Raw genomic sequence first — 55,491 nt, 5'->3', positions numbered from 1 at the left:
CATCGGCGGGGCGGACGATGCCCGCCGTGCGGCGCCGGCAGTGCGTTCAGCGGCTGCTGGGGAACGCGAACACCGCGCCTTCGCGCACGCCGGCCGAGGGCCAGCGCTGCGTGATGGTCTTGCGCTTGGTGTAGAAACGCACGGCGTCGGGGCCGTAGGCGTGCAGGTCGCCGAACAGGCTGCGCTTCCAGCCGCCGAAGGAGTGGTAGGCCACGGGCACGGGCAGCGGCACGTTCACGCCCACCATGCCGACCTGGATGTGGTCGGTGAAGTAGCGGGCCGCCTCGCCATCGCGCGTGAAGATGCAGGTGCCGTTGCCATATTCGTGGTCGTTGATGAGCTGCATGGCTTCCTGCAGCGTCTTCACGCGCACTATGCCCAGCACGGGGCCGAAGATCTCTTCCTGGTAGATCTTCATGCCGGGCTTCACGTTGTCGAACAGGCAGGCGCCGAGGAAGTAGCCCTCTTCGTGGCCCGCCACCTGCATGCCGCGCCCATCGACCACCAGCGTGGCGCCTTCGGCCACGCCGCTGTCCACATAGGCCAACACCCGCTCGAAGTGCGCCTGCGTGACCAGCGGCCCCATGTCGTTGCCGCCGTTGTCGGTCTGCGTGCCGGGGCCGACCTTCATCTTCACGATCTCGGTCTTCAGGCCGGCGATCACCGCGTCGCCCACCTCGTCGCCCACGGCCACCAGCAGCGGAATGGCCATGCAGCGCTCGCCGCAGGAGCCATAGGCCGCGCCCATCAGCGCGCTGACGGCGTTGCCCACGTCGGCGTCGGGCATCAGCACGGCATGGTTCTTGGCGCCGCCCAGGGCCTGCACGCGCTTGCCGTGTTTGCACCCTTCGCTGTAGATGTACTCGGCGATGGGCGTGGAGCCGACGAAGCTCACCGCCTTCACGCGAGGATCGCGCAGCAGCGTGTCCACCGCCGTCTTGTCGCCGTTGACCACGTTCAGCACGCCGGGCGGCAGGCCGGCTTCCAGCGCCAGCCGGGCGATGAAGAGCGTGCTGCTGGGGTCGCGCTCGGAAGGTTTCAGCACGAAGGTGTTGCCGCAGGCCACGGCCATGGGCCACATCCAGAGCGGCACCATGGCGGGAAAGTTGAACGGCGTGATGCCGGCGGTGACGCCCAGCGCCTGGAATTCGGACCACGAATCGATGTTCGGGCCCACGTTGCGGCTGTGCTCGCCCTTGAGCAGCTCGGGCGCGTAGCTGGCGTATTCCACGTTCTCGATGCCGCGCTGCAGTTCGCCGTGCGCATCGCTCAGCACCTTGCCGTGCTCGGCGGTGATGAGCGCCGCGATCTCGTCGGCATGCTCTTCCAGCAGCACCTTGAGCCTGGACATGACCCGCGCGCGCTTGAGCGGCGGCGTGTTGCGCCAGGCCGGGAAGGCCGCCTCGGCCGAGGCGATGGCCTGCTCCACCGTGGCCTGCGAGGCCAGCGCCACGCTGGTGGTGGACTGGCCCGTGGCGGGGTTGAAGACCGGCTGGGTGCGGGCGGTATCGGCCACGATCTGGCCGTCGATCAGGTGGCCGACGGTGGAGGTGACGGACTTGTCGTTCTGCATGGTTTTTATGAATGAAATATGCCGCTGGCGCTCATGAATCAAGCGCATTCAGCTATGAAAAATATAGCAAGTGGGGTAGTGGCGGTTTCCAGCCAGCCTGTGCGGCCGCGACTTGGGGCAGGGCCCCGGCCGCAGCGTCGGCCGGTGGATCAGGCCGTCTCGTGCAGCGCGTCGCCCAGGGCGCTCACCAGCCGGTCGATCTCGGCTTCCGTGCTGATGAAGGGCGGCGCCAGCTGCACCGTGTCGCCGCCGTAGCGCACGTAGAAGCCCTTCTTCCAGCAGCTCATGGCAACTTCGTAGGGGCGGCGGGCCGGCTCGCCCGGCAGCGATGCGATGGTGAAGCCCGCCGCCATGCCGTAGTTGCGGATGTCCAGCACATGCTTGGCGCCCTTCAGGCCGTGCACCGCCTTTTCGAAGTACGGCGCCATCGCCTTGGCGCGGCCGGGCATGTCTTCCTTTTCCAGGATGTCGAGCACCGCCAGGCCGGCGGCGCAGGCCACCGGGTGGGCCGAATAGGTGTAGCCGTGCGGGAACTCGAGCATGTATTCCGGTCCGCCCTGCGCCATGAAGGTGTCGTAGATTTCCTTGGCTGCAACCACGCCGCCCAGCGGCTGCGCGCCGTTGGTCACCTGCTTGGCGAAGTTCAGGATGTCGGGCGTCACGCCGAAGGCCTCCGCCCCCGTCCAGGCGCCGCAGCGGCCGAAGCCGGTGATGACCTCGTCGAAGATCAGCAGGATGTTGTTCTGCGTGCAGATCTCGCGGATGCGCTCCAGGTAGCCCTTCGGGGGAATCACCACGCCGGCCGAGCCCGAGAACGGCTCCACGATCACCGCCGCGATGTTGCTCGCGTCGTGCAGCGCGATCACGTCCAGCAGCTTGTCGGCCAGCGCGCGGCCACCGTCTTCCGCCATGCCGCGCACGAACGAGCCCATGGCCGGCTGCGTGTGCGGCAGATGGTCGGCCTCGATGCCCTGTCCGAAGGTCTTGCGGTTGCCCACCATGCCGCCCACAGAAATGCCGCCGAAATTCACCCCGTGGTAGCCCTTCTCGCGGCCGATCAAGCGCGTCTTGCCGGCGTGCCCCTTGGCGCGCCAGTAGGCCCGCGCCATCTTCAGCGAGGTGTCGGCCGACTCGGAGCCCGAGCCGGTGAAGAACACGTAATCCAGGCCGGCGGGCGTCAGTTCCTTGATCTTGTTGGCCAGCGCGAACGAGGCCGGGTGGCCGAACTGGAAGGCCGGCGAGTAGTCCAGCGTGGCGGCGGCACGGCCGATCGCCTCCGCGATGTCGCGGCGGCCGTGGCCCAGTCCCGCGCACCACAGGCCCGACAGGCCGTCGAAGATCTTGCGGCCTTCCGCATCGGTGTAGTAGGCGCCCTGGCCCGAGACGATCATGCGCGGCTGGGCCTTGAACTGCCGGTTGGCCGTGAAGGGCATCCAGTGCGCGTCGAGCCAGGCCGCGTCCATGCGAGGGGCAGCCGCAGCATCGGCCGAGGGGGTGTCGAGGGAGACGAAACTCATGGAACCTCCGGAGCGGAACAGGAAAGGGGAAAGAAAGGCGGGAAACAGGCAATGGCGCATCTGGCCGCACGAACCAGACGAGCGCACCCCCCGGCAGGGAGCCAAGGGTGAGCGGTGTCCCATTGTTCGCGCGGCCGATAATGCTTCCAATGCAGCAATATCACCGCTTACTTGCGGGTTCATGCAAGTGAACGCACCGTCACCTTCCCTTACCCGCCAGCGCGCCGTGCTGGGCCAGATCGCCGACATGGACCTGCGCCTGCTGCAGGTGTTCAAGGCCGTGGTGGAATGCGGCGGCATGGCCGCGGCCGAGTTGGAGCTCAACATCGGCACCAGCACCGTCAGCCGCCATGTGAAAGACCTGGAAACGCGCCTGGGCCTGACGCTCTGCCGCCGGGGCCGCGCCGGCTTTGCCCTCACGCCCGAAGGCCAGCGCGTGTACGACGAAACACTGCGCCTGCTGGCCGCCGTGCAGGGTTTTCGCGACAGCGTGGACGGCATCCACTCCCGCATGGGCGGCCAACTGGCCGTGGCCGTGTTCGACAAGACTGCCAGCAACCCGGCCGCGCGCATCAGCGAAGCCATCGCTGCCTTCACGCTGCAGGCGCCCGACGTGCACTTGCAGATGCACGTCGCCTCCATCAACGCCATCGAGCGCGGCGTGATCGACGGCACCTACCAGGTCGGCATCATTCCCGCGCACCGCGCCTCGCAGAGCCTGCGCTACACCGACCTCTTCGGCGAGACCATGCTGCTATACTGCGGCGCCGGCCACCCCCTGTTCGGCACCGACCACTCGGCGCTCGACTGGGACGCACTGCGCACCCACCCGTTCGCCGGCCTGGGCTACCACTCGCCCAACATGGAGCTGAGCCACCAGGCCCACCTGACCCGCGCGGCCACCGCGTTCGACCAGGAATCCATCGCCACGCTGGTGCTGTCAGGCCGGTACCTGGGCTTCCTGCCCGACCACTACGCCGAAGCCTTCGAACGCACCGGCCGCCTGCAGGCCGTGCGGCCCGAGGCGTTTTTCTACCGGTGCCAGTTCGTCAGCCTGGTGCGGCGGTCGCCGGCGGCGACGCGGGCGGCGCAGGCGTTTCAGCGTTGCCTGCAGGGAGCGCATGCGCAGGCTTGAGCTGGTCCCGGATGCGATCGAACGCCGTTAAAGCGCGGCATGGGCTGTGCCGATAATCCAGGCACTCTCCCGTTTTTTTACCTCACGAAACTCCCATGTCCACTGTCTCCGCCATTGCGTCCTCTGGCCTGCGCGCGGCGCAACTGCGCATGGAAACGTCGGCGCACAACACGGCCAACCTGAATACGCCCGGGTTCCAGCGCCAGACGGTCAGCTCCGAGGCCGTGGCAGGGCAGGGTGGGGTGGCGGCCGGCATCGGTCGGGCCGCGCAGGCGGGGGTGTCGGTGGAGTCCGAAGCGGTGGAGCAGATCGCGGCGACCTATGCCTTCGAGGCCAGCTTGCAGGTGCTGCGCACCAGCGATCGCATGCAGGGCGCGCTGCTGGACGAGCGCGCCTGAGGTTTCGTCGCGGTCGCTGGGCAAGCGGCCAGGCCGGTGCCTCGCGCCGGCGCGGCGGTGCGGCAGCGGGCGCTTCAGCGCGCGTTCGCCAGGTCGGCAAGCCGCTCCGTCAGCCAGTGGTTGAAGCGCATCGGCATCACGCGATCCCTCTGCGGCTCAGGCGGGCAGGGCGCCAGCCTCTGCCGCACGCCGCCGCTCGGCTGCCCGGGCCCAGGCCTTTTCGTGGAAGAAGTACGCCACCGCCTGCACGGTGGGCTCCAGCAGGCTGAGCGTGAGCGACGCGATCAGGTTGCCGGTGACGGCATAGGCCACCAGGGCGGCCACGCAGATGTGGATGAGGTCGTAGCTGCCGGTCTTCATGAGTGTGGGCAGGTTCTGGAGGGTGGCGGTGCGCAGGCGGGACATCGTGGGGTTCTCCGGCGATCGTTCAAGCAAACAAAACAGATGCATGAATGCTAGTGATTCGCATCTGGCGCGGCCAATTGATTGCCTGCAATGCCGTGATAGCGAAGTGCCGCCGGGTGGCCGCCCGCTCGCTATGATGGCTGCCGGTTCCGCCGCATCATCCCTCTTTCATCCACGCAACGACCGGGAGCGTTCACATGGCCCTCATGGACTTCATCAAGAAGCAGTTCATCGACATCATCCAGTGGACGGAGGAGGGCGACGGCACGCTGGCCTGGCGCTTTCCGATGGCGGACATGGAAATCCAGAACGGCGGCACGCTGGTGGTGCGCGAATCGCAGATGGCCGTGTTCGTCAACGAAGGCCAGGTGGCCGACGTGTTCGGCCCGGGCACCTACAAGCTGACCACGCAGACGCTGCCGGTGCTGACCTACCTGAAGAACTGGGACAAGCTCTTTCAGTCTCCGTTCAAGAGCGACGTGTACTTCTTCAGCACGCGCCAGCAGGTCGACCAGAAGTGGGGCACGCCCCAGCCCATCACCATCCGCGACAAGGACTTCGGCGCCGTGCGGCTGCGCGCCTTCGGCAACTACGCCTACCGCGTGGCCGACCCCAAGCTGTTCCATACCGAGATCTCGGGCACGCGCGAGTCCTACCCGGTGGCCGACCTGGACGGCCAGCTGCGCGGCCTGGTGCTGCAGAACATCAGCAACGCCATCGCGGGCAGCGGCCTGCCGTTCCTCGACCTGGCGGCCAACCAGGTAATGTTCGCCGACGCGCTGGCCAAGGAGCTGCAGCCGGCGTTCGCCAAGATCGGCCTGAAGCTGGAAAGCATGACGGTGCAGAACGTCTCGCTGCCCGAAGAGCTGCAGAAGGTGTTGGACCAGAAGATCGGCATGGGCATGGTCGGGGGCGACATGGGCAAGTTCATGCAGTACCAGACGGCGCAGGCCATTCCGAAATTCGCCGAAGGCTCGGCGAATGGTGGTGGCGGCGGCATCGCGGGCGACGCCATGGGCCTGGGCGCCGGCGTGGCGCTGGGCCAGGTGCTGGCGCAGAACCTGCAGCAGGGCCTGCAGGGCCAGCCGGCCGCCGCCGCGCAGGCCGCGGCCCTGGCCGGCGCGCCCGCCCAGGGCGTCAAGCCCGAGGACGTGATGGCCACGCTGGAAAAGCTGGGCGAGCTCAAGGCCAAGGGCATCCTCACGCAGGAAGAGTTCGACGCCAAGAAGGCCGAGCTGCTCAAGAAGCTGGTCTGACCGCTGCCTGTTCTTTTGCTATTAAAAAAATAGCTGAAGGCGCTTGATACACGGGCGCCAGAGGCTCAAAACACTTCAAAGAACCGTCTCCGCATGGCCGACAGCGGCATCCAGCGGCACTACCACGCCCCCTGCCCGGGCTGCGGCGCGCCGGTCGAATTCAAGAGCGCGCAGTCCACCCACGCCGTCTGCCCGTACTGCCAGAGCACGGTGGTGCGCAGCGGCGAGGTGCTGACGCGCATCGGCAAGATGGCCGAGCTGTTCGACGACCACAGTCCGCTGCAGCTGATGGCCACCGGCCGCGTGGCGCTGGGCGGCGCCACCTTGTCCTTCACGCTGATCGGCCGCCTGCAGTACCGGGGCGATGCCGGCACCTGGACCGAGTGGAACGCCTTCCTGGAAGACGGCACCACCGCCACGCTGGGCGAGGACAACGGCGCCTATGTGTTCACTCGTCCGGCCGACCTGGCGCGCGAAGTGCCGGCGGCGGGGCAGTTCCGCGTCGGCATGACGACGGCCGTGGGCGGCAAGCCCTACAGCGTGGCGGCCAACGTGCAGGCGCAGCTCATCTCCGCGCAGGGCGAGCTGCCCAAGCTGCCGCCACTGGGCCAGCTCTTCACGGTGGTGGAGCTGCGCAGCGCCGACGGCGAGGTGCTGTCCATCGACTACGGCAGCACGCCGCCGAAGGTCGAGCGCGGCCGGTCGGTGCAGCTGGGCGAGTTGCAGTTGCAGGGGTTGAAGGACGAGTCGGCCAAGGAGGAGACGGGCCGGCAATTCAATTGCCCGAACTGCGGCGCGCCGGTGAGCGTGAAGCTCGGCTCCACCAAGAGCGTGACCTGCCCGTCCTGCCGCAGCCTGATCGACCTGACGAGCGGCATCGGCGGCGAATTGCGCCACGCCGAGCAGGACGAGCCCGTGCGCCCGCTGATCCCGCTGGGCAGCGTCGGCCAGCTGGAGGGCGTGCACTGGCAGGTGGTGGGCTTTCAGCACCGCATGGGCGTGGAGCCGGGCGACGACGAGCACTTCGGCTGGAGCGAGTACCTGCTCTACCACCAGAAGCGGGGCTTCGCCTTCCTGGTCGACGCGACCGACGGCTGGAGCCTGGTGCGACCCGCCACCGGCGCCCCGCAGCTGTCGCGGGACGGCCAGACCGCCACCTACCTGGGCACCGCCTACCGCCAGCAGTACGGCTACAACGCCGAGACCACCTACGTGCTGGGCGAGTTCTACTGGCCGGTCGAGCGCGGCCAGAAGACCTTCAACCGCGATTTCGCGAGCAGCGGCCGCGGCATCCTGTCGATGGAGCAGACCCCGCGCGAGATCACCTGGTCGGCCGGCAGCAAGATCGATGCGGGCACCGTGGCGCAGGCCTTCAAGCTGGATGGCCAGAAGGCCGCCTTCGACCGGGCCGACGCGGCGCCCCTGGCCGCAGCCAGCAGCATCGGCTGCGGCACCATCATCGTCATCGCCGTCATATTGATCATCCTGCTGGTGCTGATGAGCAACTGCTCGGGCTCCTCGGGCAGCGGCTACCGCAGCTCGGGTGGCTCGTTCGGCGGCTATTCCAGCGGCGGGGGGCACAAGTGACCGCCGCCCGCGCCGCGCGCCAGCGCTTCATGCCGTCCGGACAGCGGCCGGCCGGCGCTGGTTCATTTTCGTGTTCGTCTTCACCTGAAGGAGATCTTCATCATGGCTCTTGAATGGCTGCGGCCCGCCGCGTTCTTCGGCTCCATCCTGTTCGCGCTGGTCGGCGTGCTGGTGTTCTGGATCAGCTTCATCATCATCGACAAGATCACCCCCTACGACCTGTGGGCCGAGATCGTCGTCAAGCAGAACAAGGCGCTGGCCATGGTGGTGGCGGCCATGTGCCTGGGCATCAGTGTCATCGTGGCGGCGGCGATCCACGGGGGGTAGGGCGCTCCGCCCAGGCAAGCAGGCAGCAGGCGGTGGGGGAGGTTGTGGCGGATGGGCGACAGTCCCCATGCCGGCCATGTATTGAATGAGAATAGTTCTCGTTAATAGTTACAATTCCGCGCTTTTCGATACGGGCCGTTTACACATGCGGCCCACCCCATCTCGAGGAGCGCGTCATGACGAACAGGAAGGAAAGAGGGGGTGCGTCGCACCCCATGCAACGGCGGGCCGTGTCCCGCGCCGCCACCGTGCTGCTGGCCGGTCTGGCCTGCAGCGCGGCGGCCGGGGCGCAGCCCGTGCCGACAGCGGACGCCACCGCCCCGCCCACCCCGGTCCCCGCCCAGGCGTTGCCGACCGTGCACGTCACCGGCAGCCAGTACGACCCGGACGACGTGCGGCCCGAAGGCGTGACCACCGCCACCAAGACCTACATGGCGCCCCGGGACATCCCGCAGACCATCGACACGCTGGAGGTCAACAAGTACAAGAGCTACGGCATCAACGACTTGGCCACCATGCTCGACGGCGTGCCGGGTGTGAACACCAGCTACGACATGCGCGGCGAGGGCGTGATGATCCGGGGCTTCCAGGCCGACGCGGGCGACATCTACCGCGACGGCGTGCGTGAAAGCGGCCAAGTGCGCCGCAGCACCGCCAACGTCGAGCGCATCGAGATCCTCAAGGGCCCCGCCTCGGTGCTGTACGGCCGCAGCGCCGGCGGCGGCGTCATCAACCTCGTCAGCAAGCAGGCGCGGTTCGACGCCAAGTGCAGCGTCACGCTGCGGGGCGGCTCCTGGGACAACGTGGGCGGCACCATCGACATCAACAAGGTCGTGAGCCCCAACGTCGCCGTGCGCCTGACGGCCGACCGCGAGCAGGCCCACAGCTTCCGCAGCGGCATCCGCAACCAGAACGAGATGATCTCGCCCAGCATCCTGGTGGACAACCGCCAGGGCCTGCGCTGGACGGGGCAGTACACCCACGACAACGTCTGGCGCGTGCCCGACCGCAGCCCCGCCTACGACCAGATGCCGGCCGGCGTGTCGATCCGCCAGGGCTTCGCCCAGCCCGGCGACTATGTCGAAGACCGCCTGCGCGTCTGGCGCTCCGACCTGAGCTACGACTTCAATTCCGCCTGGAGCGTGCGCTGGGTCGCCAGCCGCCGCGAGGCCGACCAAGACTTCGACCACTACTACCTGGGCACCTACTGCAACACCCAGGGCCGCACCTCCGCCGGCGCCGCCTGCAGCTACCGCGGCCAGGTGCGCCAAAGCTACGCCTGGCAGCAGACCGCCAACAAGACCACCTCGAACACGGTGGACCTGACCGGCCGTGTCCACATTGCCGGCATGCAGCATGAGCTGCTGGTGGGCCTGGACCACAGCGAGGAAGAGCGCGCGCCGCGCCTCTTTTCCACCGCCAACAGCAACGGCTACGTCGATCCGTTCAACCCGGTGTTCAACGCCGTGCGGCCCGCGCAGGGCGCTCCCACCCAGCACAACCTGCACGTCGGCAAGGGCAACGCCCTCTACGCGCAGGACCTGATCCACCTCGCCCCGCAATGGAAGGCGCTGCTGGGCGTGCGCTACGACAGCTACACCTTCGAGAGCACCAACCGCCTGAATGGCTTTCAGCGCGACACCGACGGCCACTCCGTCAGCCCGCGCGTGGGCGTGGTGTGGCAGCCGGTGCGCGACCACAGCCTCTACGCCTCGTGGAACAAGAGCTTCTCGCCCTACGGCGGCCGGGGCATCCTCAGCGTGGATACCAGCGCCACCGCCGTGCTGGACGAAGCGCCCCAGCACTCGCGCCAGATCGAGCTGGGCGTCAAGAGCGACTGGCTGGACGGCGCCCTCTCCACCCAGCTGGCGGTGTACGAGCTGGAGCACTACAACATCCGCTACCGCCCCGAGCCCGACCTGGACCCCTACCGCTTCGCCCTGCGCGGCAAGGAACGCTCGCGCGGCCTCGAATTCAGCGCCGCCGGCCGCATGGCCCCGTCGTGGTACGTGCGCGGCGGCGTCGGCCTGATGAACGCCCAGGTCACCGAAGACGTCAGCGTGCCCGCCAACGTGGGCAAGTACCTGCCCAACACCGCCAGGCGCAACGGCAACCTGTTCCTGCGCTACGCCCCGGCGGGCGCCTGGTACGGCGAAGTCGGCGTCACCCACACCAGCCGCCGCTACACCAACGCGCTCAACACCGCCACCGTACCCGGCTACACCCGCTGGGACGCCCTGGTCGGCTGGCGTGCCGCACCGTGGACGGTGACGCTCGCCGTGTCGAACCTGCTGGACAAGGAATACTGGCGCTCCAACGCCATGCCCGGCGCGCCGCGCAGTTTCCTGCTGAGTGCGAACTACCAGTTCTGAAACTCACGCAGGAGGAGGTGTGAGAAAGACCGGCATGTCGATGGCATGAGCCGTGGCTGTGCCTTGCGCCTGGATGGGCCGTGCTGGTGCGGACCCCTCGGCCGCACCGGACCCATTGGGCTTCCCTTGTTGCAGAGCCTGCGCTCAAATTAAAGGGTGCTTTAATACGACGCAGCTTCATTCAACAGTGCTTTCATACGATGCGCAGCACCGGCAGCTTCGTCACCTCCACCACGCTCGGCGAAACGGTGCGGGCCTTCGTGCCGCACGCGCTCCCACCCACGGAGCCGCCGTTGGTGCCCGGAACGTTCGAGGCCGCCAACCATGCGGCCGAAATGGCGCTCGCTCGCCTGGCCGGCGTGGCGGGGCTCGTGCCGTCGGTGGACTGGCTTCTGTACAGCGCGATCCGCAAGGAAGCGCTCCTGACGTCGCAGATCGAAGGCACGCAAGCGACCCTGGCCGACCTGTTCGACGACGAGGCGGGGCTGGCGATAAGCAACACCGAAGATGTGGAAGAGGTCACGAACTACCTGCGCGCCTTCAGGGTGGTGCAGGACAACCTGCGTGACCCCGCCGGCCTGCCCTTGAGCGTGCGCCTGCTGTGCGACGCGCACCGTCTGCTGCTCAGCGGAGCGCGCGGCCACGGCCGGCAGCCCGGCGAGCTGCGCCGTTCGCAGAACTGGATAGGCGGCAGCCGGCCGGGCAATGCGGTGTTCGTGCCGCCGCCCGCGGACCAGGTGCCTGCGTTGCTGGGCGATCTCGAGCGCTTCATTCACCAGTCCTCCACCGATCTGCCACCACTTGTGAAGATCGCCCTGGTGCATGCCCAGTTCGAGACGGTGCACCCGTTCCTGGACGGCAACGGGCGCATCGGCCGGCTGCTGATCGCTGCGCTGCTGGAGCACTGGTCGCTGTTGCCGGAGCCGCTGATGTACGTGAGCGGCTACCTCAAGCAGCACCAGGGCGACTACTACCGCCACCTTTCCGGCATACGCATGCATGGCGACTGGGAAGGCTGGGTCGGCTTCTTTCTGCGCGGCGTGGAGACGGCGGCCACCGAGGCCGAACGCAGCATCGTCGCCATGGCCAGCCTGGTGGCCGCGGACCGCAAGCGGCTGCTGCAGGCGCCCAAGGCGGGGCCTGCCAGTTACCGCCTGTTCGAGATGCTGCCGATGATGCCGCGCTTCACCGTGGAGCGGGTACGCCAGCACCTGGGCACCAGTTTCCCGACGGCCAATGCCGCCGTCCAGACGTTGACCGAACTGGGCATCACGACCGAGCTGACCGGTCAGAAGAAAAACCGCAGCTACAGCTACCAGCGCTATATCGAGCTGATGAAGCTGTGAACCCGTAGCCGAGGCCCCCATGACACCACACCCGTCGGAACGCACCCCGCTTGGGGCGCGCCTTCACGCTGCAACGCGGGGCGCTCGATGACCGCACCCGCGCTGCAAGCCACCCCCCGCCCCATCGACATCGCCCTGCTGGCCAGCGTCTTCGTCATCGCCGCCTGCGGGCTGCTCTACGAACTGGCGGCCGGGGCGCTGGCGTCCTACGTGCTGGGCGATTCGGTGCTGCAGTTCAGCACCGTCATCGGCACCTACCTCTTCGCGATGGGCGTGGGCTCGTGGCTGTCGCGCTACTTCGAGCGGCAGCTGCCGGCGCACTTCTTGCGCATCGAATTGCTGGTGGCGCTCATCGGTGGGGCGCTTCCTGCTATTCTTTTCGTAGCGAATGCCTATGTGCCCGGCGCGTTCCGCGTGCTGCTCTACGGCATGGTGTTCGCCGTGGGCACGCTGGTGGGGCTGGAGATTCCGCTGGTCATGCGCATCTTGAAGCGCAACGCGCAGCTCAAGGACCTGGTCTCGCAGGTGCTCACCTTCGACTACCTGGGCGCGCTGGCGGTGTCGCTCGCCTTTCCGCTGCTGCTGGTGCCGCACCTGGGGCTGGTGCGCACGGGGCTGCTGTTCGGCGTGATGAACGCGGCCGTGGCGGTGTGGGCGCTGTGGCTCTTCCGGCACGAGCTGCGCCGCTGGCGGGCGCATGCCCTCGCCTGCGCGGCGGTGGCGGGCGCGTTGCTGGCGGGGCTGGCGGGTGCGGAGCACATCACGCGCTTCGCCGAAGACAAGTTCTACCAGGACCGCATCGTGATGAGCAGCGCCTCGCCCTACCAGCGCATCGTCGTCACGCAGGGCAAGGCAGGGCACCGGCTGTACTTGAACGGCAACCTGCAGTTCGCCGAGCGCGACGAATACCGCTACCACGAGGCGCTGGTGCACCCGGCCATGGCCGCGCAGGGCGCTGCAAAACGGGTGGCGGTGCTGGGCGGCGGCGACGGCATGGCGGTGCGCGAGATCCTCAAGTACCCGTCGGTCGAGTCGGTCACGCTGGTGGAGCTGGACCCGGCCATGACGCAGCTGTTCAGCCAGAACCCCACGCTGACGCAGCTCAACGGCCACGCGCTGGCCGACCCCCGCGTGCACATCGTCAACACCGATGCCTTCCAGTGGCTGCAGCAGGGGTCGGACACCTTCGACGTGATCGTGGTGGACTTTCCCGACCCGACCAACTTCGCCATCGGCAAGCTCTACACCAACAGCTTCTACGCGCTGCTCGACCAACGGCTTTCGGCCAGCGGCTATGCGGTGGTGCAGACCACCTCGCCCCTGGTGGCGCGCCAGAGCTTCTGGACGGTGGTGCAGACCATCGAATCGGTGGGCCTTACGGCCGCGCCCTACCACGCGCACGTGCCCAGCTTCGGCGAATGGGGCTTCGTCATCGCCAGCCGGCGCCCCTGGCGGCTGCCCACGGCGCTGCCGGCCGGCCTGCGCTTTCTGTCGGCGCCCACGCTGCCGCTGCTGTTCGACTTCCCACTCGACATGGCGCGGGTGCCGGCCGAGGTGACCCGGCTGTCCAACCAGGTGCTGGTGCACACCTATGAGCAGGAGTGGGGCCGGGTCACGCACTGACCGCCGCGCCGCAGGGGGCCCACGCCGGCCCCGCCCGATGCCCGGCCAAGCCACCGGGCGCCGTGGGGCACTCGCAACGCCGCGCACGCGAAGGAAAACCGTCAGGCAGAATTTGCGGCAAATCCGTTTTTGTTAACAAATGTTCGACCCGTATTTCGTCGTCGGCGTGGCGCGGGACCCGCAGGTGTCGTGGAGCCACGACCCCTGGCTGGTCGCCCTGTCGCTGGGGCTGGCGGTGCTGGCGTCGGTCATGGCGGTGCACCTGGCCGGGCTGGCGCGCATGGCGTCCACCGCCCTGGGCCGCCGCGCCACCGTGGCCTCGGCCGCCCTGGCGCTGGGCGGCGGGGTCTGGGCGATGCATTTCGTTGGCATGCTGGCGTCCGCGCTCTGCTCGCAAGGCTCGTTCCGGCCGGGCATCACGGCGCTGTCCATCGTGCCCAGCGTGCTGGCCGCCTGGGTCGCGCTGTCGGTGATGGCGCGGCCCGGCACCGGGCGGCGGGGCGCCACGCTGGGCGGGCTGCTCATGGGTTCGGGCATCGGGCTCATGCACTACCTGGGCATGTCGGCCTCCACCCTGGCTCCGGTGATCCGCTACGACGTCTGGGGCTTCCTGCTGTCCATGGCGTATGCGCTGGCCCTGGCCGTGGCGGCGCTGCATGCGCGGCTCTGGCTGCAGCAGCGCCCGGGCGTGTCGCCCTGGCTGGCCGACCTGGCCGGTGGCACCGTGCTGGGCCTGGCGATCGCCGGCATGCACTACATCAGCATCGACGCCGTGCGCCTGGTGGGGCCGATCGTCTCGCCCTCCGCCGACACCGCTGCGTTCAAGGGGCGCCTGTCGCTCGCCATCGCCGCGGTGTCCGTGCTGCTGATGGTGGTGGTCGGCGTCGCCAACACCGCCCTGCGCCACCGGGTGCTGTACCGGCGGGCCATGGCCGACGAGTCGCGGCTGCGCGCCGTGCTGGCGACTGCGGTGGACGGCATCATCACCATCCGGGCGGACGGCGTCATCCAGTCGTACAACAAGGCCGCCGAGCGCCTGCTGGGCTGGCGCGAGGACGAGGTGCTGGGGCGCGACGTCGCCATGATCGTGGCGCCCCAGCACCGCGAGAGCTACGAGGCCTACCGGCGCAGCCACGGAGAGACCGCCTTCAGCCGCATGACCGGCAGCAGCCGCGAGCTGGAGGCGCAGCGCAAGGACGGCAGCCCGGTGATGATCCGCCTGGCCGTGGGCCGCGTGGAGCAGCCGGGGCTGCCGCTCTACGTCGGCTTCCTGGTCGATCTGACCGAGCGCCGGGCGCTGGAGGCCGAGCGCCGCCAGGGCGAGGCGCAGCTGCGCTCGCTGGTGCGCAACATCCCCGGCGTGGCCTTCCGGTGCCGCTTCCAGAGCGACTGGGCGATGCTTTTCATCAGCGATGCGGTCGAGAATCTGACCGGCTGGATGGCGGACGACCTGGTCAGCGGCCGCGTCGTCTTCGGCAGCCTGATCCATCCGGAAGACACCGACGCGGTGTGGGCGGAGATCTCCGCCGCCGTGCAGGAGGGCCGCAGCTACCAGATCGAGTACCGCCTCATCGCACGCTCCGGCGCGGTGGTGTGGGTGTCTGAAACCGGCCGCGGCGGCTCGGACATGCCGGGCCGGGTGGATTACATCGACGGCGTGGTGATGGACGTGTCCGAGCTCAAGGCCCGCAACGCCGAATTCTCCGGCGTGCTGCGCGCGCTGGACCGGGCGCAGGCCGTGGCCGAGTTCGACCTCTGCGGCTGCCTCATCACGGCCAACGCCAACTTCCTGAGCCTGTTCGGCTACACGCTGGAAGAAGTGCAGGGCCGGCACCATGCGCTCTTTTGTACCCCGCAGTACGTGCAGGACACGGCATACGTGGCGCTGTGGGACCGCCTCGCGCGCGGCGAGCTCGACGCCGGCGAGTACCAGCGGGTCGGCAAGGGCGGCCGCGAGGTGTGGATCCAGGCCACCTACAACCCCATCCTCGACGCGCAGGGCCGCACCACCAAGATCGTCAAGTTCGCCACCGACCTGAGCGAGCGCCGCGCCATGGAGCAGGACCTGCGCACCGCCAAGGAGGCGGCCGAGGCCGCGGCCCTGGCCCGCGCCACCTTCCTGGCCAACATGAGCCACGAGATCCGCACGCCGATGAACGCCATCATCGGCTTCACCGAGGCGCTGCTCGACACCCCGCTGGAAGCCGCGCAGCGGCGCCAGCTCGCCACCGTGCACCGGGCCGCCCGCTCCATGCTGCGGCTGCTCAACGACATCCTGGACACCGCCAAGCTCGAGAAGGGCGCCGTGCTGCTCGAGCAGCACGACTTCAGCCTGCGCGCGCTGTGCGAGCAGATCGTCGGCTCGCTGCGCATCCAGGCGGACCAGAAGGCGCTGGCGCTCGAGAGCGACTACCCGGCCGACGTGCCCGAGTTCTGGCATGGCGACGCCTTCCGCGTGCAGCAGATCCTGGTCAACCTGGTCGGCAACGCGCTCAAGTTCACCCACCAGGGCGGCGTGACCCTGCAGGTGCGGCACGCCGACGGCCAGGTGCAGCTGGCCGTGGCCGACACCGGCATCGGCATCGACGCGGCCCGGCTCAGCCACATCTTCGACCCCTTCGCGCAGGCCGACGCCTCCACCACCCGGCGCTACGGCGGCTCGGGCCTGGGCACCACCATCGCGCGGCAGCTGGCCGAACTCATGGGCGGGAGCATCACCGTGCAGAGCACGCCGGGCCAGGGCAGCGTGTTCACCGTGCGGCTGCCCCTGCCCCGCGCCAGCGCGGCGGCGATGGAGGTGCAGATGGGCCAGGACACGGTGCAGCTGCCGCCGCTGCGCATCCTGGCGGTGGACGACGTCGCCGCCAACCTCGAGCTGCTGCAGATCGTCTTCGCCCGGGGCGGCCACACCCTCACCTGCGCGGCGAGCGGCGCCGAGGCCGTGCAGGCCGCCGCGCGCGAGCGGTTCGACATCGCCCTCATGGATCTGCAGATGCCCGGGATGGACGGGCTGGAAGCCACCCGCCGCCTGCACGCCCAGGACGCCGAGCGCGGGCTGCGGCCCACCCCGGTCATCGCGCTCTCGGCCAGCGTGCTCGACCAGGACCGCCGCAACGCCCGGGCCGCCGGCATGGAAGGCTTCGCCAGCAAGCCGGTCGAGCCGCCCAAGCTGCGCCAGGAGATCGCGCGCGTGCTGGACCTGCCCGAGGCGCCGCAGGCCGGCACGGCCGCGCCGGCGCCCGCCGTGCCCATGCCGGTGCTCGCGCCCCCGCTGCCTCTGCCGCTCACCTCTCTGTCGCTCGCCGCGACCGCGCCGCCCATCGACTGGCGGCGCGGCCTGCAGGCCTGGGGCCGGCCCCAGGCGCTGCGCCAGGCCATCGACCGGTTCCTGCCCGATGCCTGGAGCCTGGTGGGCGACCTGCAGGCCGCCGAACGGGCCGGCGACTGGACCCGGCTGACCGGCATCGCCCACCGGCTGCGCGGCGCCGCCGCCAACCTGGCCCTGGTGCGCCTGCAGGCCGCCGCCGAGGGCCTGGAGCGGGCCGCGCAGAGCGCGGATGCCGACCTGGCGCGCGACGCGCTCGCCGCCATGGTGCCGGCGCTGGAGTCGGTGCGTGAGGCGCTGCCGCCCCCGGCCCCCGAAAGCCCCAGGGCAGCGCGGGCCCCGGCGGCCGACCCCGGCCAGATCGGCGACGCCATCGACGCGCTCGCGCAGTCGCTCGGCCGGTTCGAGATCGCCGAAGCACCGCTCGGCCAACTGCTGGCGGCCCTGCCCGGGCCCGACGCCGACCGGCTGCAGGACACCCTCAACCGCTTTGATTTCGACGCGGCGCGCGCCTGCCTGCAGGCCCTGCGCAGCGCCCACGCCCGCCAGGAAACGGCCGAGCCATGAACCCTCCGCCCCATGAAGACCGCCGCCCGCGCCTGCTGCTGGTCGACGACGAACCCACCAACCTGCAGGTGCTCCGCCAGGTGCTGCAGGACGATTACCGGCTGCTGTTCACCACCGCCGGCGTCCAGGCCGTCGAGATCGCGCGCCAGCAGCGCCCCGACCTGATGCTGCTCGACGTGATGATGCCGGACATGGACGGCTACAGCGTCTGCCGCCAGATCAAGGCCGACCCGATGCTGGGCTGCATGCCGGTGATCTTCGTGTCGGCGCTCAACGACGTGGTGGACGAGACTCAGGGCTTCGAGGCCGGCGCGGTGGACTACATCACCAAGCCCGTCAGCGCGCCCGTGGTGCGCGCGCGCGTGCGCAACCACCTGTCGCTGGTGCGCACCGAGGCCCTGCGCGAATCGCGCCTGCAGATCGTGCAGCGCCTGGGCCGGGCGGCCGAGTACAAGGACGACGAGACGGGCAAGCACGTCATCCGCATGAGCCTCTACGCGCAGATGCTGGCGCTGGCCCTGGGCATGGACGCGGCCTGGGCCGAAGAGCTGCTGCATGCCGCGCCCATGCACGACGTCGGCAAGATCGGCGTGCCCGACGCCGTGCTGCGCAAGCCCGGCAAGCTCGACGCCGCGGAGTGGGAGGTGATGAAAAAGCACCCGCTCATCGGCGCGGAGATCATCGGCGAGCACCCCTCGGGGCTGCTGCGCACCGCCCACACCATCGCGCTGGCGCACCACGAGAAGTGGGACGGCAGCGGCTACCCGTTCGGGCTGGCCGGCACGGCCATTCCGCTGGAGGCGCGCATCATCGCCATCGCCGACGTGTTCGACGCGCTCACCACGCGCCGCCCGTACAAGGAAGCCTGGAGCCTGGAAGACGCCTTCGACTACCTGCGACAGCAGGCGGGCCGGCACTTCGACCCGTCGCTGGTCGCGCCCTTCATCGCGCTGAAGCCGCAGATCCTGGACATCCAGGCGCGCTGGGCCGAATGAAGCGGGCGCGGGGGCGGGCCGGGCGCGGCGGTGCCGTGGCGTAGAGTCGGCACGCCCACCGCTTGCGCTCGCGCCGTGTCCCACCCCGCCTTCTCCGACCTGCCCTCCTGGCCGCTCAACCGCCGCAGCTTCGTGCTGGGCGCGGCCGGCGCCGGGCTCACCGCCGGCTGCCAGCAGCCACGGCAGGGCGCCGCGGGCGGCTTCACCGGCATCGACATGGCGCGCGGCCACGCGCTGCGCGACCGGCTGGCCCGGGGCGGCGACGCGCTGGCGCCCACCGTGGTGCGGCGCGCACAGGTCGTCATCGCCGGGGGCGGCGTGGCGGGGCTGGCGGCGGCGCGCTCGCTGCGCCTGGCCGGCGTCGACGACTGCGTGCTGCTGGAGATGGAAGACACGGCCGGCGGCAACAGCCGGGGCGGGCAGGTGGGCGGCATCGCCTGCCCGCTGGGCGCGCACTACCTGCCGGTGCCGGGCGACCACGCCCGCGCCGTGCAGGACCTGCTGGAAGAGCTGGGCCTGCGCCGGCGCGAGGCCGGCCGCTGGCGCTACGACGAGCGGCACCTCTGCCACAGCCCGCAGGAGCGCCTGTACTTCCGGGGCGCCTGGCAGGAAGGGCTCTTGCCCACCCAGGGCGTGGGCGAGGCCACGCTGGCGCAGTACCGCCGCTTCGCCGAGCGGGTGGCCGCGCTCTCTCGCGCCGCGCCCTTCGCCATGCCGGCGCTCACCCAATGGAAGCGAAATCAGCCTCTGGCGCCCGTCCATCAAGCGCTGGATGCTATGGTTTTTGATGAATGGCTGCGCCAGGAGGGGCTGGACGATGCCCACCTGCGCTGGTACCTCGACTACTGCTGCCGCGACGACTACGGCGCCGGCCTGGCGCGGGTGTCGGCCTGGGCCGGCATCCACTACTTCGCCAGCCGCCACGGCTTCCACGCGCCGGGCGAAGACAGGGGCGGCGCCGAAGACCGCGAGGGCGTGCTGACCTGGCCCCAGGGCAACGGCTGGCTCACCCAGCGGCTGGCCGCGCCGCTGGCCGCCGGCGGGCAGCTGCGCACCGGCAGCAGCGTGCTGCGCATCGCCGAAACGGCGCGCGGCGTGGAGGTGGACGTGTTCCACCACGCCAGCGACAGCGTGGAGCGCTGGCAGGCGCGGCGCTGCGTGGTGGCGCTGCCCGTGTTCCTGGCCGCCCGGGTGGTGCAGCCGGCGCCCCATTTTTTGCGCGCGGCGGCCGAGCGCCTGGCGTGGGCGCCCTGGCTGGTGGCCAACCTCCACATCGACGCCCCCCTGGCCGACCGCGAAGGCGCGGCGCCCGCCTGGGACAACGTGCTCTACGCCGACCCCACCCCCGGCGGCCTGGGCTACGTGGACGCCGGCCACCAGCGGCTGGACCCACGCCCCGCGCCCACCGTGCTGAGCTACTACCAAGCCCTGGGCGACGTGCCGGACGGCCGCCGCCGGCTGGCCGAGCAGCCATGGACGCAGTGGCGCGACCGCATCCTGCAGAGCCTGGCCGGGCCGCACCCCGACATCGCCGAGCGCGCCACCCGCATGGACATCACCCGCTACGGCCACGCCATGGCCATCCCCACGCCCGGGCTGCAATCCTTTTTGAGCCAGATCGGCCTGGAGCGCTTGTCCCATCAGCGCCGGGTGCTATCGAATGGGGAGCGCGTGGCGCCCCTGCCCACGCCCGCCACCGCCCGGCTCGCCTTCGCGCATGCCGACTGGTCGGGCTATTCGGTGTTCGAGGAAGCCTTCACCCGCGGCCACGCCGCCGGCCTCGCCGTCGCCTGATTCGGCTGCCTGGCCCTGCAATGCGCGGCTACGGGTGCGGCTGCGGCCACGGCCGGCCGCGCCGACCCTGCTCGCTACGCGGTCTTGCCGACGATCGCCACGCCCCGTTCCAAAAAAGATATATCTTCGATAAATCAGATATATCGGAGAAGACATGCACGACATCGACCCATGGGAACCCCGCGACGCCGCCCCCAGCCATCGACGCGGGGGAGGCGGCGGCGGCGCACGCATCTTCGGCCACGGCGGCCTGCGGCTGGTGCTGCTGCGCCTCATCGCCGACAAGCCCCGCCACGGCTACGAGCTGATCAAGGCCATCGAGGAACAGCTGGGCGGCAGCTACAGCCCCAGCCCGGGCGTGATCTACCCCACGCTCACCCTGCTGGAAGAGCTGGGCCACGTCACTGTCAGCGCCGACGGCGGGCGCAAGCTGCACACCGCCACCGACGCGGGCCGCGCCCATCTGCAGGAGCGCCAGGGCGACGTGGAGGCGCTGCTCGCCCGCGTCGCGCAGGGGGCGGCGCAGCGCGGCGCCAGCGCGGCGCGCGCGGCCCGGCCCGCGCCCATCGAACGCGCGGTGCACAACCTGCGCCATGCGCTGCACCTGCGGCTGGCCGGCGAGCCGCTGCAGACCGAGCAGGTCCACGCCATCGCCGACGCGCTCGATGCCGCCGCCCGGCAGATCGAGCGGCTCTGAAGTGCCTCTGAAGCGCCTGTCGCCCCCCCGCCGGCCCGTACCGGCAGAAAGCCATTTGCCATGACCCTCATTCCTGATTCCACCGCCACGCCGCCCCCCACCGCCGAGCAACTCGGCGCCCGCGCCCCGCAGCGCGTGCGCCACGAACTGCGCCGCCGCACGCTCACCGTGCGCCGCGCCGAGCGCGTGACCCCGCACTGCATCCGCGTCACGCTGGAGGGCGATGACCTGCAGGGCTTCACCAGCGCCGGCTTCGACGACCACGTCAAGCTCATCCTGCCGGACGCCACCGGCGCCATCGCCTTTCCGGTGCCGGCCGAGGCGGGCGGCCCCGCGCCCGATGCGCCGCGCCCCACGATGCGCGACTACACCCCGCGCGCCTACGACGCCGCCGCCGGCACGCTGGTCATCGACTTCGCCCTGCACGACGCCGGCCCCGCCACCGCCTGGGCGCTGCAGGCCGCGCCCGGCCATCAGGTCGGCGTTGGGGGGCCGCGTGGCTCGATGGTCGTCCCGCTGGCCTTCGACGGCTACGTGCTGGTCGGCGACGACACCGCGCTGCCCGCCATCGCCCGCCGCCTGGCCGAGCTGCCCGCCGGCACGCCCGTGCTGGTGCTGGCCGAGGTGGACGGCCCGGCCGACGAGCAGCCGCTGCCCACCGCCGCCGACGCCCGCATCCACTGGGTGCACCGCCAGGGCGCCGAGCCCGGCACGGCGTCCGTCCTGCTCAATGCGCTGCGGCCGCTGGCGCTGCCCACAGGCGACATCCACGCCTGGGTGGCGTGCGAATCGGCCGTGGCCAAGGCGCTGCGCACCCACCTGGTGGGCGAGCGCGGCGTGCACCCGAAGTGGATCCGGGCCTCGGGCTACTGGCGGCGCGGCAGCGCGGCCACGCACGACACGCACGAGGACTGATCCACGGGCGCTGCCTGCCTGCGTGCGCCTGCCGTGGCGCCCGCCGGTCAGGCGGCGGGTGCCAGGCCGGCGGCCAGGTGGTCGATCCACGCCCGCACGGCCGGCGGCAGAAAACGCTGCGCCGGGTACAGCAGCCAGGCCGTGCCTGAATAGGCCGTCTCGTGCCGCCAGCCCTCCAGCACGCGCACCAGCGTGCGGGCGGACAGGGCCTCCTGCGCCATGAAGCCCGGCAGGCTGGCGATGCCCAGGCCCGCCAGTGCCGCGTCGCGCCGCATGCCGCTGTGGTTGACGGCGTGGCGGCCATGCACCGGCACCGTCACCGCCTCGGCCTGCGCGCCGCTGCCCTGCCGCGTGAAGCGCCAGCGGGCGTCGTGCGGGTGCTCTCCCAGCCACAGGCAGTCGTGGCGCGCCAGGTCGCCCGGGGCGGCGGGCAGGCCGCGACCGGCCAGGTAGGCGGGGCTGGCGCACACGATGTGCTCCACCACCTCCAGCGGGCGCGCGGCCAGGCCCGGCGGCGGCGTGTCGGTCACCCGCAGGGCGAGGTCGATGTCCTCGGCGAACAGGTCCACCACCCGGTCGGTCACCACCAGTTGCAGCTGCACCTCGGGGTGCGCGGCCAGAAAGGGCGCCACCAACGGCTGCACGCGCTGCACGCCGTAGGCCTTCAGCACGCTCATGCGCACGCGGCCCCGGGGCTCGGCGCCGGGGCGATGGGCACCCGCCAGCTGCAGCACTTCGCGGGCGGCGGCCTCCAGCGCCTGGCAGCGCGCATGCGCCGCCTGGCCGGCGGCGGTCAGCCGCAGCTGGCGCGTGGTGCGCTCCAGCAGGCGCACGCCCAGCCGGGCCTCCAGCCGCGCCACCTGGCGGCTGACGGCCGAAGGCGTCAGCCCCAGGCCGCGCGCGGCGGCCGAAAAACTGCCGGCCGCCACCACGCGGGCGAACACGGCCAGGTCCGGCAGGGATTCGAGCGCGTCATTCATGCGGCGTGAGAACAGATGCTGTGCACAAGCGACCGATTATCAATCGACAAGCGCAAACGCACACTGGCCGCCATGACTACCCATGCCTTGCCGTCCGCCCGTTTCGCGCCTTCCGCCGACCTTGCGCTGCTGCTGGTCGCCGCCTGCTGGGGCGCCAGCTACGGCATGGCGCAGGGGGCGCTGGCCCATTACCCGGTGCTGGGCTTCCTGGCCGTGCGTTTTTTGCTCACCGCCGCCGTGCTGGCGCCGGCCTGCCGGAGGGCCCACCGGGCGCAGTGGGCGGCTGCGCTGGGCGCGGGCCTGCCGCTGGGCGCGCTGCTGATGGCGATCTTCGTGTGCGAGACCTATGGCGTGGCGCACACGCCGGCCGGCCGTGCGGCGCTGCTGATCAGCCTGTGCGTGGTGTTCACGCCGTTCGCCGAATGGCTGCTGCTGCGCCGCCGCCCGGCACCCGCCGTGTTCGGCTTCGCCGCCGTGTCGCTGGCCGGCGCCGCGCTGCTGACGGGCGGCTGGCCCTCGCAATGGGCCGTGGACGGGCTGGGCTGGGGCCGGGGCGAATGGCTGATGCTGGCGGCGGCCGGGCTGCGGGCCGTAATGGTGTGCGTGACGAGCCGGCTCACCCGCTGCCACGCCGAGGCCTCCACCCTGCACCTGACGGCGGTGCAGGCGGGCGTGGTGGGCCTGGGCTGCCTGGGCTGGGCCGCCGCCACGCAGGGCGGCCTGCCGCCGCTGCCCCGCGCGCCGGCCTTCTGGGGCGCCACGCTGTTCCTGGTGCTGGGGTGCACGGTGCTGGCCTTCGCGGTGCAGAACTGGGCCCTGCGGCAGCATTCGCCCAGCCGCGTCAGCCTGCTGATGGGGACCGAGCCCGTCTGGGGCGCGCTCTTCGCCACGCTGTGGCTGGGTGAGACGCTGGGCAGCGCGGGGTGGCTGGGGGGCGCGCTCATCGTCGCCAGCACGCTCTGGCTGACCGGCCGCAAAGGGCGGGGCTGACGCCGCCGGCGCGCAGGAGTCGGTGGATACTGCGCCCCAGCACACCGCGCTCCTGCCCTTTTCCGGCCGAAGAAACCATGCTCTCCACCGCCGACCGTCCCGACCCGGCCTCCGCCGACACCGCCGCCGACACGCCGGCCGCCCGCCGTGCGCTGCGCACCATCGCCGGCTTCGAGGCGCTCAAGGGCAGCGTCGCGCTGGTCGCGGGCGTGGGCGTGCTGGGGCTGCTGCACCGCGACCTGCACCAGATCGCCACCGCCCTGATCGGCCACGTGGGCTTGGAGCCCGGCGCGCATTACCCGGCGCTGCTGCTGGCCGGCATCGACCGCTGGTCCGGCCATGGCGACTGGCAGCTGCTCACCGCCATCGCCACTGCCTACGCGGCACTGCGCTTCACCGAGGCCTATGGGCTGTGGCGCGACAGGGCCTGGGGCGAATGGCTGGGCGCGCTGTCCGGCGGGCTCTACATACCGTTCGAGCTGTGGCACTGGCTGCACCGGCCCACCTGGGCGGCCAGCGCCGTGGTGCTGCTCAATGCCGGCGTGGTGGCCTACCTGGGCTGGCGGCTGTGGCGCCGGCAGGCTTGAGCCCGCATACTCGCCAGTTCACCCACTGCATCAGGAGCCACACCATGGCCAAAGGCGATCAACGCAGCAACAAGATGACCAAGAAGCCGAAGAAGGACACCAGCCTGCCCCCGGCGCTGCCCGGTGCGGGGTCGGTCTCGTCCCGACCCACACCGCCCACCACGGCCGTGATGCCCAAGGGCAAGCTGAAGAACAAGGCCGCTTGACCCTCCGTATAAGCTGCTATTAAAACCAGGCGGCATATGAATGGTGACTTAAATTCGGCTGGGTGATATAATCCCCTCCAGACGGCAGCATGGCACATGCCGCCGTCACCGCACGGAGCGGTTGGCCGGGACGACCCGCTGCCTGCCGCCCCGCGCGTTTTTCGCGGCCCCAGGCCGCCTTGCGGAACTGCCGAGCTGCAGCCCGCCGAGTTTTTCGATGCTCACGCCGGTTCGCCACCCACGGCCTGCGACTCCTGATTGCCCCTGATTTCCTCTCTCGCCATCTCCATGGGCCGATACGTCGTTTCGCCCGCGACACACCCGACCGACTGCGGACGCTTTCGCGCCTCCTTCTCGGTCCAGCGATCCCAAGGCAACGGCAGCTACTGCCGCATCTTCCGGTTCGACAGATTCTTCGCCTCGCGCGAAGCCGCCCGGCTCTTCGCCGTCACCCAGGGCTGGCTGCAGACCTCGATGGCCCACCCGCCTGCGTGCTGAGCCTGGGCCGGCACACGCTTTTTTCACCACGGGCTGCCGCGGACCTGCCGCCAGCCGGTTTCCAACGGCGCGCCGCGTTGCGCACCATCTTCAGAAAGACTCCACCATGAGCACCAAAATCTACGTGGGCAACCTGCCCTATTCCGTCGACGACGAAGCCCTGCGCAGCAACTTCTCGGAATTCGGCGGCGTCTCCTCCGCCAAGGTCATGATGGACCGCGACACGGGCCGTTCCAAGGGCTTCGGCTTCGTGGAAATGGTCTCGGCCGACGTCGCCCAGGCCGCCATCAACGGCCTGAACGGCATGTCGGTCGATGGCCGCTCCATCGTTGTGAACCTGGCCCGCCCCCGCGAAGCCACGGCGGGCGGCGGCGGTGGCTACCGCGCCAGCGGCCGTGCGGACGTCGGCTACGGCAACGGCGGCTTCGGCGGCGGTCGCTACTGACCTGCGCCCGCGCTTCTCGCGCTCCGTGAACCGGCTCCCTGGGGCCGGTTTTTTTTCGCCCGCGGCCACTCCAGGGGCGGCGGGGGCCGCGTCATCGCCATGTCACGCCGGGGCGGCATGGTGCGGGCTTTCGGTCTTCACCCTGGCTGTTTCCCATGAATTCCTTCTCCCTCGCCGCCGCCTGCGCCGCCCTCGCGTGCGCCGCCGCGCTGCCCGTGCACGCCCAAGGCGCCGCCCCGGCACCAGCCGCCTTCACCGCCACGCTGGCCGGCCATGCCGTGCTGCCCGCGCGCTCCTTCATCGCACCGCCCGCCGATGCGCCGGCCGACCTACGCACCAGCGGCAAGTTCACCACCGCCCGTCGGGTGGACGCGGTGGGCACGGTGGAGGGCCAGTCCGCCGGCCGGCCCACCGGCGTGTCGCTGCCCTTCCAGGGTCAGCCCGCGCAGGGCCATTCGGGCATCAAGCGCATGGCCGACGGCACCTTCTGGCTGCTGACCGACAACGGCGCCGGCGCCAAAGCCAATTCGCCCGACTTCATGCTCTACCTGAACCACTACGCGGTGGACTTCCAGAGCGGCGAGTTCAGGCGCTTGAAGACCGTCTTCCTGCACGACCCCGACAAGAAGGTGCCGTTTCGCATTGCCGAAGAAGGCACGAAGGAGCGCTATCTGACCGGCGCCGACTTCGACCCCGAGAGCTTCCAGTTCGCGGGCGGCGCGCTCTGGATCGGCGACGAGTTCGGCCCCTGGCTCATCAAGGCCGACCTGGACGGCCGCGTGCTGGCCGTTTTCGACACGCTGGTCGACGGCCGCGTGGTGCGCTCGCCCGACCATCCCGCCGTCACCACCGCCGGCGCGCCGGATGCGAAGGCGCCGGCGTTCGACATCAAGCGCTCCAAGGGCTTCGAGGGCATGGCCGCCAGCCCCGATGGCAGCAAGCTGTACGCGCTGCTAGAGGGCCCGGTGTGGGACGCCTCCGCCCAGGCCTATGAAGCCGTGGAAGGCGGCCGGCAGTACCTGCGCTTGCTGGAATTCGACGTGAAGGCGGAAAAGTGGACCGGCCGCCACTGGAGGTACGTGCTGGAAGCCAACCACCACGCCATCGGCGACTTCAACATGATCGACGGCAGCACGGGCCTGGTCATCGAGCGCGACAACGGCGAAGGCACGGCGGCCCATGCCTGCCCCGAGGGCGTGAAGCGCGCCGACTGCTTTGGCGACCTGGCGAAGTTCAAGCGCGTCTACAAGGTCGAGCTGACCGACGCCAATGCCGGCGGCCCGCTGCGCAAGCTGGGCTACATCGACCTCATGCGCATCCAGGACCCGAAACGCCTGGCGAAGAAGCCGCTCGACAACGGCGTGCTCACCTTCCCCTTCTTCACCATCGAGAACGTGGACGTGGTGGACGCCACGCACATCGTCGTCGGCAACGACAACAACCTGCCCTTCAGCTCCAGCCGCCTGCCCAACCAGGCCGACGACAACGAACTGGTGCTGCTGGAGGTGGGGGACTTTCTGCGCGCGCGCTGACCTGAACGCGGCTGCGGGCTCTGCGGGCAGCGGCTGCGCGGCCGGGGGGCGGGTGGCAGAATTCGCGGCTTTTGCTGCGTTCGCGCTCCGCCCGCCCCTCACCCGAAAGCCCGCGCCCCCATGTTCACAGGCATCGTCCAAGCCACGGCCGGCATCGCCGCCATCCACGACCGCGCCGGCCTGCGCACCTTCACGCTCGACTTCCCCGCGGGCTTCTGCGACGGCCTCGCCATCGGCGCCAGCGTGGCGACCGACGGCGTGTGCCTGACGGTGACCGAAATCGTCTCGCCCACCCGCGCCAATTTCGACGTGATGCTGCAGAGCCTGAACGTCACCACCTTGGGCAGCTACGCCGAGGGCGACCGGGTCAACGTGGAGCGCGCGGCCAAGGACGGGGCCGAGATCGGCGGCCATCCGCTCTCGGGCCACATCGACTTCACCGGCACGCTGGCCGAGCGGCGCGAGTTCGACAACAACCTGGTCTGGCGCGTGGCCGTGCCCGAGGCCTTTCGCCGCTACGTCTTCGCCAAGGGCTACATCGCCATCCACGGCGCCAGCCTGACGGTGGCCGAGGTGAACCGGCAGGAAGGCTGGTTCGAGGTCTGGCTGATTCCCGAAACCCGCCGCGCCACCGTGTTCGAGGGCAAGCGCGTGGGCGATGCGCTCAACATCGAGATCGAGCGCAGCACCCAGGTGGTGGTCGACACCGTGCGCGAGGCGGTGCAGGAGAGCCTGGGGCGCCTCACCCCGGTGCTGGAAGCGCTGCTGAAGGACAAGGGCCTGTCGCTGGACGACCTGGTGCAGCCGCCGGCCCTGCCGCGCTGACCGCTGGCGCGCGCCCGGTGCGGCGAATGGCAGCCATCTTTCGGGTGTTTTAGGCTTCCAGCGCTCATTCCATCGGCGCACGGTGCTATTAAAAATGTAGCAGTTTGTCCGAGTCTTCCCATGCCATCCCCTGCCGCTTCTCCGCCTGCCCATGGCTGACACCCGCTGGACGCTGCGCCCCTTGCGCACGGCCGACTTGCCCGCCCTGCTGGCGGTGCAGCGCGCCTGCTATGGCGACGGGTTGATCGAAAGCGAGGCGGTGTATGCCCGGCGCCTGGCCAGCCCGGCGCACCGGTCGCTGGCGCTGGTGGACTGCGCCGAGGGCGCAGCGGGCCGGCTGGTGGCCTACCTGGCCGCCTACCGCAGCACGCTCGGCCAGGTCACGCCGCTGCACGGCGATTTCGGCGGCGGGCCCGAATCCACGCAGGGCACCCTCTACCTGCACGACATGGCCGTGCTGCCCGCGTTCCACGGCCTGGGCCTGGCGCAGCGGCTGCTGGCCGCCGCCTGGCAGGGCGCCCGGGCCGACGGGCTGCGGCGGGCGGCGCTGGTGTCGGTGCAGGGCACGCAGGCCTATTGGGCGCGGCAGGGATTCGCCGTGCAGGCCCTCGCCCACGCGGCGCAGCGCGAGCGGCTGGCCGGCTATGGCGAGGGGGCGGTGTACATGGTGCGGGAAGGTTCAGGCTAGCGCGCCCGGTGCGCCCCGTTCCTCGGCCGCTTGCGCCACGATCCAGTCGCGGAACTGCCGCAGCGCCGGGTCGATGAGCGTCTCCGGCGGGTAGACCAGGTGATAGGCCAGGGGCGTTGGCAGCGCGGCGTCGCCCTGCACGCCGATCAGCGACCGCGCTGCCAGCTCGCGCGCCACCAGGGTGCGCCGCACCAGGGCGAATCCCTGGCCCGCCAGCGCGGCTTCCACGGCGCCGTTGGAATGGGCGAACACCACGCCCTGCGCGGCATCCACCCATTGCACGCCGGTCAGGCCCTGCGCCTGGCACCACAGCCGCCAGTCGTCGCGCTGGCCGTCGTGCAGCAGCCTCTCGCCCGTGATGTCCTGCAGGCGGGCCGTGCGGCAGGGCGCCACCAAGCGCGGGCTGCAGACGGCGATGAGCTCGTCGTCCAGCAGTCGCTCGGCCTGCAGCCCGGCGTAGGGGCCGCGGCCATGGCGCACCGCGAACTGCACGCCCTCGGCCTGCAGGTCCACCAGGCGCTCGGTGGTGCTCACATGCACGTCCAGCAGCGGCGCCTGCTGTAGAAAGGTCTGCAGGCGCGGCACCAGCCACTGGGCGGCAAAGCTCGGCGTGCAGCTGACCAGCACCACCCGCCGCTCGTGCGCCGCCAGCAGGCGCGACGTGGCCTGGCCGATGCGCGCCAGCGCCTCGCCGCAGGCCGACTGGTAGTCGCGCCCTGCGGCCGTCAGCGCGAGACCGCGCGCCTGCCGCTCGAACAGGGCGCAGCCCAGGAAGTCTTCCAGCTTGCGCACCTGCTGCGAAACGGCGCCGGGCGTCACGTGCAGCTCGGCTGCGGCACGGCGCACGCTGAGATGACGGGCCGCGGCCTCGAAGAAGCGGATGGCGATCAGGGGCGGCAGGCGCATCGTCGTTCAGTGTGGCTAAACAGATGTAGAGCATAAATCGTTTGTGCCAGCTCACCCTGCTTCGCACAATCTGCGTGCTTGACTGCACCGTTCGCCCGTCTCGCCACATCCTCCATGAACACCGCCAGCCTCATTCGCCTCGTCACCCTCGCAGCCCTCTGGGGCGGCAGCTTCCTCTTCGTGCGCATCACCGTGCCGGTGCTGGGCGCCGTGCCCACCACCTTCGGCCGCCTGCTGCTGGGGGCGGCGGGGCTGATGGCCCTGGTGGCAGTGGCGCGGCTGCGGCCGGCCTTCCACGGCAAGCTGGGTGCGGCGCTGGTGCTGGGGGTGGTAAATTCGGGCATTCCGTTCCTGATGTTCGCGCTGGCTGCCCGCGTGCTGCCGGCCGGCTACAGCGCCATCCTGAATGCGACCACGCCGCTCATGGGCGTGCTGGTCGGCGCACTGGCCTTTGGCGAGCGCATCACCGCGGCGCGCCTGGCCGGGGTGCTGCTGGGCATGGCCGGCGTGGCCGTGCTGGCGCAGGCCGGGCCGGTAGCGCTCACGCCCGAGGCGCTGGGCGGCATCGCGGCCTGCCTGGTCGCCACGGCCTGCTACGGCACGGCGGGTTTCCTCACCCGCCGCTGGATCGGCGCACGGGGCGGCCTCGACAGCCGCCTGGTCGCCCTGGGCAGCCAGTGGGGCGCCCTGCTGGCGCTGGCCCCGTTCGCGGCCTGGGAGGTCTGGCGCCAGCCCGACCTGCCCGCCGCGTGGCTGGCTGCGCCGCCGGTCGTCTGGGCCGCGCTGCTGGCCACGGGCCTGCTCTGCACGGCCTGGGCCTATGTGCTCTATTTCCGGCTGATCGCCGACGTGGGGCCGGTCAGGGCGCTCACCGTCACCTTCCTGATTCCGCCCTTCGGCGTGGCCTGGGGCTGGCTGGTGCTGGGCGAGGCGGCCACCTGGGCGCATGCCGCCGGGGGCGCGCTGATCGCCGCTGCGTTGTGGCTCGTGCTGCGGCCTGTGGCGCCGCCGCCGCGCACCTGACACCGGTGCTGCGCGGCGCTGGAGCGCTGGTCATAATGCCGCCATGCCCCACCGCTGGAAACCCAACGTCACCGTCGCCGCCGTCGTCGAACAGGACGGCCGCTTCCTGCTGGTGGAAGAAGACACCGCCGACGGCCGGCGCCTGAACAACCCCGCCGGCCACCTGGACCCGGGCGAGTCGCCCCAGCAGGGCTGCATCCGCGAAGTGCTGGAGGAAACCGCCCGCGACTTCACCCCCGCCGCGCTGGTGGGCGTGTACCTGAACCGCTTCACGCGCACCCGCACGGGCGACGACATCACCTACCTGCGCTTCGCCTTCGCCGGCAGCGTGAGCGAGCCCCATGCCTGGCGCTCGCTGGACGACGGCATCGTGCGCACGGTGTGGATGACGCTGGCCGAGATCGAAAGCTGCGCCGACCGGCTGCGCAGCCCGCTGGTGCTGGAATGCATTCGCGACTACCTAGCCGGCCAGCGCTTTCCGCTGGAGCTGGTGCACACGGACGCCACGGTGCTGCAGGCGCCCGTGCCGCGGCGCTGACGGAAGCGGGTCGGGCCCCTGAGGCCACTGGGGGGGCGCGGGTCACCCCTGCTCGAGGGGCGCGTCACACGTCTGCCGCGATGGCCGGCGAGCCGTGGCCCAGCGGGTCGAGCGTGATGTGGATCTGCGTGGCGTCGGCCAGCTCCGGCCGGCCGCCTTCGCCCACGTCGGCCAGGGCGGTGAACTGCCCGTCCAGGAAGAGGAAGGTCATGGCGCCGGCCAGGTCGGCCAGCGCTTCCTCGGCGGACGCGAAGCCGCTGGCCGCGATGGTGTCGTCGCCGTCCAGCTGATAGCGCCAGGTTCCCTCACCGGCGCCTTCGTCGCCATCGGTCTCCAGAATGCCCAGGTCCACCAGCTTGTCGCGCTTGTTGCTGCACAGCACACGGCCGGCCGACGCGTAGAGCGTGAACGGCTGGCCGGGCGGCTGGGTGGCGCCCGCCGAGGGCGTGGCCGGCTGCACGGGCGATGTGCGGATGCTGGGGGCGTCGGCCGCGGCGGCGGATCCGGTGGAGGGCAGGCGGGACATGGCGGCTCCTGGGTGCATGGGGTGGGAAGGCGGGCAGACGGCTGTGCGCGGCTGCGGCGGTCCGGGCCATCGTAGGCAGCGCCAGGCGTGCGCCGTGTAGGAAAAGGCGAGGGCCAGGGGACCGACACGCCACCCTCGGCGTCGATGGCCCGGCCTCGGCCAGCTCAAGGCTTGCGCCGCCCCGCCCAGAAGCCCCAGGCGATGCCGGCCACGCCCAGGGCCGCCACCAGGGCGGCGCCGCTGGCCATGCGCTCGCGTCGGCCGCCGGCCACGCCGGTGCCTTGCGACGGGGCGAAGAGATTGCCCTCGCTGTGCTGCGCGGGCTCGGCGCGCGCCAGGCCCCAGTCGGCCACCCAGCGCATGGCGCGGGCCACGCCGCCGGGCGCCACGGCATGCGCCATGCGGCCGGGCAGCGCGCCCAGGCCCAAAAAGGTCACGTCGCGCGGGCGCGGCACCTGGGTCAGGCCGACCACGGCGCGGGCCACGCGGTGCGGGTCCACCATGGGCAGCGCGGGGTCTATGGTGCGGCCGGTGTAGTTGGCGCCGTGGTCCAGGCCGGGCGAATCGACGAACGTGGGCGCGATGTCGCACACGTGCACCCAGGGCAGGTCGGCCACCTCGGCGCGCAGGCTCTCCGACAGGCCGCGCAGGCCGAACTTGCTGGCCGTGTACGCGGCCGCATAGGGCGCGGGCAGCCAGCCGCCGACCGAGATCATGTTCACCAGCAGGCCGCGACCGCGCTGGCGGAAGTGGCGCAGCGCGGCGTGCGCGCCGTGCAGGTGGCCCAGCAGGTTGGCCTCGATCACGCGGCGGTGTGCGGACAGCGGCACGTCGTCGAACCGGCCGATGGCGCCCACGCCCACGCCGTTGACCCACACGTCGATGTGGCCGAAGTGGCGCACGGCCTTGTCCGCCAGGGCCTGCACGGCGGCGGCATCGGTCACGTCGGTGGGCACGCCGATGGCGGTGCCGCCGGCGGCGCGGCAGGCCAGCGCCACGGGCGAGAGGGTGTCTGCGCTGCGCGAGGCCAGCACCAGCTTGGCGCCTTGCCGCGCGAAGGCGAGCGCGGTGGCGTGGCCGATGCCGCTGGAGGCGCCGGTGATCACCACCACCAGGGGCGGCGCGGGCTGCAAAGGGACGGCCGCGGGCGCGTCGGCGGAGGTGCGGGCCGGGGTGGATGCGTCGGAGCGAGGGCTGAAAAATCGCATACGGCGTTGTAGGCGGATGCGTGCGGCGCGGGCGTAGGACGCTGGCTGAAAACCGGCCCTGGCCTCGGCCCCCGGAGCCCCGGGGCGCAGGCGAGGCCATCGACCGGGGCGGCCGGGGCCGCAGCCGGTCAGCCGCCCACCACGGACCAGCCCACGTGCTGGTCGGCCTTGTCGTTCTCGTACTCCCACGCCGTGCCGCAGCGGTCGCAGCGGTAGCGGGTGATGGTGACGACACGCCCGTCCTCGCGCTCTTCCTTGCGGTTGCCGCGCTGCACCAGCTCGGCATGGCCGGGCGCCTTGCGCCAGTTGCGCTGGATGCCGGCGCAGGGCTCGCACAGCTCCATCTTCTTGAGTTCTTTCTGGCGTGCGGTGTCTTTGGGCATGGCGGGGTCCGGGCGGGTGGCGGTGGGGGCAGGGGACGGGCGGCGAACCGCCCGGTGTTCAGGCCAAAAAAGGGCTCTGGCGCTTATTCTACGGGCGCAAGGCGCTATTTAATCGATAGCAATGGGCGGCCACGCGCCCGTGAACGTGGCGCCGTCACGCCTGCGTGCCCACCTGCATCGGCCCGGGCGCGGGCGGCGGCTGCCACCCGGGCGGCAGGTCGGCCACGTGCACGCGGCGCTCGGGCACGGCGAAGGGCACGTCCAGCGCCTGCAGCGCGCGCATCAGCGCCAGGTTGATCTTCTGCTGCAGGTCCATGTAGACGTTGTAGCCCGGGTCCAGCACGATGTAGACCACCTCGTAGGTCAGGCCCGTCTCGCCGAACGCCTGCAGGTGGGCGCGGTCGAAGCGGGCGTTGGGCTCGGCCTCGATGATGCGGCGCACGGCCTGGGAGATGGCCTCGGCCGCCTCGGCGCTGGTGCCGTAGGGCACGCGGAAGTTGAAGACGATGCGCCGCTCGCGCATGTAGCGGTAGTTGTTGATGGTCTGCTTCAGCAGGTCGGTGTTGCTCATCACCACCTGCTCGCCGCTCAGGGCGCTGATGCGGGTGGTCTTCACGCCGATCTGCTGCACGGTGCCGGCCACGCCGCCCACGACGATGAAGTCGCCCACCTCGAAGGGCTTGTCCACCGCGATGGCGACCGAGGCGAACAGATCGCCCAGCACGCTCTGCACCGCCAGCGCGATGGCGATGCCGCCCACGCCCAGGCTGGCGACGAAGGCGGTGATGTTCACCCCCACGTTCGAGAGGATGGCCAGCAGCACGGTCGCCCAGAGCAGCGTGCGTAGCCCCCACGACATCAGCGTGGCCGACGCGCTGATCTGCGTGGGGCTGGTGGCGCCGTGGTGCACGCGGTAGCGCTCCACCACCAGCGCGGTCGCCCGCGTGCCCCAGAGGCCCACCTGCAGCGCCACCGCCAGGAACCACAGCTGCTCCACCCGCGCGGGCCAGCGGCCGGGCAGATCGAGCATGCCGGCGCCCACCAGCAGGGCGGCCAGCACGATCAGCAGGTGGCTGGTGCCCGAAAGCACCTCCATCAACAGCTGCGCCGGCCCGCGGTGGGCGTCGTGCTCGCTCGCCACGCGGCGGGCGCGGGCCACGGCCCAGCCCTGCAGCAGCGTCAGCACCAGGTAGGTGACGACGGCGGCCACGGCGGCGATCAGCAGGCTGGCGGCCGACATGCCCCAGAAGGTTTCGGCGTGCAGCCAGGCGGTGGCGGAGGCGATATCCATGCAGTGGAGTCCTTTATCGGGGTGTGGAGGAGTGGGAACAGCGTGGCGTGGGCCAGCGCTGGGGCGAGAGGGCGGAGCCCTTCGGCCGGCTCAAGGAGCGAGCGGGCAGGGCCCGGGGCTCAGGGCCTGCGCGCTACCGTTCGGGCCGCGCCGGGCTGGCTCTGCGACCCATGCTAGAAAAGGCCGGGCCCTGCCCACGTAGTCCGAGGCCGACGGTGGCCCGCGCCGGGCCGCCCCTGCAGCCCTGGCGTCAGCCGGCCGCAGCCTCGTCCAGGTCGTCCGTGCCCAGGCTGTCGTCCGCCGGGCCGTAGTACACCGCCTGCGCGGCCGCCACCGTGTCGTAGCGCGGGTCCAGCCAGCACTGCACGATGCCGTTGGTCCAGCCGAAGCCGTCCTGCAGCGGGTATTCGCCGCCGTCGCCGCCGCAGGGCGCATCGCGCTCGGTGGCGCGCAGGGCGTATTTCTCGACCAGCTTGCCTTCGCGCTGGTAGACGGCGCGCACCGTGTCGATCCAGCGGCGGCGCACCTCCAGCGCCAGCGCCTTGTGGCCGTAGCGTTCCAGACCTCGCACGGCCATCCACTGCAGGGGTGCCCAGCCGTTGGGGCGGTCCCACTGCTGGCCGCTGGCGCATTCGGTGGTGGCCAGGCCCCCCGGCGCCAGCAGGCGCGCCTCCACGGTGCGGGCCACCGCGGCGGCCTGCGCGTCGGTCGCCATGCCGGCGTAGAGCGGCACCACGGTGGCGGCCGTCAGGCAGCCGCGCAGCGTGCCGGTCTTCCAGTCGTAGTCGAAGTACGCGCCTTCCGACTCGCTCCAGAGCAGCCGGTTGACCGCCTCGCGCCGGTGCGCGGCCAGGTCGTGGAAGTGGCGCGCCGTGGCCAGGTCGCCGCTCGCCTGGCTGGCCTTGGCGATGGAGACTTCCATGCGGTAGAGGAACGCGTTCAGGTCCGCCGGCAGCAAGTCGGTGGTGCAGATCTGCGACAGCTGCAGCGTGGCCTCGTCGGCGGGGTCCGGGGCGCGCAGCCAGCGGGTGGAGAAGTCCCAGCCCGACTCGCAGGCGGCCCGCAGGTCGCGGTAGACCTCGGGCGAGGGGCGGTCCGCGCCCGAGGCGGTTTCCACGTCTTCGCGCCACGATTCCTCTCGCGGCGTGTCGCGGTCGTCCCAGTAGCGGTTGAGCACCTCGCCGCCGGCCAGCGCCACCACGCGGCGGCGCGCGTCGCCCGGGTGCAGCACGTGCAGGCCGTCCATCCAGAAGGCATGCTCCTTCAGCATCTGCGGCAGGTAGTGCGACACGGGCGGGCCGCCGGCCAGCGCGGTCAGCTCGGCCATCGATGCGAAGAGCGGCGGCTGCGAACGGCTGAGGTAGTAGGTGCGCGTGCCGTTGGGCACGAAGCCGAAGGCGTCGATCAGCCGGGCGAAGTTCTCGGTCATGCCGTGCAGCAGCGCCTGGCGGCCGCTGGCCGCCAGGCCCAGCATGGTGAAGTACGAATCCCAGTAGTAGAGCTCCGCGAAGCGGCCGCCCGGCACCACGTAGGCGTGGGCCATGGGCAGGGCGGTGCCGCGCTCGGGGTGTTCCTGCGGCCTGCGCGTCAGCACGGGCCAGAGGGCCTCGATGTGCTCGGCCATCGACAGCCCGGGCGTGCCCACGTAGTCGTCGTTGCTGATCTCGGGCGGCGAGAAATGCGCCAGCACGAAGGCGCCCAGGTCGAACCCCGGGCGCGCATGCTCGGCGCGGTAGGCGGCGAGGATGGCCTCGGGCTCGCCGCGGGGGGCGCAGTCCACGAAGGTCTTGCTGTCGCCGAAGACCTGCTGGCTCTGCACGGCGATGAACAGCTCCTGGTAGCGGTCGGCCGGCGTGCAGTGGTCGCAGGGCGGCGCGCCGGGCACCTGCACCCGGGAGAGGTTGATGCGGTAGGCCGGGTGGCGGCCGGTGGTGCGCGGTGCGCTGGAGCCGGACTGGGCGGGGGCAGCGGCAGCGGGGGACGGCGGTGCGATCGTGGCGCTCATGGCTATGCGGTTCCTACTGCTCCGCATAGTTCCACAAAAGTCCGCCATCCACCACCAGCGTGGCGCCGGTGATGTAGGCCGCGTCGGGCGAGGCGAGGAAGGCCACCGCGCCCGCCACGTCGCGCGGTTCGCCCATGCGGCCCAGCGGGATCTGGGCCTGCAAGGCCGCCAGCTTGTCGGGCTGCTTGAGCAGGTCGTCGTTGATGGGCGTGCGGATGGCGCCCGGCGCCACGTTGTTCACGGTGATGCCCAGCGGCGCCAGCTCGATGGCCATGTTGCGCATCAGCATGCGCAGGCCGCCCTTGCTGGCGCAGTACGAGGTGAAGTGCGGGAACGGCAGGTCTTCGTGCACCGAGCTCATGTGGATGATGCGGCCCGGCCGCCCGGCGTCCCGCAGCGCCCGGGCGAAGGCCTGGGCGGTGAAGAACGCGCCCTTCAGGTTCACCTCCAGCACGGTGTCGTAGTCGTCCTCGGTGGTGTCCAGGAAGTCGGCGCGCAGCTCCAGCCCGCCGTTGTTGACCAGCACGTCCAGCCGCCCGAAGGCGTCGTGCGCCTGCGCCACCATGGCCTGCATGCGGGGCACGTCGCGCAGGTCGCCGGCGAACACCTGGCAGCGCACGCCGTGGGCCTCGATGGCACGGCGGGCGTCGGCCGAGCGCTCGTCCTCCTCGCGCACGTGCAGGGCGATGTGCGCGCCTTCCCGCGCCAGCCGCTCGGCCACGCCCAGGCCGATGCCCTGCGCGGCGCCGGTGACCAGCGCCACCTGGCCCGCCAGGCGGGCGCGGCTGGCGGGTTCGGGTTGCGGGGCTGCGGACGGCTGCCGCGGCGCGGCGTGCGAGGGGTGTTCGGCGGGGGCGGTCATAGCGGCAGCATGGCCGAAGCGGCGCGGCCCGGGTGAAGGACGAGGGCGCGCGTGCTCGTGGAAATCCACCCGTTTTTGAAGCCTTTTCGGGCGGTACCGCCCATTCCATCAGCGCGGGTAGCTATTGTTTTAATAGCGAACGGCCAGCGGCGAGCCCCGCTTCCGGTTCAGGACAGCGGCTTGGGCACCAGCTCCACCGCCACGCCGCGCGCCGTGACGGTGATGGCGCCGGGCTGCAGGCCCAGGCCGTCGGGCAAGGCCAGGTCTTGCGGGCGCAGGGTGTGCAGCACCACCTCGCGCAGCGACTCGCGCGCCAGCTGCGGGCCGTATTGCGACAGCAGCGCGGCGGCGTCGGGGCGCAGGTCGGGAAATTCCAGCGCGTTCAGCTGCAGGTCGTGCGCCCGCACGGTGCGGTCCGAGGGCTCATAGCGCAGGGCGAATTCCACGTCCAGCCGGCCGGGGTAGCTGCGCCGCAGCAGGGGGCCGCCCGCGTCCACCGCCATGTCGGCGGCCAGCCGGTTGCGCTCGGGCTTGAGCGCGATACGCGGCGCCTGCACGTTCAGCTCCAGCAGTCCTGCCAGCGGAAAGCGGCGCGGGAAGCGCCCGGCCACCGCCTCCTCGATCTCCTCGCGGGTCACCGTGTAGCGGGGCCCGGCCGCCGCCAGCCGGGCCGCGCCGAGCGTGGCGAACAGGGCGGCGGGCAGGGTGAGGATCAGGGAGCGGCGTTGCATGGGGGTGACGGGGTCGGAGCGGTAGAGGCGTCGATGACGCGGCAGCGTGGCCGGCCATCCTACCGTCGGATCGCGCGCGGTCTGTAAGCTCGTGTGGTTGCCCGGCCCCGGGGCAGCAGATGCGCCGTCGGCCGACGCGGCAGGCGGCGCCACCCATGCCAGCATGTCGGCCAAAGGTGCGCGCCGCCCCGTGCCGCCGGGGCCGCCGCGCTCGCGCCCTGCCCACTTCTTCCATCGGAGGCTCCCGCCATGCTGCTCCAAGGCTCCTGCCACTGCGGCGCCGTCCGCTACCGCGTCACCGCGCACGAACCCGTGCCCTTCATGCGCTGCTACTGCTCCATCTGCCGCAAGACGGCGGGCAGCGGCGGCTTCGCCATCAACCTGGGCGCCGACCGGCGCACGCTCGAGGTCGAGGGGGAAGAACACCTGTCCGTGTACCGCGCGCGCATGCCCGACGGCTCGCGCAGCCCGGGCGAGCGCAATTTCTGCCGGCAGTGCGGCACGGCGCTCTGGATGTTCGACCCGCGCTGGCCGGACCTGCTGCACCCGCATGCCGGCGCGGTGGACACGCCCCTGCCGGCGCCGCCCGCCGTCACGCACATGATGCTGGGCTCCAGGCCGCACTGGGTGGAGGCGCACATCCAGGCACAGGACGACTCGTTCCAGGAATACCCCAAGGCCTCGCTGGCCGAATGGCACGAACGGCACGGGCTGACGTCGCCGTGACGCCCCGCGCCGTGCTGGCGCCGGCGCCGGCCCCGGAGGAGCTGGTGCCCGCCGACATCGATTTCGCCGCCCCCGCGCAGGAGGTGGCGCGCCGGCTCATCGGCGTCACCCTGCTGGTCGCCGGCGTGGGCGGCCGCATCGTGGAGACAGAAGCCTACGACCAGGCCGACGCCGCCTCGCACACCTTCGGCGGCCCCACGGCGCGCAACGCCGCCATGTTCGGGCCGCCCGGCCACGCCTACGTGTACCGTTCCTACGGCCTGCACTGGTGCCTGAACACCGTCTGCCGCGAGGCCGGCCACGGCGCCGGCGTGCTGCTGCGCGCGCTGGAGCCCACGCACGGGCTGGACGCGATGCGCGCCCGGCGCGGCCTGCAGGAGGCACGCCTGCTGTGCGCCGGCCCCGGGCGGCTGGCGCAGGCGCTGGGCATCGATGCGCGGTGCAATGGCCAGTCGCTGACCCAGGCACCGTTCCAGCTGCTGGAGCCGGCGCTGGGCGCTGCGGCCAGCGCCTGCGCCGAGGTGGCGGTGGGGCCGCGCATCGGCATCTCCAAGGCGGTGGACGTGCCCTGGCGCTTCGGCGAGCGGGGTTCGCGCTACCTCAGCCGGCCCTTCGCCGCCGCGCCCGTCAGGCCGGCACGGGGCCGTCCGGTGGGCTGATCGGCCGGCCGGCGGGCGCATCGCCAGGCAGGGCGCAGCCCGCCAGCGCCGCGCGCAGCTGCGCATGCTCGGCGCCGTCCCAGTGCGGCGGCAGCTGGTGCTTGGCCTGCAGGTAGTGGTGGGTGAACACGTCCAGGTACGCCTGCAGCACCTGCGCGGCCCGCGCCTCGCCCGCCAGCTCCAGGCACAGCCCGGCCACCTCCGCCGTGCAGAAATGGTCGCCCCGCGTGGAGCGCCGCAGCCGGTAGCGCGACAGCTGCTCGGGCTGCAGGCTCAGCACGGGCAGGGCGTCCAGGTAGGGGCTCTTCCTGAACATCTTGCGCGCCTCCGGCCAGGTCGCGTCCAGCAGCACGAAGAGCGGCCGGCGGACGGGCGCCGCCACGCCGCCGGTGCCGGCGGGGCTTGCCGCCCGCAGCTGCGTCACCACCCGCGCCGGCTCCACGAACTCGCCCGGAAACACCACGTAGGGCTGCCACTGCGGGTCGCGCAGCAGCGCCAGCAGGGCCGGGTCCACCTGCGTGCGCGCCCAGCCGAAGGCCCAGGTGTCAGCCACCACGTCGGCGATCAGCCAGCCGGTGTTGCTGGGCTTGAGCGGCTCGATGTCGGCCATCAGCAGGCACACCCCGGCCGCGGTGGGCACCCCCGGGCGCAGGCCGCACAGGCAGTGGCTGGGCACCAGGCGGCAACCCGGGCAGCGCTCGCCCCGGGGGCCGCCCCGGGCCAGGAAGGGCTTGGCGCTGCGCGCCAGGCGGGCGGTGCGCAGGCGGGAGACGGCGTGGGGAACGTGGGGTGGCACGGCTTGACCCGCGCCATCATCAGGGAAATCGATCAATCCAGCTCTTCCATCAGCGCAATGGTGCGTGCGAGCAATGGCGGCAAGGCGCTCTGCGCCACGTTCCACACGGTGCCGACATGGACGGTGGCATAGCCGTGAATCAGCTGGTTCCGGAACGCCACGATCTGGGCCAGATCAGGTATGCGTGCGGCCAGTGCAGCGTCGGTTTTAGCCAACTGGCCCAGCGCCTCGCCAATGATTTCGAATTTGCGCTCGACCGCCGCCTGGGCCATCTCGTTGCGGGCGTAGGCTTCGGCATCCATTCCCTGCAAAAAGCGCTGGATGGCTTGCGCAGCCTCCTGCACGTCCCACAGGAAAGCGCGCGGATCACGCTGCGACATACACCGGCTCTCGCGATCGGTTGATGCTTGCCAGCACGTAGGGGTTGCGCACCGCGCCGGGCTCGACCAGATCCACGGGGCGGCCCAGCAGTTGTTCCAGCGCCGCCTTGGTGCCGAAGAACGACTGCAATCCCACGGGCGCGTGGGCGGCGAATTCCACCAGGAAGTCCACATCGCTGCGCTCCGGGTCAAAGTCTTCAGCACGGGCCGCGGAGCCGAACACCTCCAGCCTGCGCACGCCGAAGCGCTGGCAGATGGCCGCGATGCGCGGCAGGTGTTGGGCGATGGCGGAATGCATGACGCGATTCTAGGGAAGCTCTCGTGCAGAGGGTCCCCAGGGAGCCCCGATGCGGTCTGCGAGAAGTGGGTTAGGCGGCGCCCACATGCTCCAGCTCGAAGAGCGGCACCTCCGCCTCCCGGCTTAGCCAGAGGCCGCCGCCCAGCTCCACGAAATGCTCGCGCAGGCCGCGGCGGTACAGCGCGGCGCTGTGGCGGAAGACGCGGCCGTCAGTGAGGTCCTCGTCGACGATGTCGCGCTCGAAGTCCTCGCGCGAGACGGCTTCCAGGTAGAGCGCGCCCCGGCAGAGGCGCCCCAGGTTGCGCAGCGCCGCCGCCAGGTCGGGCTCGCTCAGGTAGGGCAGCACGCCCTGGCAGATGACGAAGTCGAACGGCTCGGGCGCCGCATAGTCGACCACCGAGCCCCGCTGCCAGCCGAAGCGCTCGCACAGGTAGGGGCTGAATTCCACGCCCTTGTAGCGGGCGGCGGGCAGGTGCTTTTCGACGATGCCCTTCCACAGGCCGATGCCGCAGCCCACGTCGAGTACGCGCAGCACCGGCACCCGCAGGTAGTGCAGGTAGCTGCAGACGAAGGTGCCCAGCCGCTCCATGTGGGCGGGGTCCACCACGCTGGTCTTCTTGTCGAAATAAAAGCGCTGATAGTAGGCCTCGTCGAAGGTGCTGGGGCTGGCGGATGGCAAGGGCGGTCCTCGGGGCGTGAAGAAGATGAAGAACGGGCGCGCGAAGGCAGGGCCGGAGTATCCCGCAGTCGTTCGGCCGGCCGGGGCGGCGCCCACAATGGCGGCCATGGAAGACCACGACACCGCCATCCCCCCGCCGCAGGACGCCTGGATCGCCACGCCCGCCGGCCGCCTGTTCAGCCGGCGGTGGAGCCCTGCCGCCGCAGCATCGCAAGCCGCGGGTTCCGGGCCGCGCGCGCCCATCGTGCTGTTTCACGATTCGCTGGGCTGCGTGGAGCTGTGGCGCGACTTCCCCGCCGTGCTGTGCCAGGCCACCGGCCGCGACGTCATCGCCTACGACCGGCTGGGCTTCGGCCGGTCGGACCCCCGAGCGGGCGTGCCGCCGCCGGACTTCGTCGCCGAGGAGGCGGCGCTCGGCCTGCCCGCGCTGCGCGCCCACTGGGGCGTGGGGCGCTTCGTGGCGCTGGGGCACAGCGTGGGCGGCGGCATGGCGGCGCACTGCGCGGCGGCGGCGCCGGGCGATTGCGAGGCGCTGGTGACCATCGCCGCTCAGGCCTGCGTGGAGGCGCGCACGCTGCAGGGCATTCGCGAGGCCCAGGCGCAGTTTGCCGCCAGCCCCGGGCAGCTCGACCGGCTGGCCCGCTACCACGGCGGCAGCACCGAGCGGGCGCGCTGGGTGCTGTCCGCGTGGGTCGACCGGTGGCTGGATCCGGCCTTCGCCGGCTGGTCGCTGCAAGGCGCCATGGCCCGCGTTACCTGCCCGGTGCTGGCCCTGCACGGCGAGCGGGACGAGTACGGCTCGCCCGATCAGCCTGCCCGCATCGCCCACTGGGCGGCGGGGCCGGCGCAGGTGTGCATGCTGCCCGGCCAGGCGCATTCGCCGCACCGCGAACAGCCGGCCGCCGTGGCGGCGCGGGTGGCGGACTTCCTGGCCCGCACGCAAGCAAATTGAGAGGGAAATTGCCTTCCCGCGCCGGTGGTTTCAGCGCTGCCTGCTATTGGCTTCATAGCAAAAGAATCGTCCGTGCCGTCCGTGCCGTCCGTGCCGTCCGGTCGGGGTGCCCTCGCCCGATCAGGCCTTGGGCGGGCGGTGCAGCGCGCAGATCTTGTTGCCGTCCGGGTCGCGCAGGTAGGCCAGGTACAGCTTGCCGCCGGGGCCCTCGCGCCAGCCCGGCGGGTCTTCGCACTCGGTGCCGCCGTGGGCCAGACCCGCGGCGTGGAAGGCGTCGGCCTGCTCGGTCGACTGCGCGGCAAAGCCCAGGGTGCTGCCGTTGCCGTGCGTCGCCGGCTCGCCGTTCAGGGGCGTGGTGATGGCGAACACGCCGGTGGGGCTGCGGTAGAAGTACCGGTTCTTGTTGGCCACACCAGGGCCCACGCCCAGGGTGCCCAGCAGGGCGTCGTAGAACTGGCGGGATTTCTCGAGGTCGGTCGCGCCGACCATGACATGGCTGAACATGGGGGTGTCTCTCTCCGGGCAGGGTGATGGAAAAAACGCGGGGGCCATGTTAGCCGCGCGCTGGCCGGCGCCATGTCGCGCAGGCACCCCGCGTGACGGGCGGCGGGGTGCAGCGAAAAGGGCGGTCGGAAAGCGCCATTCCCATTCCATTCCACAGTCCGTTCGGGCTGAGCCTGTCGAGGCCGGGGCGTGCGATGGACGCGCCCTTCGTCTTCGTTGCTGCACCGGCCAGAAGCCCGATGCCGGCCGGTGATCCGCAGCCGCCTAAAATGGAATCAAAATGGCCTGTAGCGCTTGTTAAATCAATGCATTGCGCTATCAATAGTGGAGCAGATGAGCCCGCTCGCCTCACGTCCCTACCTCTCCATCCATGCGCATCCTCCACACCTCCGACTGGCACCTCGGCCAGCATTTCATGGGCAAGAGCCGCCAGGCGGAGCACCGGGCGCTGATCGATTGGCTGCTGGCCCAGGTCGATGCCCAGGCCGTCGACGCGGTGCTGATCGCGGGCGACATCTTCGACACCGGCGCGCCGCCCAGCCATGCGCGGGAGCTCTATGCGCACCTGGTCGGGCAGCTGCACCGCGCCGGCGTGGCGCTGCTCCTGATCGGCGGCAACCATGACTCCGTCGCCACGCTGGGCGAAAGCCGGTCGCTGCTGCACCTGCTGGGCGCCACCGTGGTGGCCGACGGGGGCGCCAGCCCGGCCGATCACGTCGTGGTGCTGCCCCGGCGGGGCGGGCAGGGCGTGCCCGGCTGCGTGGTGTGCGCCGTGCCCTTTTTGCGCCCGCGCGACGTGCTGCAGAGCCAGGCCGGGCAAAGCGCGCAAGACAAGCAGCAGGCCCTGCAGGCCGCCATTCAGGGCCACTACCAGGCGGTGCACGCGGCTGGCGTCGCCCAGCAGGCGGCCCTGCTGTGCGAAGGCGGCCATGCCGTGCCCCTGATCGCGACCGGCCATCTCACGACCGTGGGCGCCAGCAGCAGCGAATCGGTGCGCGAGATCTACGTGGGCTCGGTGGACGCCTTTCCGACCGCCGCGTTCCCGCCGGTCGACTACGTCGCGCTGGGGCACATCCACCAGCCGCAGAAGGTGGGCGGGCTGGAGCACATCCGCTACAGCGGCTCGCCCATTCCCCTGGGCTTCGACGAGGCGCGGCAGGCCAAGCAGGTGCTGCTGGTGGACCTGGACGCCACGGGTCTCAAGGCGGTCACGCCGCTGCCCGTGCCCTGCTTTCAGCCGATGGTGGCCGTCACCGGCAACCTGCAGGCGCTGGGCCCGCTCATCGCCGCGGCGGCCAGTGCAGGCACGCCCAGCCAGCCCGTGTGGCTGGAAGTGACCGTGGCCGAGGACGACTACCTGAGCGACCTGCCGGCGCGCATGGCCACGCTCACCGAGGGCCTGCCGGTGGAGGTGCTGCGCGTGCGCCGCCAGCGCGCCGGCGCTGCCGTGCTGCCCGCGGGCGCCGCGCCGCAGACGCTGGACGAGCTGACCCCGGCCGACGTGTTCGCCCGCCGCCTGGCGCAGGAGAGCCTGCCGCCCGAGGTGCAGGCCGCGCTGGACGAGCGCTACCGCGAGGTGGTGCGCGGCCTGGCCGAGGGGGCGGCATGAAGATCCTGCGGCTGCGCCTGAAGAACCTGAATGCACTCAAGGGCGAATGGGCGATCGACTTCACCCGCCCGCCCTTCGCCGGCAACAGCCTCTTTGCCATCACCGGCCCCATGGGCGCGGGCAAGTCCACGCTGCTGGACGCCATCTGCCTGGCGCTCTACCACCAGACGCCGCGCCTCTCCAGCGTCTCCAAGTCGGCCAACGACATCATCACGCGCCACACGGCCGACTGCCTGGCCGAGGTCGAATTCGAAGTGAAGGGCGCCACCTACCGCGCCTTCTGGAGCCAGCGCCGCGCGCGCGACAAGGTGGACGGCGCGCTGCAGGACCCGAAGGTGGAGCTGGCGCAGATCGACCCCGCGACCGGCGCGGGCACCATCCTCAGCAGCCAGAGCCACGACAAGCTGCGCCGCGTGGCCGGCATCACCGGGCTCGACTACGGCCGCTTCACCCGCTCCATGCTGCTGGCGCAGGGCCAGTTCGCCGCCTTCCTCAACGCCAGCGCCAACGAGCGGGCGGAACTGCTGGAAGAGCTGACCGGCACCGAGATCTACGGCGAGATCTCCGCCCGCGTGTTCGAGCGTGCCCGCGACGCCCGCCAGCAGCTCGACCAGCTGCGCGCCCGGGCCGACGGCGTGGAGCTGCTGCCCGCAGACCAGAGCGCCGCCATGCAGGCCGAGGTGCAGGCGTGGACGGCCGAGCTGGCCCGGGTGCAGGCCGACTGGGACGCCGCCGCCGCGCAGCGCCAGTGGCATGCCGACCTGGCCGACGCCGCGCAGGCCGCGCACGCCGCGCGGGGCCAGCTGCATCAGGCGGCCGACGCCCTGCAGGCCGCCGCCCCCGACTTGCAACGCCTGGCCCACAGCGAGCCCGCCCAGGCCCTGCGCGCCCCGCACGCGGCCTGGCAGCAGGCGCTGGCTGCCTGCCAGGGCAGTGATGCGTTGATCGCCGCGCTGCAGGAGCAGCAACGCGAAGAAGCAGCCTCGCACCGCCGGCACCACCAGCGCGCCGCCGGGCTGGCCCGCCGCGTCGCCCAGGCGGCCGACGGCGAGCTGGCGCAGGCGCGGATCGCCCAGCAGCGCCATGCCGACTATGGCAGCGCCCACCCGCAGCACGCCCACCTGGGCGAGCGCCTGGGCGCCTGGCGCCAGCAGTTCGCGCAGTGGCACGTGCTGCAGGGCCGCCTGGCGGATCAGCGCATGGCCTTGCAGGCGCTGCAGGACGAGATCGCCCGGCAGGGCGAGCAGGCCGTGGCGCAGCAGGCGCGGGTCGATGCCGAGCGGCAGGCCCAGGCCGCCGCCCAGGAGGCCCTGCAGGCCGCGCAGGCGGCGCTGGCCGGGCGCCTGGACGGCGGCACCCTGGCCGCGCTGCGCGAGCGCCTGCGCCAGGCACAAGGCCAGGCAGCCGCATGGCGGCAGATCGTGCCGCTGGGCCGGCAGCGCCGCGAGGCAGCGGCCCGGCAGCAGGCGCTGGTGGACGAGACCCGGCACCTGCAGGCCGCCCTGGCGCAGCAGGAGGCGGCGCGGCTGGCCCTGCGCGGGCAGTACGCAGCCGCCCGCGAGCAGGTCGCCGACAAGCAGAAGCTGCTGGACCAGGAGCGCCGCATCCAGAGCCTGGAGCAGCACCGCCAGGCCCTGCAGCCCGGCGACCCCTGCCCGCTGTGCGGCGCCACCGAGCACCCCGCCATCGACGCCTACCAGGCGCTGGACGTATCGGGCACCGAAGCCGCGCTGCGGCGCAAGCAGGCCGAGCTGGACGCGCTGGCCGAGCAAGGCCAGGCCGTGGCGCAGGCCCTGGCCGCCCGCCAGGCCCAGCTGGCCGACCGGCGCGAGCAGCAGGCCGCCCTGGCCGAGCGCATCGACGAATGGACGCGCCAGTGGGCGGACGGCACGGCGGCCCTGCACCCTTCGCCCTCGGCGGCAACAGCGTGGGCGGCCGAAAGCTGGCAGGACGCCGCCGCCCTGGACGCTGGCCTGCAAGCGGCCGAAGACGCCCTGGCGCAATGGGACGACACCCTGCAACAGGCCGAAGCGGCCAGCCAGCAGGTGCAGCAGGCCACGGCCGCCGCCAGCTGCTGCGATCACGCGGTGCAGGGCGCCGCGCATCAGCTGGCGCTGCTGCTGCAGGCCGCCCAGGCCGCGCAGGGCCGCCTGGCCGCGCTGGGCGATGCCCTCGCCGCCACCGAAGCCGAGTCGCAGGCGCTGCAGCGTGACCTGCGCGCCGCGGTGGAGGGCGCCGGCTACGCGCTGCCGGGCGAACCCGCGCAATCCGCCGCGTGGTTGCAGGCACGCGACGCCGAATGGCAGCGCTGGTGCCACGCCCAGAGCGAATTGCAGGCGCTGGCGCAGGGCATCACCCGCCTGCAGGCCCGCTGCGACGCCGCGCACGCCCAGGCCGCACAGTGGGCGCAGCGCGGCGCCGCATGGGCCACCGGGGCCGCCGGAGCCGCGGAGGGCGATGCGCCATCCACCGCGCCCGCTGACATCGACGACCTGCCGGCGGAAGACGCTGCCGCCCAGCTGCAGGCCAGCGCCGACTCCATCGACGGCCTGCAGCGCACCCTGGCCGCGCTGGAAGGCCGCCAGGCGCAGGCGGAGGCCGTGCGCGCCGAGCAGGCCGCCGCGCTGCAGTCGGCCGCCCACGCCTGGCAGGCCGCGCTGCAGGCCAGCCCCTTCGCCGACCTGCCCGCCTTCGAGGCCGCGCTGCTGCCGCCAGAAGAGCGCCAACGGCTGGCCGCGCTGGCGGGCGCCCTGCAGGCCGCCCGCCAGCGGGCCGACGCCCTGTGCCAGGCCGCCGAGGCGAAGCACGCCCGACTGCAGGCCCAGGCGCCCGCCACGCAGTCCCTCGAAGCGGTGGCCGACCAGCTGGCACAGCTCGAGGCCCGGCGCACGGCGCTGAACGAGCGCATCGGCGCGCACCGGGCCCTGCTGGCCCACGACGCCCGCCTGCGCGCCAACCAGCAGGCGCTGCTGGAACAGATCGCCAGCCAGACCGCCGACACCGACCTGTGGCAGCGGCTCGACGGCCTGATCGGCTCGGCCAGGGGCGACAAGTTCCGCAAGTTCGCGCAGGGCCTCACGCTGGACCACCTGCTGCAACTGGCCAACCGCCACCTGGCCCGCCTGCACGGCCGCTACCTGCTGCGCCGCAAGCCCACGGGCGAGCTGGAGCTGGAGATCGTCGACGCCTGGCAGGGCGACACCTGCCGCGACACCCGCACGCTGTCGGGCGGCGAAGGCTTCCTGGTCAGCCTGGCGCTGGCACTGGCCCTGTCGGACCTGGTGAGCCACAAGACCTCCATCGACTCGCTGTTCCTCGACGAAGGCTTCGGCTCACTGGACGGCGACACCCTGGAGGTCGCGCTGACGGCACTGGATTCCCTCAACGCCAGCGGCAAGATGATCGGGATCATCAGCCACGTGGAGGCGCTCAAGGAGCGCATCCCGGCGCAGGTGCGGGTGGTGAAGGGCGGGGGCGTGGGGCATTCGCGGCTGGTGGTCTGACACATCAGCCTCCCTCTGCTGCGCCATCCACTTGGCAAACAACTTGGCAATTTAGTTGGAATTTTTGGAAAAAACCCTTTTTCGACAATTGGTTATAGGCTGTTGAATCTTGGCAAAATAGCAGGATGTATGTCGACATTCACCAGTTCGAGCCCCTGCTTCCAGGCGACGTCCGGATGGAAGCCCTGCTTGCCAAGGCGCATGACCTGTCGCGGCTGGCCACCACCCTGGCGGGCATGCGTGTGCCCCCGGAATTGCGCAGCCTGCTGCGCAGCATGAACTCGTACTACACCAACCGCATCGAGGGGCAGCACACGCGGCCGCATGAAATCGAGCAGGCCCTGCGACAAGACTTCTCCAAAGATGCCGTGCTGGCCGCCAAGCAGCGTCTGGCCATAGCGCATATCGAGGCGGAACAGGTGCTGGAGCAGCGTTATGCCGGAACCGAGGGCGCTGCCCGCCTGTACACGCCCGAGGCAGTGCGGGACATTCACGATGCGTTGTTCTCCCGCCTGCCCGCCACCGATCTGTTCACGTCCGAGCGCGAATCCATCGCCCCTGGTGCGCTGCGTGAGCGCGAAGTGCGCGTGGGCCAGCACGTGGCCCCCACGCATGCCTCAGTGCCGTTGTTTCTGCAACGCTGGGCTGCGTTCTATGGCGGCGTGCGCCGGGGCGAGGCGGCTTTGGTGGCCCTGGCCTGCGCGCACCAGCGATTGGGCTGGGTGCACCCTTTCGTGGATGGCAATGGCCGCGTGATGCGGCTGCACACCCACACCTGGCTGACGGCGATGGGCTACACCGGCGGGCTCTGGTCGCCCCTGCGCGGCTTCGCCCGCAGTACCGAGCGCTACTACGCGCTGCTGGCCGACGCCGACAGTCCGCGCCGGGGCGACCTGGACGGGCGTGGCAACCTGAGCGAGCAAGCCCTGATCGCGTGGGCCGACTACGTGCTGGACATCTGCCTGGACCAAGTCCGCTTCATGGCTGGCCTGCTGGACTTCGGCGCCATCAAGAGCCGGATCGAGGCCTGCTTGGCCTACGAAGCCACCGTGCTCAAACAAGGCGTCCGCCAGGAAGCCCTGCGCGGCCTGCACTACCTGTTCCTGAGCGGCGAAGAAATGCCACGCGGCGAATTCAAAGCCATGCTCGGCATGAGTGACCGGAGCGCAACGGATGCACTGGGTGCGCTGGTCAGACGCGGGCTGCTCAAGTCCGACTCGCCGCAAGGCAGGGTGCGCTTTGGCCTGCCCCAGCATGCGCTGCGCTTCATGTTCCCGCAGCTCTGGCCAGAGGCAGAGGCGGACCCGGCCAACGCACGGTGACCTGACAAGGCCGAACGGAAAGCGGTGGCGGGCAGCGGGCGCTCGGCCGGCCTACTTCTTCATGAACGCATCCCGCGCCGCCATCGCCAGATCGGGATAGTTGGCGAACATGCCGTCCATGCCCATCTCCAGATAGTTGCGGAACTCGGCCGCGGCCTTCGCTGCGTCGGCCTGGGCGAAGGTCCAGCCGTGCACCTTCAGGCCGGCGGCGTGGGCCTGGTCGATGTAGGCCTTGCTGATCGGATAGGTGGTGTTGTTGATCAAGAGGCCGATGCCTTCCGTGAAGCCGGCGACCTCGGCCAGCGTCAGGGTGCGCACGGTGCTGCCCGATACGATGCCGACGCGCGGCGAGCCGTCCGGCGCCGCCGCGGCCACGCCCAGCAGGATCAGCGGCATCTTGTTGTTCTGCGCGACCTGCTTGGCGCGCAGGCTGCGCAGCGTGGCATCGCTGAACGACTGGATGAAGAGCTTGCTGCGGGCGTCGAAGCCGTTGTCCGCCAGCGTCTTCAAGATGCCGTCTTCCATGGCCGGGTCGGCCTGCTTGGCCTCGGGGTACAGGCCCACCGTGCGGCCGGCCGTGCCGGTCTGCTGGCGGGCGAAGCTCACCACCTCCTGGAAGGTGGGCACGCCGTACGGGTTGGGCGCGCTGGGGGTGAAGCCGGGGTAGCTGGTCTTGGCCGTTCCGGTGGGCACCACGGTAAGAGTCTTGACTTCGGCGAGCGTGAAGTCGGCCACCTTGTAGCCGCCACCCCGCTGCGCGAACAGCGAAGCGACGTTGGTGGTGCGGTTCAGCGTGTCGTCGTGCATGGCGATGAGCGCGCCGTCGCGGGTGATCTGCAGGTCGGGCTCGATGAAGTCCGCGCCCATGCGGATCGCCAGTTCGTAGCCGCCCAGCGTGTGCTCGGGCAGGTAGCCGCTGGCGCCGCGGTGGGCGATCACCTGGGGCCGCGCGTCGTCGTCGTTGCCGCTGCCGCCGCATGCGGCCAGGCCCAGGGTGGACAGGCACAGCGCGGCGGCCATCAGGGTGGTTTTCATGAGCATCGTCGTTCCTCTGGAAAAACGGACGACTCTAGAAGTGGGCCGTGGCAGGTGCATGACGCTGGGGCGACATAGCGGCGCGGGATGGTGACTTTCCGCAGCGCGGGCGGGGGGCGAGCGCCAGCCTCGGCGCTCGTGCGGGTGGCGCGATGGGCGCTCAACGCGACGAGCGCACCGCGCCCGCGCCCATGTCGATCGTCCCGAAGACCGTGACCCCGCTCTCACCCGACTGGGCACCGGTGCCCGTGGCGGGGTCATTGGCGGGGCGCGGGGCCACGGTGCCGCAGCCACCGAGCATGACGAGGGCACAGGCCCACAGGGCCGCCCTGCCGCCGGCCACGGAGAAGGCGGAGCGTGGGCGCCGTGGCGCCTGTGCCGAAGTCATGACGGTCATTCGCCATCTCCTTGCAGGTGCTTGCCCAGGATGCCCGCCAGCTCGAACATGCCGGCCGTGTCCTTGCCGAACACGGCGCGCAGCTTGTCGTCGGCGACGATGGTGCGCTTGTCCTTGGGGTCCTGCAGGTTGTGGGCCTTGATGTAGTCCCACATCTTCTTGACGGCCTCGGGCCGGGCGACCGGCTCCGCGCCGATCACGGCGGCCAGCGCCGCGCTGGGCGCCTTGCCGGCGGCGGCCTTGCGGGGCGCCTTGGCGGCGGCGGTCTTGGTGGCCGGGGCCTTCTTGGCGGCGGCGGGTTTGGCGGTCTTCTTGGCCGCGGCGCCCGTCTTTGCTGTCTTGGATGCTATGGTTTTTGCGGCAGCGCCCGGGCGCGGCGGGAACTTGCTGGGCGCGAACTCGAAGTTCACCTTGCCCGCCTCCGCGTCCCAGGCCAGGTGGGCCTTGAAGGCGCGGCGGGTGCGCATGCTGACGAACTTGTCCAGCAGGTCGGTCTTGCCGGTGGCCAGCAGCTTGCTCATCTGCGAGCGCTCCACCGGCTGCTGCAGGATGACCTTGCCGCTCTTGAAGGTGCAACTGGGCGTGGGCTGCGCGGCCGTGGGCACCGACTTGCTGCACACGTAGTTGGCGCCGTGCTCGTACACCGGCGCGCCGCAGATGGGGCAGTCGCCCAGGCTGACCTGCTCGCCGAAGTCCACCAGCTCGCCCGATTCCTCGGCCGCGCGGTCGTCGCCGAAGTCGAATTCAAGCTTGAAATTGCCGGCCTCTTCGTCGCGCACGATGGCGACCTCGGCCGTGAACGGCCAGCCCGCCTTGGAGCGAAAGCCTTCCAGCGGGCCGATGCGGCGGTCGCGCAGCAACTGGTCGGCCTCGGCGGTCTCGAAGGTGCGACCCGCGGGCGACTTGCCGAACGAGAAGCCGCAGGCATCGCTGCCATCGCCCGATTTGCCGACGCAGGCATAGCGGCGATAGTTCTCCTTCACCACGCCGCCGCAGTTGGGGCAGGGGGCCGAGAGCGTGGCGTAGTCGCCGGGAATGGTGTCGCGGTCGTATTCCTTGGCCTTCTTGACCATGCGCTCGGTCATGGCGGCGATCTGCTGCATGAAGGCTTCGCGGCTGAGCTGGCCCTTCTCCATCTGCGAGAGCTTGTATTCCCACTCGCCGGTCAGGTCGGCGCGGCAGAGCTCATCGACCTCCAGGCCGCGCAGAAGGGTCATCAGCTGGAAGGCCTTGGCGGTGGGGATCAGCTCGCGGCCTTCGCGCAGCATGTATTTTTCGGTCAGCAGGCCTTCGATGATGGCGGCGCGCGTGGCGGGCGTGCCCAGGCCCTTTTCCTGCATGGCCGAGCGCAGCTCTTCGTCGTCGATCTGCTTGCCCGCGCTTTCCATGGCGCCCAGCAGCGTGGCTTCGGAATAGCGGGCGGGCGGCTTGGTCTTCAGGCCCTTGGCTTCGGCGAATTCGGTGCGCACCATCTCGCCGGGCTGCACGGCCACCAGCGGCTGGCCCTTGTCGCCGGCCTTGCCGTCTTCCACCTCGCCGGCCGCTTCCTTGCCGTAGATGGCCAGCCAGCCGGGCTTGACCAGCACCTTGCCCTCGGTCTTGAAGCTGTGGCCCACCACCTGGCTGACGCGGGTGGTGACCAGATGCTCGGCGCTGGGGAAGAACACCGCCATGAAGCGGCGCACCACCAGATCGTAGAGCTTCTGCTCGGCCTCCGACAGGCCGCTGGGCGCCTGCGTGGTCGGGATGATGGCGAAGTGATCGCTGACCTTGGCGTTGTCGAAGATGCGCTTGGAGGGGCGTACGTAGCTGCCGTCCAGCGCCTGCTGCGCGAACGGCGCCAGGTGGCGCATGCCGCTGGTGGCCAGCATGCCGAAGGTGTCTCTCGCCACCGGCAGATAGTCTTCCGGCAGCGCGCGGGAATCGGTACGCGGATAGGTCAGCGCCTTGTGGCGTTCATAGAGGCTCTGCGCCAGCGCCAGCGTGGTCTTGGCCGAGAAGCCGAACTTGCCGTTGGCCTCGCGCTGCAGGCTGGTCAAATCGAACAGCGCGGGAGAAGCCTGGCTGGTGGGCTTGCTTTCCTCGGTGACGGTGGCCGCCTTGCCGCGCACGGCCTCGGCGATGGCCTGGGCGTCGTGGATGTTCCAGAGCCGGTCGGCGCGCGCCTCGGGGTCTTCGCTGTTCTTCTTCCACTTCGGGTCGAACCACTTGCCCAGGTATTCGCCCGCCTCGGCATGGAAGCCGGCGTGGATCTCCCAGTAGTCGCGGCTGATGAACTTGCGGATCTTTTCCTCGCGCTCCACCACCAGCGACAGCGTGGGCGTCTGCACCCGGCCCACGGTGGTCAGGAAGAAACCGCCACCCTGCGAATTGAACGCCGTCATCGCCCGCGTGCCGTTGATGCCCACCAGCCAGTCGGCCTCGGAGCGGCTGCGCGCGGCGTTGGCCAGGCCCTGCATCTGCTGGTCGCTGCGCAGGTGCTCGAAGCCGTCGCGGATGGCCTGCGGCGTCATCGACTGCAGCCAAAGCCGCTTGACCGGCTTGCCCAGACCGCCCTTGGCGCCCCCGGCGTACTGCTCGATCAGCCGGAAGATCAGCTCGCCCTCGCGGCCCGCGTCGCAGGCGTTCACCAGCTCGGTCACGTCCTTGCGCTTGGCGAGCTTGACGACCGCGTTCAGGCGGCTCTTGGTCTTGTCCACGGGCTTCAGGTCGAAGTGCGGCGGGATCACCGGCAGGTGCGCGAAGCTCCACTTGCCGCGCTTGACGTCGAATTCCTCGGGCGCCTGGATCTCCACCAGGTGGCCCACGGCGCTGCTGACCAGGTAGCGGTCGTTCTCGAAATGGTCTTCGTGCTTGTCGAACTTGCCGGCGATGGGCGTGAGCGCGCGCACGATGTCCTGCGCCACCGAGGGTTTTTCTGCAATTACCAGGGTCTTGGTCATTTTGTGGGTCTCGCCATTTCAGGCGCTTCTACAATTCCGCTTCTTCATGCGCGCACGCGCACGCATGTGTGCCTATTCAAACTAACAGAGTTTTGCCATGCCCCGCATCGCCCCGCCCGTCGCCGCACCCGTCGCCTCGGGCCGGCGCATCCAGACCCGGCGCTCGGGCGTGCACGGCAAGGGCGTCTTCGCCGTGCAGGATATTGCCGAGGGCGAGGTGCTGGTCGAGTACGTGGGCGAGATCATCAGCTGGCAGGAGGCGCAGGACCGGCACCCGCACGACCCCGCGCAGCCCAACCATACCTTCTACTTCCACGTCGACGAAGACCGCGTGATCGACGCCAACTACGGCGGCAACTCCTCGCGCTGGATCAACCACAGCTGCGCGCCCAACTGCTTCGCCGACGAGCGGGACGGCCGCATCTTCATCACCGCGCTGCGCAACATCGCCGCGGGCGAAGAGCTGAGCTACGACTACGGCCTGATCGTGGAAGAGCGCTACACCCCGAAGCTCAAGGCCGAATACCCCTGCTGGTGCGGCGCCGCCACCTGCCGCGGCACGCTGCTGGCCCCCAAGCGCGGCTGGGCGCCGCCCGGGCTGGCCCCGGCCAAGGCCAGCACCCGGAAGGCGAACGCCCCCGCCCAACCCCGGGGCCCGCGCCGGTGACCCGCGCCCCCGTGCGCTGGCAGGCCGAAGCCATCTGGGAGGCCGTAGCGCCCCGGCTGCCCGGCTTCACCGTCGAGATCCTGCCGGAGATCGACTCCACCAACACCGAGCTGATGCGCCGTGCCCGTGCCGGCCGCACCGAGCCCACGCTGCTGGTCGCCCAAGCGCAGACCGCCGGCCGGGGCCGGCTGGGCCGGCCGTGGCAGAGCCAGGCGACCGGCGTGGCGGCCACCAGCGCGGGCGCGCTGCCGTCCCTCACTTTTTCGCTCGGCCTGCCGCTGGCGCCGGCCGACTGGTCGGGCCTGTCGCTGGCCGTGGGCGTGAGCGTGGCCGAGAGCCTGCAGCCCGAGCTGCCCGCCCCCGGCAGCGGCACGCCGCGCATCGGCCTGAAATGGCCCAACGACCTGTGGCTGGACGGCGACCGCAAGCTGGGCGGCATCCTGGTGGAAACCGCCAGCTTCGTCGCCCCGCAGGGCGCTGGCGGCCCGGCCGCGCTGCCGGCCGCAACCCGCTACGTGGTCATCGGCATCGGCATCAACCTGCTGGCGCGCTCCGGCGACGGCATGAACACCCCGCCGGCCTTCCTGGGCGAGGTGGACGCCTCCCTGGACGCCCCCGCCGCGCTGGCCCGCATCGCCGCGCCCCTGGTCGCCATGCTGCAGTCGTTCGAGGGCTACGGCTTCGCGCCGGTGCAGCCGCGCTTTGCCGCGCGCGACGTGCTGCGGGGCCGCGCCGTCACGCTGAGCGACGGGCAGGCCGGCACCGCCCACGGCGTGGGGACGGATGGCGCGCTGCAAGTGCTCACCCCCGCCGGCATGCAGTCGGTGACCAGCGCCGAGATCAGCGTGCGCCCGGCCGGCCGGGCCCTGCCGCCGACCTGACGCATGCTGCGCCTCGCCTTCATCGCCCTGCTGCTGGCCAACGCCGGCTACTACGCCTGGTCGGGCGGTTGGCTGCGTAGCTGGG

At 71.2% G+C, this 55,491-nt stretch carries 51 protein-coding genes and 1 pseudogene; 32 read left to right on the top strand and 20 right to left on the bottom strand.

The features are described 5' to 3' along the window. Positions 1-46 precede the first annotated feature (46 nt). Both ABWV53_RS05410 and aptA read right to left on the bottom strand, forming a co-directional pair. Positions 47-1,573 carry a CoA-acylating methylmalonate-semialdehyde dehydrogenase gene (locus tag ABWV53_RS05410; protein ID WP_353363719.1) on the bottom strand — a complete coding sequence of 509 codons (1,527 nt, stop codon included), beginning with the start codon at positions 1,571-1,573 and terminating at the stop codon, positions 47-49. Between the two features lie 149 nt (positions 1,574-1,722). Beyond that, positions 1,723-3,090, bottom strand: a complete 1,368-nt coding sequence (gene aptA, locus ABWV53_RS05405) for an omega-aminotransferase AptA (protein ID WP_353363717.1) — start codon at positions 3,088-3,090, stop codon at positions 1,723-1,725. Positions 3,091-3,271: 181 nt separating this feature from the next. On the opposite strand from aptA, the gene ABWV53_RS05400 reads away from it, so the two are divergent. Together ABWV53_RS05400 and ABWV53_RS05395 are read left to right on the top strand one after the other, a co-directional pair. After that, a complete protein-coding gene (locus ABWV53_RS05400) occupies positions 3,272-4,225 on the top strand; it encodes a LysR family transcriptional regulator (RefSeq protein WP_353363715.1) in 954 nt (317 codons plus the stop codon). Positions 4,226-4,320: 95 nt separating this feature from the next. Further along, positions 4,321-4,623: a flagellar basal body rod C-terminal domain-containing protein gene (locus ABWV53_RS05395; RefSeq protein WP_353363713.1), complete on the top strand. Its 303-nt coding sequence runs from the start codon at positions 4,321-4,323 to the stop codon at positions 4,621-4,623. A gap of 156 nt (positions 4,624-4,779) precedes the next feature. On the opposite strand, the gene ABWV53_RS05390 is transcribed toward ABWV53_RS05395, so the two are convergent. Then, positions 4,780-5,028: a DUF2061 domain-containing protein gene (locus ABWV53_RS05390; RefSeq protein WP_353363711.1), complete on the bottom strand. Its 249-nt coding sequence runs from the start codon at positions 5,026-5,028 to the stop codon at positions 4,780-4,782. Between the two features lie 197 nt (positions 5,029-5,225). Here ABWV53_RS05390 and ABWV53_RS05385 point away from each other — a divergent pair, with 197 nt between their 5' ends. The 11 genes from ABWV53_RS05385 to ABWV53_RS05335 all read left to right on the top strand — a co-directional run bounded on the left by ABWV53_RS05385 (position 5,226) and on the right by ABWV53_RS05335 (position 21,832). Beyond that, positions 5,226-6,284: an SPFH domain-containing protein gene (locus ABWV53_RS05385; protein ID WP_353363709.1), complete on the top strand. Its 1,059-nt coding sequence runs from the start codon at positions 5,226-5,228 to the stop codon at positions 6,282-6,284. 93 nt (positions 6,285-6,377) lie between these two features. Further along, entirely contained in the window at positions 6,378-7,871 is a 1,494-nt protein-coding gene (locus tag ABWV53_RS05380; protein ID WP_353363707.1) for a DUF4178 domain-containing protein, read from the top strand. Between the two features lie 102 nt (positions 7,872-7,973). Next, positions 7,974-8,198: a DUF350 domain-containing protein gene (locus tag ABWV53_RS05375; protein WP_056661552.1), complete on the top strand. Its 225-nt coding sequence runs from the start codon at positions 7,974-7,976 to the stop codon at positions 8,196-8,198. 176 nt (positions 8,199-8,374) lie between these two features. Next, complete coding sequence (locus ABWV53_RS05370) at positions 8,375-10,570, top strand: TonB-dependent receptor (protein ID WP_353363704.1); 2,196 nt, start codon at positions 8,375-8,377, stop codon at positions 10,568-10,570. An 80-nt stretch (positions 10,571-10,650) separates the two neighbouring features. Then, positions 10,651-11,916 (top strand): Fic family protein, encoded by a 1,266-nt coding sequence (locus ABWV53_RS05365; RefSeq protein WP_353363702.1) that lies wholly within the window; start codon positions 10,651-10,653, stop codon positions 11,914-11,916. Between the two features lie 87 nt (positions 11,917-12,003). Next, entirely contained in the window at positions 12,004-13,539 is a 1,536-nt protein-coding gene (locus tag ABWV53_RS05360) for a polyamine aminopropyltransferase (RefSeq protein WP_353363700.1), read from the top strand. A gap of 139 nt (positions 13,540-13,678) precedes the next feature. Beyond that, positions 13,679-17,431, top strand: coding sequence for a PAS domain S-box protein (locus tag ABWV53_RS05355; protein ID WP_353363698.1), 3,753 nt, complete (start codon positions 13,679-13,681; stop codon positions 17,429-17,431). Then, the gene (locus tag ABWV53_RS05350; protein WP_353363695.1) at positions 17,428-18,426 is read left to right on the top strand and encodes an HD domain-containing phosphohydrolase; all 999 of its coding nucleotides are present in this window, start codon (positions 17,428-17,430) and stop codon (positions 18,424-18,426) included. Before ABWV53_RS05355 ends, ABWV53_RS05350 begins: the two co-directional genes overlap by 4 nt. 75 nt (positions 18,427-18,501) lie before the next feature. Next, entirely contained in the window at positions 18,502-20,220 is a 1,719-nt protein-coding gene (locus ABWV53_RS05345) for an FAD-dependent oxidoreductase (RefSeq protein ID WP_502903834.1), read from the top strand. A 154-nt stretch (positions 20,221-20,374) separates the two neighbouring features. Next, positions 20,375-20,917 carry a PadR family transcriptional regulator gene (locus ABWV53_RS05340; protein ID WP_353363693.1) on the top strand — a complete coding sequence of 181 codons (543 nt, stop codon included), beginning with the start codon at positions 20,375-20,377 and terminating at the stop codon, positions 20,915-20,917. Positions 20,918-20,977: 60 nt separating this feature from the next. Continuing rightward, positions 20,978-21,832 carry a siderophore-interacting protein gene (locus ABWV53_RS05335; RefSeq protein WP_353363691.1) on the top strand — a complete coding sequence of 285 codons (855 nt, stop codon included), beginning with the start codon at positions 20,978-20,980 and terminating at the stop codon, positions 21,830-21,832. A gap of 47 nt (positions 21,833-21,879) precedes the next feature. On the opposite strand, the gene ABWV53_RS05330 is transcribed toward ABWV53_RS05335, so the two are convergent. Further along, on the bottom strand, positions 21,880-22,812 hold the full coding sequence (locus tag ABWV53_RS05330; RefSeq protein WP_353363689.1) for a LysR family transcriptional regulator: 933 nt from the start codon (positions 22,810-22,812) through the stop codon (positions 21,880-21,882). Positions 22,813-22,884: 72 nt separating this feature from the next. Here ABWV53_RS05330 and ABWV53_RS05325 point away from each other — a divergent pair, with 72 nt between their 5' ends. The 8 genes from ABWV53_RS05325 (at position 22,885) to ABWV53_RS05290 (ending at position 28,583) form a co-directional block, all read left to right on the top strand. Then, positions 22,885-23,802 carry a DMT family transporter gene (locus tag ABWV53_RS05325; protein WP_353363687.1) on the top strand — a complete coding sequence of 306 codons (918 nt, stop codon included), beginning with the start codon at positions 22,885-22,887 and terminating at the stop codon, positions 23,800-23,802. A 77-nt stretch (positions 23,803-23,879) separates the two neighbouring features. Next, entirely contained in the window at positions 23,880-24,389 is a 510-nt protein-coding gene (locus ABWV53_RS05320) for a DUF2127 domain-containing protein (RefSeq protein ID WP_353363685.1), read from the top strand. A gap of 44 nt (positions 24,390-24,433) precedes the next feature. Beyond that, a complete protein-coding gene (locus ABWV53_RS05315) occupies positions 24,434-24,595 on the top strand; it encodes a hypothetical protein (protein ID WP_353363683.1) in 162 nt (53 codons plus the stop codon). A 288-nt stretch (positions 24,596-24,883) separates the two neighbouring features. Further along, positions 24,884-25,093, top strand: coding sequence for a hypothetical protein (locus ABWV53_RS05310; RefSeq protein WP_353363681.1), 210 nt, complete (start codon positions 24,884-24,886; stop codon positions 25,091-25,093). Between the two features lie 106 nt (positions 25,094-25,199). Then, a complete protein-coding gene (rbp, locus tag ABWV53_RS05305; protein ID WP_353363679.1) occupies positions 25,200-25,538 on the top strand; it encodes an RNA-binding regulator in 339 nt (112 codons plus the stop codon). Between the two features lie 155 nt (positions 25,539-25,693). After that, positions 25,694-27,070 (top strand): esterase-like activity of phytase family protein, encoded by a 1,377-nt coding sequence (locus ABWV53_RS05300; protein ID WP_353363677.1) that lies wholly within the window; start codon positions 25,694-25,696, stop codon positions 27,068-27,070. A gap of 120 nt (positions 27,071-27,190) precedes the next feature. Then, the gene (locus ABWV53_RS05295; protein WP_353363675.1) at positions 27,191-27,895 is read left to right on the top strand and encodes a riboflavin synthase subunit alpha; all 705 of its coding nucleotides are present in this window, start codon (positions 27,191-27,193) and stop codon (positions 27,893-27,895) included. Positions 27,896-28,046: 151 nt separating this feature from the next. Further along, the gene (locus tag ABWV53_RS05290) at positions 28,047-28,583 is read left to right on the top strand and encodes a GNAT family N-acetyltransferase (protein ID WP_353363673.1); all 537 of its coding nucleotides are present in this window, start codon (positions 28,047-28,049) and stop codon (positions 28,581-28,583) included. Here ABWV53_RS05290 and gcvA read toward each other — a convergent pair. Beyond that, positions 28,575-29,489, bottom strand: coding sequence for a transcriptional regulator GcvA (gene gcvA, locus ABWV53_RS05285; RefSeq protein ID WP_353363671.1), 915 nt, complete (start codon positions 29,487-29,489; stop codon positions 28,575-28,577). The two genes, ABWV53_RS05290 and gcvA, sit on opposite strands and share 9 nt — an antisense overlap. Before the next feature lie 114 nt (positions 29,490-29,603). On the opposite strand from gcvA, the gene ABWV53_RS05280 reads away from it, so the two are divergent. Next, entirely contained in the window at positions 29,604-30,512 is a 909-nt protein-coding gene (locus ABWV53_RS05280) for a DMT family transporter (RefSeq protein ID WP_353363669.1), read from the top strand. A gap of 43 nt (positions 30,513-30,555) precedes the next feature. Beyond that, positions 30,556-31,050, top strand: a complete 495-nt coding sequence (locus ABWV53_RS05275) for an NUDIX hydrolase (protein ID WP_353363667.1) — start codon at positions 30,556-30,558, stop codon at positions 31,048-31,050. A 64-nt stretch (positions 31,051-31,114) separates the two neighbouring features. Here ABWV53_RS05275 and ABWV53_RS05270 read toward each other — a convergent pair whose 3' ends face one another. The 7 genes from ABWV53_RS05270 to ABWV53_RS05240 all read right to left on the bottom strand — a co-directional run bounded on the left by ABWV53_RS05270 (position 31,115) and on the right by ABWV53_RS05240 (position 38,056). Continuing rightward, on the bottom strand, positions 31,115-31,576 hold the full coding sequence (locus tag ABWV53_RS05270; protein ID WP_353363665.1) for a hypothetical protein: 462 nt from the start codon (positions 31,574-31,576) through the stop codon (positions 31,115-31,117). 164 nt (positions 31,577-31,740) lie between these two features. Continuing rightward, positions 31,741-32,784: an SDR family oxidoreductase gene (locus ABWV53_RS05265; RefSeq protein WP_353363663.1), complete on the bottom strand. Its 1,044-nt coding sequence runs from the start codon at positions 32,782-32,784 to the stop codon at positions 31,741-31,743. Between the two features lie 128 nt (positions 32,785-32,912). After that, the gene (locus tag ABWV53_RS05260; RefSeq protein WP_353363661.1) at positions 32,913-33,167 is read right to left on the bottom strand and encodes a hypothetical protein; all 255 of its coding nucleotides are present in this window, start codon (positions 33,165-33,167) and stop codon (positions 32,913-32,915) included. A gap of 154 nt (positions 33,168-33,321) precedes the next feature. After that, on the bottom strand, positions 33,322-34,458 hold the full coding sequence (locus tag ABWV53_RS05255; RefSeq protein ID WP_353363659.1) for a mechanosensitive ion channel family protein: 1,137 nt from the start codon (positions 34,456-34,458) through the stop codon (positions 33,322-33,324). 250 nt (positions 34,459-34,708) lie between these two features. After that, positions 34,709-36,463 carry an alpha,alpha-trehalase TreF gene (gene treF / locus ABWV53_RS05250; RefSeq protein ID WP_353363657.1) on the bottom strand — a complete coding sequence of 585 codons (1,755 nt, stop codon included), beginning with the start codon at positions 36,461-36,463 and terminating at the stop codon, positions 34,709-34,711. 13 nt (positions 36,464-36,476) lie between these two features. Beyond that, entirely contained in the window at positions 36,477-37,325 is an 849-nt protein-coding gene (locus tag ABWV53_RS05245; protein ID WP_353363655.1) for an SDR family NAD(P)-dependent oxidoreductase, read from the bottom strand. A 167-nt stretch (positions 37,326-37,492) separates the two neighbouring features. Next, positions 37,493-38,056, bottom strand: coding sequence for a DUF1439 domain-containing protein (locus tag ABWV53_RS05240; RefSeq protein ID WP_353363653.1), 564 nt, complete (start codon positions 38,054-38,056; stop codon positions 37,493-37,495). A 249-nt stretch (positions 38,057-38,305) separates the two neighbouring features. Here ABWV53_RS05240 and ABWV53_RS05235 point away from each other — a divergent pair, with 249 nt between their 5' ends. Then, a complete protein-coding gene (locus tag ABWV53_RS05235; RefSeq protein WP_353363651.1) occupies positions 38,306-38,782 on the top strand; it encodes a GFA family protein in 477 nt (158 codons plus the stop codon). Next, on the top strand, positions 38,749-39,441 hold the full coding sequence (locus ABWV53_RS05230) for a DNA-3-methyladenine glycosylase (protein WP_353363649.1): 693 nt from the start codon (positions 38,749-38,751) through the stop codon (positions 39,439-39,441). Before ABWV53_RS05235 ends, ABWV53_RS05230 begins: the two co-directional genes overlap by 34 nt. Here ABWV53_RS05230 and ABWV53_RS05225 read toward each other — a convergent pair. From ABWV53_RS05225 to ABWV53_RS05210, 4 genes are all read right to left on the bottom strand, one after another. Continuing rightward, positions 39,410-40,237 (bottom strand): tRNA-uridine aminocarboxypropyltransferase, encoded by an 828-nt coding sequence (locus ABWV53_RS05225; RefSeq protein WP_353363647.1) that lies wholly within the window; start codon positions 40,235-40,237, stop codon positions 39,410-39,412. The two genes, ABWV53_RS05230 and ABWV53_RS05225, sit on opposite strands and share 32 nt — an antisense overlap. A gap of 32 nt (positions 40,238-40,269) precedes the next feature. Next, positions 40,270-40,617, bottom strand: a complete 348-nt coding sequence (locus ABWV53_RS05220; protein WP_353363645.1) for a HepT-like ribonuclease domain-containing protein — start codon at positions 40,615-40,617, stop codon at positions 40,270-40,272. Then, a complete protein-coding gene (locus ABWV53_RS05215) occupies positions 40,604-40,915 on the bottom strand; it encodes a nucleotidyltransferase family protein (protein WP_353363643.1) in 312 nt (103 codons plus the stop codon). Before ABWV53_RS05215 ends, ABWV53_RS05220 begins: the two co-directional genes overlap by 14 nt. A gap of 70 nt (positions 40,916-40,985) precedes the next feature. Then, entirely contained in the window at positions 40,986-41,594 is a 609-nt protein-coding gene (locus tag ABWV53_RS05210; protein WP_353363640.1) for a class I SAM-dependent methyltransferase, read from the bottom strand. A 106-nt stretch (positions 41,595-41,700) separates the two neighbouring features. Here ABWV53_RS05210 and ABWV53_RS05205 point away from each other — a divergent pair, with 106 nt between their 5' ends. Continuing rightward, positions 41,701-42,546 (top strand): alpha/beta fold hydrolase, encoded by an 846-nt coding sequence (locus tag ABWV53_RS05205; RefSeq protein WP_502903833.1) that lies wholly within the window; start codon positions 41,701-41,703, stop codon positions 42,544-42,546. A gap of 120 nt (positions 42,547-42,666) precedes the next feature. Here the strand turns inward: ABWV53_RS05205 and ABWV53_RS05200 are convergent, their stop codons facing one another. Further along, positions 42,667-43,050 carry a VOC family protein gene (locus tag ABWV53_RS05200; RefSeq protein WP_353363636.1) on the bottom strand — a complete coding sequence of 128 codons (384 nt, stop codon included), beginning with the start codon at positions 43,048-43,050 and terminating at the stop codon, positions 42,667-42,669. A 370-nt stretch (positions 43,051-43,420) separates the two neighbouring features. On the opposite strand from ABWV53_RS05200, the gene sbcD reads away from it, so the two are divergent. The 3 genes from sbcD to ABWV53_RS05185 all read left to right on the top strand — a co-directional run bounded on the left by sbcD (position 43,421) and on the right by ABWV53_RS05185 (position 49,484). Then, positions 43,421-44,659: an exonuclease subunit SbcD gene (gene sbcD, locus ABWV53_RS05195; protein ID WP_353363634.1), complete on the top strand. Its 1,239-nt coding sequence runs from the start codon at positions 43,421-43,423 to the stop codon at positions 44,657-44,659. Next, positions 44,656-48,162 (top strand): AAA family ATPase, encoded by a 3,507-nt coding sequence (locus tag ABWV53_RS05190; RefSeq protein WP_353363632.1) that lies wholly within the window; start codon positions 44,656-44,658, stop codon positions 48,160-48,162. Before sbcD ends, ABWV53_RS05190 begins: the two co-directional genes overlap by 4 nt. Before the next feature lie 125 nt (positions 48,163-48,287). Then, positions 48,288-49,484 carry a Fic family protein gene (locus ABWV53_RS05185; protein WP_353363630.1) on the top strand — a complete coding sequence of 399 codons (1,197 nt, stop codon included), beginning with the start codon at positions 48,288-48,290 and terminating at the stop codon, positions 49,482-49,484. A 51-nt stretch (positions 49,485-49,535) separates the two neighbouring features. Here the strand turns inward: ABWV53_RS05185 and ABWV53_RS05180 are convergent, their stop codons facing one another. From ABWV53_RS05180 to ABWV53_RS05170, 3 genes are all read right to left on the bottom strand, one after another. Beyond that, a complete protein-coding gene (locus ABWV53_RS05180) occupies positions 49,536-50,525 on the bottom strand; it encodes a glycerophosphodiester phosphodiesterase family protein (RefSeq protein ID WP_353363628.1) in 990 nt (329 codons plus the stop codon). 154 nt (positions 50,526-50,679) lie between these two features. Beyond that, positions 50,680-50,916, bottom strand: a complete 237-nt coding sequence (locus ABWV53_RS05175; protein WP_353363626.1) for a hypothetical protein — start codon at positions 50,914-50,916, stop codon at positions 50,680-50,682. Continuing rightward, the gene (locus ABWV53_RS05170) at positions 50,913-53,858 is read right to left on the bottom strand and encodes a DNA topoisomerase III (protein ID WP_353363624.1); all 2,946 of its coding nucleotides are present in this window, start codon (positions 53,856-53,858) and stop codon (positions 50,913-50,915) included. Before ABWV53_RS05170 ends, ABWV53_RS05175 begins: the two co-directional genes overlap by 4 nt. Positions 53,859-53,955: 97 nt before the next feature. Between ABWV53_RS05170 and ABWV53_RS05165 the strand changes: the two genes are divergently transcribed. The 3 genes and pseudogenes from ABWV53_RS05165 to ABWV53_RS05155 form a co-directional block, all read left to right on the top strand. After that, positions 53,956-54,525 carry an SET domain-containing protein gene (locus tag ABWV53_RS05165; RefSeq protein WP_353363622.1) on the top strand — a complete coding sequence of 190 codons (570 nt, stop codon included), beginning with the start codon at positions 53,956-53,958 and terminating at the stop codon, positions 54,523-54,525. Next, positions 54,522-55,406 (top strand): biotin--[acetyl-CoA-carboxylase] ligase, encoded by an 885-nt coding sequence (locus tag ABWV53_RS05160; RefSeq protein ID WP_353363620.1) that lies wholly within the window; start codon positions 54,522-54,524, stop codon positions 55,404-55,406. Before ABWV53_RS05165 ends, ABWV53_RS05160 begins: the two co-directional genes overlap by 4 nt. 3 nt (positions 55,407-55,409) lie before the next feature. After that, positions 55,410-55,491, top strand: a pseudogene (locus ABWV53_RS05155) (SPOR domain-containing protein); the annotation flags it as partial.

The organism is Acidovorax sp. FG27 (genome assembly GCF_040365715.1).
GTDB lineage: Bacteria > Pseudomonadota > Gammaproteobacteria > Burkholderiales > Burkholderiaceae_C > Paracidovorax.
The sequence above is the reverse complement of the archived record's forward strand: the minus strand, read 5'-3'. Positions and strand labels throughout refer to the sequence as shown.

Bases quoted from the DNA above. Each gene is read 5' to 3' on its own strand.
- ABWV53_RS05410 (WP_353363719.1), bottom strand. From the start codon at position 1,573: ATGCAGAACGACAAGTCCGTCACCTCCACCGTCGGCCACCTGATCGAC.
- aptA (WP_353363717.1), bottom strand. From the start codon at position 3,090: ATGAGTTTCGTCTCCCTCGACACCCCCTCGGCCGATGCTGCGGCTGCC.
- ABWV53_RS05400 (WP_353363715.1), top strand. From the start codon at position 3,272: ATGCAAGTGAACGCACCGTCACCTTCCCTTACCCGCCAGCGCGCCGTG.
- ABWV53_RS05395 (WP_353363713.1), top strand. From the start codon at position 4,321: ATGTCCACTGTCTCCGCCATTGCGTCCTCTGGCCTGCGCGCGGCGCAA.
- ABWV53_RS05390 (WP_353363711.1), bottom strand. From the start codon at position 5,028: ATGTCCCGCCTGCGCACCGCCACCCTCCAGAACCTGCCCACACTCATG.
- ABWV53_RS05385 (WP_353363709.1), top strand. From the start codon at position 5,226: ATGGCCCTCATGGACTTCATCAAGAAGCAGTTCATCGACATCATCCAG.
- ABWV53_RS05380 (WP_353363707.1), top strand. From the start codon at position 6,378: ATGGCCGACAGCGGCATCCAGCGGCACTACCACGCCCCCTGCCCGGGC.
- ABWV53_RS05375 (WP_056661552.1), top strand. From the start codon at position 7,974: ATGGCTCTTGAATGGCTGCGGCCCGCCGCGTTCTTCGGCTCCATCCTG.
- ABWV53_RS05370 (WP_353363704.1), top strand. From the start codon at position 8,375: ATGACGAACAGGAAGGAAAGAGGGGGTGCGTCGCACCCCATGCAACGG.
- ABWV53_RS05360 (WP_353363700.1), top strand. From the start codon at position 12,004: ATGACCGCACCCGCGCTGCAAGCCACCCCCCGCCCCATCGACATCGCC.
- ABWV53_RS05355 (WP_353363698.1), top strand. From the start codon at position 13,679: ATGTTCGACCCGTATTTCGTCGTCGGCGTGGCGCGGGACCCGCAGGTG.
- ABWV53_RS05350 (WP_353363695.1), top strand. From the start codon at position 17,428: ATGAACCCTCCGCCCCATGAAGACCGCCGCCCGCGCCTGCTGCTGGTC.
- ABWV53_RS05340 (WP_353363693.1), top strand. From the start codon at position 20,375: ATGCACGACATCGACCCATGGGAACCCCGCGACGCCGCCCCCAGCCAT.
- ABWV53_RS05335 (WP_353363691.1), top strand. From the start codon at position 20,978: ATGACCCTCATTCCTGATTCCACCGCCACGCCGCCCCCCACCGCCGAG.
- ABWV53_RS05330 (WP_353363689.1), bottom strand. From the start codon at position 22,812: ATGAATGACGCGCTCGAATCCCTGCCGGACCTGGCCGTGTTCGCCCGC.
- ABWV53_RS05325 (WP_353363687.1), top strand. From the start codon at position 22,885: ATGACTACCCATGCCTTGCCGTCCGCCCGTTTCGCGCCTTCCGCCGAC.
- ABWV53_RS05320 (WP_353363685.1), top strand. From the start codon at position 23,880: ATGCTCTCCACCGCCGACCGTCCCGACCCGGCCTCCGCCGACACCGCC.
- ABWV53_RS05315 (WP_353363683.1), top strand. From the start codon at position 24,434: ATGGCCAAAGGCGATCAACGCAGCAACAAGATGACCAAGAAGCCGAAG.
- ABWV53_RS05310 (WP_353363681.1), top strand. From the start codon at position 24,884: ATGGGCCGATACGTCGTTTCGCCCGCGACACACCCGACCGACTGCGGA.
- rbp (WP_353363679.1), top strand. From the start codon at position 25,200: ATGAGCACCAAAATCTACGTGGGCAACCTGCCCTATTCCGTCGACGAC.
- ABWV53_RS05300 (WP_353363677.1), top strand. From the start codon at position 25,694: ATGAATTCCTTCTCCCTCGCCGCCGCCTGCGCCGCCCTCGCGTGCGCC.
- ABWV53_RS05295 (WP_353363675.1), top strand. From the start codon at position 27,191: ATGTTCACAGGCATCGTCCAAGCCACGGCCGGCATCGCCGCCATCCAC.
- ABWV53_RS05290 (WP_353363673.1), top strand. From the start codon at position 28,047: ATGGCTGACACCCGCTGGACGCTGCGCCCCTTGCGCACGGCCGACTTG.
- gcvA (WP_353363671.1), bottom strand. From the start codon at position 29,489: ATGCGCCTGCCGCCCCTGATCGCCATCCGCTTCTTCGAGGCCGCGGCC.
- ABWV53_RS05280 (WP_353363669.1), top strand. From the start codon at position 29,604: ATGAACACCGCCAGCCTCATTCGCCTCGTCACCCTCGCAGCCCTCTGG.
- ABWV53_RS05275 (WP_353363667.1), top strand. From the start codon at position 30,556: ATGCCCCACCGCTGGAAACCCAACGTCACCGTCGCCGCCGTCGTCGAA.
- ABWV53_RS05270 (WP_353363665.1), bottom strand. From the start codon at position 31,576: ATGTCCCGCCTGCCCTCCACCGGATCCGCCGCCGCGGCCGACGCCCCC.
- ABWV53_RS05265 (WP_353363663.1), bottom strand. From the start codon at position 32,784: ATGCGATTTTTCAGCCCTCGCTCCGACGCATCCACCCCGGCCCGCACC.
- ABWV53_RS05260 (WP_353363661.1), bottom strand. From the start codon at position 33,167: ATGCCCAAAGACACCGCACGCCAGAAAGAACTCAAGAAGATGGAGCTG.
- ABWV53_RS05255 (WP_353363659.1), bottom strand. From the start codon at position 34,458: ATGGATATCGCCTCCGCCACCGCCTGGCTGCACGCCGAAACCTTCTGG.
- treF (WP_353363657.1), bottom strand. From the start codon at position 36,463: ATGAGCGCCACGATCGCACCGCCGTCCCCCGCTGCCGCTGCCCCCGCC.
- ABWV53_RS05245 (WP_353363655.1), bottom strand. From the start codon at position 37,325: ATGACCGCCCCCGCCGAACACCCCTCGCACGCCGCGCCGCGGCAGCCG.
- ABWV53_RS05240 (WP_353363653.1), bottom strand. From the start codon at position 38,056: ATGCAACGCCGCTCCCTGATCCTCACCCTGCCCGCCGCCCTGTTCGCC.
- ABWV53_RS05235 (WP_353363651.1), top strand. From the start codon at position 38,306: ATGCTGCTCCAAGGCTCCTGCCACTGCGGCGCCGTCCGCTACCGCGTC.
- ABWV53_RS05230 (WP_353363649.1), top strand. From the start codon at position 38,749: ATGGCACGAACGGCACGGGCTGACGTCGCCGTGACGCCCCGCGCCGTG.
- ABWV53_RS05220 (WP_353363645.1), bottom strand. From the start codon at position 40,617: ATGTCGCAGCGTGATCCGCGCGCTTTCCTGTGGGACGTGCAGGAGGCT.
- ABWV53_RS05215 (WP_353363643.1), bottom strand. From the start codon at position 40,915: ATGCATTCCGCCATCGCCCAACACCTGCCGCGCATCGCGGCCATCTGC.
- ABWV53_RS05205 (WP_502903833.1), top strand. From the start codon at position 41,701: ATGGAAGACCACGACACCGCCATCCCCCCGCCGCAGGACGCCTGGATC.
- ABWV53_RS05200 (WP_353363636.1), bottom strand. From the start codon at position 43,050: ATGTTCAGCCATGTCATGGTCGGCGCGACCGACCTCGAGAAATCCCGC.
- sbcD (WP_353363634.1), top strand. From the start codon at position 43,421: ATGCGCATCCTCCACACCTCCGACTGGCACCTCGGCCAGCATTTCATG.
- ABWV53_RS05190 (WP_353363632.1), top strand. From the start codon at position 44,656: ATGAAGATCCTGCGGCTGCGCCTGAAGAACCTGAATGCACTCAAGGGC.
- ABWV53_RS05185 (WP_353363630.1), top strand. From the start codon at position 48,288: ATGTATGTCGACATTCACCAGTTCGAGCCCCTGCTTCCAGGCGACGTC.
- ABWV53_RS05180 (WP_353363628.1), bottom strand. From the start codon at position 50,525: ATGCTCATGAAAACCACCCTGATGGCCGCCGCGCTGTGCCTGTCCACC.
- ABWV53_RS05175 (WP_353363626.1), bottom strand. From the start codon at position 50,916: ATGACCGTCATGACTTCGGCACAGGCGCCACGGCGCCCACGCTCCGCC.
- ABWV53_RS05170 (WP_353363624.1), bottom strand. From the start codon at position 53,858: ATGACCAAGACCCTGGTAATTGCAGAAAAACCCTCGGTGGCGCAGGAC.
- ABWV53_RS05165 (WP_353363622.1), top strand. From the start codon at position 53,956: ATGCCCCGCATCGCCCCGCCCGTCGCCGCACCCGTCGCCTCGGGCCGG.